The organism is Micromonospora sp. NPDC005237 (genome assembly GCF_040607775.1).
GTDB lineage: Bacteria > Actinomycetota > Actinomycetes > Mycobacteriales > Micromonosporaceae > Micromonospora.
In genome coordinates this window covers 1-57,671 of record NZ_JBEXHJ010000015.1, presented here as the reverse complement: position 1 = coordinate 57,671, position 57,671 = coordinate 1, and the positions used below count along the sequence as shown (strand labels likewise).

The following is a 57,671-nucleotide window of genomic DNA, read 5'->3' as shown; positions in this document are numbered from 1 at the left end:
GTCCCGCACGTAGCCGCCGTCGGCCTGGGCGACCAGCTTCAGGTCGGGGTACTCGGCGAACGCCCGCTTCAGGCCGTCGCCGCGCATCTTGCTGTAGTCGGACCCCGCGGGGCCGAACAGCGCCAGTACCCGGCCCTTGCCGTTCAGCTTGTCACCGATGTACTTGCCGGCGAGGTAACCCGACTGGTTCTCGTTGTGGTAACCCACCGTCGCGGCGGTCCGCAGCTGGTCGGCCGGGTAGAGCTCGATCGGCATGTTGTACTCGATCACCATCGTGCCCTGCTCGGCGGCCCGCTGGTAGACGCCCTGCATGGTGGCGAAGTTGGCCGAGGTGCAGATGAAGATGGCGTCGAACTTACGGGTGGCCCAGTTCTGCACGATGCCCACGTGCTGCTCGACCGACTTGTAGTTGGCGGTGGGCGCCGACCGCTCCCACTTCCACTTGACGCCGAACCGCTCCTCGTACTCGGCCATCTTGCGCCAGGCGGCGCCCTGGATCTCGTTGAAGTACTCGGACAGCACCGGGACCGTGTAGCCGATCTGGATCGTGCGACCGTTGACGATCTTCCGAACCGCGTCGTCGTACTTCTGGCTGATCGGGCTGCCCCCGTTGCCGCCTCCGCCGCCGCTCGGGCTGTTGTCGACCTCCTTGCTCGAGCACGCGGCGAGCAGGCTGCCGCCGACCGCGGCACCGCCGATCAGGCTGACACCTCTGAGGAAATTTCGACGCGACGGTAGGGACGGCAGGTTGTCGTTGCGGGCGTCACTCATTACAGGCCTCCGAGAAAGGTGGTGGGTTGGGGAAGCGACGTCAGGCGTCCGCGGCGACGACCGCCTGCCGGCGGGCGCGGGCCAGGGATCGCTCGTAGCCGAGGGTGCCGACCCGGTCGAGAGTCACGGCCAGCAACAGGATCGAACCGAGCACGATCTGCTGCCATTCGGCACTGACGCCGGCAATGTTGATCACGTTGTTGGCGACCGTGAGGACGAGCGCGCCGAGGACGGCACCACCCACCCGGCCACGTCCGCCGGACAGCGCGGCCCCGCCGATGACGGCCGCCGCGATGGCCTGGACCTCGTAGCCGAGGCCCATGTTGGGGGCGACGGTGGTGGTGCGCCCGGCCAGGAGCACACCGGCCAGCGCCGCGAGCACGCCGCTGATCACGTACGCGGTGACGCGTACGCGGTTGACGTTGATGCCCGACAACCGGGCCGCGTCGGCGTTGCTGCCGACCGCGTAGGCGTGCCGGCCGAACGAGGTACGCCGCATGACGAAGGCGACTACCGCGACCATCAGCAGCGACAGCATCAGGGGGACGGTGACGAAGCCCAGGTACCGTTCGCGCCCGGCGAGCGTGTAGTACACGTCCAGCATGTAGTCGGTGAACGGGAAGCCGCTGGTCCACAGGTACAGCAGGCCGCTGGCGATGCCCATGGTGGCCAGCGTGGCGACGAAGTCCGGCAGGCCGATCCGGGTGATGAGCACGCCGTTGAACAGCCCGAGGACCGCGCCGGCGGCGAGGGCCAGGATGAACGCTGCGATGAACGGCCGCCCGGTGTTGATCTGGTCGGCCATCACCCCGGCGGACAGGCCCAGCACCGCGCCGACCGAGAGGTCGATGCCACCGGTGATGAGCACGACGGTCATGCCGATCGCCAGGATCAGCACGTAGACCGACTGGTTGAACACGTTGGACCAGTTGTTGAACGTCAGGAACACCGGCTCGGTGAACGCCATGAAGACGCAGATGCCGAGCAGCAGGACGATGACACCGGTGCTCGGCTTCGCCAGTGCGGCGGAGGCGAGACGCCGGACCGACGGGATGGACCCGGATGTACTCATGGCAGGAGTCATCTCAATCGACGGAAGAGAGGGCGGAGGGACTCGGTGACCGGGTGCCGGCGATCCCGTCGTCGTCGCGCCGCTCCGGCGGGGTGGCGGCCGGCGACTTGAGCGTCAGCCAGCCGGCGGCGACGCGCTGGACGCCACGGTCGAACGCGATCGCGAGGATGATGCTGGCGCCGGTGACGATCGTGAACCACAGCGGGTCGACACCGAGCAGCTGCAGCCCGCGACTGAGCGTCGCCAGGAACAGCGCGCCGATGACGCCGCGCCAGACCGTGCCCCGGCCGCCGGCGAGGCTGATACCACCCAGGACGGCGGCGGCGATGGTCGTCAGCTCGTAGCCCGATCCGAGGCCGGCCTGCACGGAGTTCAGCCGGGACGCCTGGACCACGCCGGCCAGACCGGCGGCCGCGCCCGACAGCACGTACACCAGGAACCGCACCCGGTTGACCGACACACCGGCCAGCTGCGCGGCCCGTGGGCTCATGCCGGCCGCGTGGACCCCGCGGCCGAACGGCGTCTTGATGAGCATCCATTCGAAGGCGAGCACGATGACCGCGCAGATCACGACCGGGATCGGGATCCCGAGAACGCTTTCCCCGGCGATCGAGGAGAACGTCGAGGAGTTGGCTCCGGCCAGCGTCACCTTGGCGGTGAGGACCGCGAGCACGCCGAACTCGATGCTCATCATCGCCAGCGTGACGATGAAGGCGTTGACGCCGAGGCCGCTGATGATCAGGCCGTTGACGGCGCCGACGAAGGCGCCGAACAGGATGCCGATCGCCACGGCCAGCACGACGGGAACGCCGTGCAGGAGGCTGAAGTACGTGACGCCGCCGGACAGTCCCAGTGTGGCGCCGACCGACAGGTCGATCCCGCCGACGAGCAGCACATAGGTCATGCCGGCGGTGATGAGGACGACGAACACCGCCTCGACGAGGAGGTTGCGCAGGTTCTCCCCGGTCAGGAAGACGTCGGACTTCACCGAGAAGAAGGCCACCATGATGATGAATGCGAGCACCACTGCTGCGCCGTCGACGGCGAGCAGCCGGGCGACGCGCCGAGCCAGGTTCATGCGACACCGCCGCGCACTGCGAGAGCCATGATCTTCTCCGCTCTACCGTCATCCATCTCGGTGGTGCTGTCGCCGCCGCACTCCACCTCGCCGACGAGCCTGCCTTCGCGCATCACGGCGATCCGGTCGCTGACCCGAAGCAGCTCGGGCAACTCCGACGAGATGACGATGGCGGCGCCCCCGTTGTCGACGAAGTCGTGGATCAGCCGGTAGACCTCTGCTTTCGCCGCCACGTCGATGCCCTGCGTGGGCTCGTCGAAGATCAGCACGGACGGCTGGGTGAACAGGCAGCGGGCGACGATGACCTTCTGTTGGTTGCCGCCGCTGAGATTGCGGATCTTCTGGTGGACGCCCGGCGTACGCACGCCGAGGTCCTTGACGAAGCCGGTCGCGACGGCGTTCTCGCGACGGCGGTCGAGCACCACGCCGGCGCGCGCGACGCGCCGCAGATCGGCGATGGTGATGTTCTTCGAGATCGTGAAGTCGGGCAGGATCGCCGTCGTCTTGCGGTCCTCGGGTACGAGCGCGATGCCGAGGCGGTACGCCTGGCGCGGGTTACGGATCCGGGTCACCAGCCCGTTGACCGCGATCTCGCCGGAGTCGAGTCGGTCCGCGCCGAGGATGACCCGCGCCAGCTCGGTGCGGCCTGCCCCGGCGATACCGGCGATACCGAGTACCTCCCCACGCCGCAGCGTCAGGTCGATGTCGGTCAGTGGCAGCCGGGTGACTCCGGTCAGGCGGAGAACCTCGCTGCGGTCCCCCTGCCACCGGGTGTCCCTCGCGACGCTGCCGGTGGCCAGCGCGCCGACCGTCTCCGCTTTGTTGCCGACCATGAGTCGCACCAGCTCGTCGGGCGTCGCCGCGCTCACGTCGTCGACGGTCGCCACGTGGGTGCCATCGCGCAGCACCGTGATGGTGTCGGCCAGGCCGTAGAGCTCGTCGAGCCGGTGCGTCACCCACAGCACGGCGATGCCGCGGTCGCGCAGGGCACGCATGTGGCCGAACAGGCTCTCCCGCTCGTGGTCGGCGAGGCCCGAGGTGGGCTCGTCGAGGATGACCAGGCGCGAGTCGAAGGCAAGCGCCTTGAGGATCTCCACGACGTGCTGCTTGAGAGCTCCCAGCGAGGCGACCCGGCAGTCGAGGTCGTCCGGCGTCAGTCCGAACTCGACCGCCAGGTCGCGGACCTTGCCCAGCATCGCGCGCTCGTCGAGAAGGCGCAGGCCGAATCGGCGGCTGCGCAGCTCGCGGCCGAGGAAGATGTTCTCGAGCACCGTCAGGTCCGGGGCCAGCGACAGCTCCTGGTGGATCGTGGTGATCCCGAGTTGCTGGGCGTCGCGCGGCTTGCGCAGGGCCACCGGCGCACCGTCGAGGAGGATCTCGCCGGAGTCGGGCGTGGTGATGCCCGACAGCAACCTGATGAGTGTCGACTTGCCGGCGCCGTTCTCACCCAACAGTGCGTGGATTTCGCCGCGACGCAGCGTCACGCTGACCCCGGCGAGCGCCACGACCCCGGGATAACGTTTCACGGCGTCGCGCACCTGAACGAGGGCGCCGTCGCCGTCACTGGGTGACCGGCGAGGAGCCGTGGAACTGTCCGACATGACATTTCGCCTTTGCCGAAGGAATTGGGACGCGCCGAACTGCCGGCGCGCGCTCTGACCCCGGGATCGGACCGTGGTGACGGCCGGTCTCGTTGTCTCGCACGGGGTGTCGTGCCGCGAGACGTTAGACGTGTACGACTGTCGTGTCAATCACTTCAGGAATCGATTTCTCAGCCGCCTGAGCGACTCTGTCACCCGGGGGCAGGACCCGCACCGGGCTTCCTGACGGCGTCCGGCCAGACTGTCATATGGGACTCTGAGCTGGGGTTTCGCGCGAAGACATGGCGTTTCCGGGAGCCGGGACGAGACACGACACGCAACGGCGAAGAAGGTTCGGGGCTTGACAGCGACGCCGGCTTGGTAAACGTTATCTCCACTGATCTCCCCGGTCGGCAGCGCCGAGGCGTCCACCATCTCGCGCTCGGGTCTCGCCGGCCGCGTACCGCCACTTCACACAGCCCGCCGTCCGCGCACCGCCGGTGCCGGCAGGGCACGACGCCACGTCCACCGGAATGCCGAAGGAGCCCCGCTCATGACCGCCGTTCCCGCCCCGCCCACCGCCATCCCGCTGGAGGAGATCGAGCGCCGCATCGCCCGCGTGCGCCGGCGGGCGGCCGCCGAGGGGCTCGGCGCGGTCCTGTCCTATGGCGACTGCTGGCGGTCGGCCAACGTCCGTTACTTCACCGACTTCCGCCCCGTCGACGGGGTGCACGACATCGCCCTGGCGCTGCTCGTGCTGCCGCTCGACGGCGAGCCGGTGCTGCTCGTCGGGGACGGGACGCTGGACTACGCGCGTGAGATGTCGACGTTCCGGGTGGAGACCTTCGGGTCGCTCGAGCAGACCTTCACGGACCTGCTGGCGGCCCAGGGCGCCGGGCCGGTCGGCCTGGCCGGCCACGGCCTGATCCCGGCGCACCTGCACGAGCGCTGCGCGGCGGCGCTCGGCGGCGCGCCACTGGTACCCACCTCGGCGGTGGCCCTGGAGAAGGCGCGCAAGTCGGCGTGGGAGCTCGGCCAGCTCCGCGAGGCCGCCCGCATCACCGACCTCGCCATGGACGCCATCCGGACCGCACTCGAGAACAACGGCCCGATGTCCGAACGCGACATGGCGCGGGTGGCCGACATCGCGATGATCGAGGCCGGCGCCGACGGCCCCGCGTACCTGTCGATGGTGCAGTCGGGTCCGCGCGCCGCGTTCAGCCTGGCCCTGCCCACCAACCGCGTCGTGCGCCCCGGTGAGATGGTGATGACCGACATCGGCGCCCGGTACGGCAACTACGTGGCCGACGGCGGCCGTGGCTTCGCCTACGGGTCCGTGACCCGGCAGCAGCGCGACATCATCGACACCGCCGCCGACGCCGTCGAGGTGGGGCTGGAGACCGCCCGGGCCGGCATCACCGCCGACGAGCTCAACAAGGTCATGCAGGCCGTACTGGTCGAGCGCGGGTACGCCCCGTACTCCAGCGAGGCCATGGGCCGCGGCACTGGCCACGGCACGGGCATGGACCCGGAGGAGGAGCTGCCGTGGATCGGCCCGGGCAACGAGACCGTGCTCGAGGAGGACATGGTCTTCACGCTCAAGGCGACGATCAACGTTCCCGAGGTCGGCGGGCTGCGGACCGAGCGGATCGTGCGGGTCACCCAGGACGGCGTGGAACCGCTGGACAACTTCCCCATGCGCAACTTCTGGTGAGTTGACCGAGTCGCTAAGGGTGTCGAGAAAGGACTGTGATGACCGGGCTCCATCCGGATCGCCTGCTGCCGGCGGGCGAGGGTGCACGGGCGATCGCCCGCGAGCTGTACGAGGCGGTCCGCGCACTGCCCCTGTTCTGTCCGCACACGCACATCGACCCGTGGGTGCTGGCGGAGGACCGCCCCTTTCAGAACCCGTACCAGCTGTTCGTGGAGTCGGACCACTACGTTCAGCGAATCCTGATGTCGCAGGGGCTGTCCCCGGCGCAGCTCGGCCTGGCCGGGCCCGCCGGCGTCACGGCCGCCTCGCCGCGCGAGGCGTGGCGCGTCTTCGCCGTCAACTGGCACCTGTTCCGCGGTACGCCCACCCGGGTGTGGATCGAGCAGCAGTTGGTCGAGGTGTTCGGCCTGGACACTCCCCTCGGCCCGGACACCGCCGACCGGCTGTTTGATGATCTCAGCGCCCTGCTGGCCACGCCTGAGTTCCGGCCGCGGGCTCTGTTCCGCCGCTTCGGGGTGGAGTTCCTCGCCACCACCGACGCGCCGCACCAGCCGCTGACGGCCCACGAGAAGCTGCAGAACGGCGACTGGCACGGCCCGGTCGTGCCGACCTTCCGGCCGGACGCTGTGGTCGACCTGGAAAAGCCGGACTGGGTGCGGTCGGTGCAGCAGCTCGCCGAGGTCGCCGACACCGACACGTCGACCTTCGACGGCTACCTGGAGGCCCTGCGCATCCGGCGGCAGGACTTCATCCGTCTCGGGGCGACGGCGACCGACCACGGCCCGGTGCACCCGCACGCCGCCCGCGCCGCCGACCGCGTCGTGCGCGACCTGTACCGCCGACGTCTGCGGGGTCCGGTGAGCCAGGACGAGGCCGAGCTGTTCCGGTCGCACATGCTCATGGAGCTGGCTCGGATGAGTGTGGACGACGGCCTGGTGATGCAGCTGCATCCCGGGTCGACCCGCAACCACGACCGCGCCATGTTCCGCGACCACGGGCCGGACATCGGCGCCGACATCCCGCACCCGGTGAACTTCGTGCACGGCCTCGAGGAGCTGCTGAACGCCTACGGCAACGTCGCGAACTTCACCCTCGTGGTCTTCACCCTCGACGAGACCACGCTGGCTCGCGAGCTGGCGCCGATGGCGGCGCACTACCCGGCGCTGCGCATCGGCGCACCGTGGTGGTTCTTCGACAGCCCGGGCGGCATGCGCCGGCACCGCGATCTCGTCACCGAGACGGCCGGCTTCTACAACGGCGCCGGCTTCAACGACGACGCGCGCTGCTTCACCTCCATCCCGGCCCGCCACGACATGGCCCGGCGGATGGACTGCGGCTTCCTCGCTGAACTGGTGGCGCAGCACCGCCTCGATCTCGACGAGGCACACGAGATCGCCCGGCTCTGGACGCGTGACCAGGCGCGCGAGGTCTACCTCCCGGACCGGACGTGAACGCCGCACTGCCGCGGCTGTCCCGACGGACGCTGCCCGGCGTGACCACCGCGGCCCGCCCGGCGTACGACCCGGCCGGCCTGGCCACCGGAATCGTGCACCTCGGCATCGGGGCGTTCCACCGCGCGCACCAGGCCGCGATGACCGACGCCGCGACCGACGTCGCCGACGCCGGCTGGGGCATCGCCGGGGTGACCCAGCGCAGCACGGACGTCGTGGACCGGATGCGACCGCAGGACTGCCTGTTCACCGTGGTCACCCGGAACGGCGGCGAGCTGCTCGACGCGCGGGTCGTGGGATCCGTGACGTCGGTGCTGCACGCCGCGTCGCAGCCGGAGGCCCTGCTGGCCACCCTGTCGGCGCCGACCACACGCATCATCTCGGCCACCGTGACGGAGAAGGGGTACGCGGCGGCACTCTCGTCGCGGACGCTGATCACCGACTCACCGTTGGTGGCCCAGGACCTCACCGACCCGCGGCCGCACCGCAGCGTCGTCGGCCAACTGGTGGGCGGCTTCGCCCGGCGCGCCGACCGCGGCGACCCCGGGGTCACCGTGCTGTGCTGCGACAACGTACCGAGGGGCGGCGAGCTGCTGCACGACCTGTGCCTGCAGTTCCTCGAGCGCTGGAGCTCCCACCGCGCCGCCGAGGTCGCGTCGTGGGTGTCGCGGCACGTGCGGTTCCCGAACACGCTTGTCGACCGCATCGTGCCGGGTACGACGGAGGCCGACGCGCACGCCCTGACGCAGCGCCTCGGCTACCGCGACGACGCGCTGGTGACCGCGGAGAGGTACGGCCTGTGGGTGATCGAGGACGACTTCGCCGCCGGCCACCCGCAGTGGCCGGCTGACGAGGTGCGGCTGGTCAAGGACATCCAGCCGTGGAGCGACGTCAAGCTGCGGCTGCTCAACGGCGGCCACTCCCTGGTCAGCTACGTCGGGCTGCTCGACGGCCGGGAGACCGTCTCCGAGGTCATGCGCGTGGCCTGGATCCGCCAGCTGCTCGACGCCTGGCTCGACGAGGCGGGCCGGTCGCTGTGTGAGCTGCCGGAGGGGCTGGATATCGCCACGTACCGCGACGACGTCCTCAGCCGGTTCGCCAACGACGGCATCGCGTACCGGCTCGGCAAGGTGGCCGCCGACGGCTCCCTCAAGCTGCCGACCCGCGTCGGCTCCACCGCGAGCGATCTCGTGGCCGGCGGGGCCGACGCCCGTGTCTCGGCGCTCACGCTGGCGGCGTGGCTGCACTACGCCGAGCAGCCCGGCACGGTCCTCGACGACCCCAACGCGGCCCGCATCGACGAAGCGCTCGATGCGGGTCGCGAGCCACGGGCTCTCGTCGAGCGCGTGTACGGGTCGCAGGGCGTCGCTGCCCTGCCCGCCGTCCTGCAGGACGATTTCCTCGACGATGTCGCGACGGCGCTCGACACCCTCCGGTTGCGTGGCGTCTCGGCGGCGGCAGGGTTGCTGGCGTAGCCCGGGCCTACCGCAGCAGCGGTACGGACACCCTCAGCCGCTCGGCGACACCCGGCACGCGCTCGGCGACCCCACCTCCGGCCGGGCCGACTGGCAGCGGGCACTGGACATCCTCACGGCCCTCGACCACCCGGACGCCGCGGCCGTCCGCGCCAAACTCCAGCTCCCGTAATCGAACCGTCGACCAACAACCGCGCCCACCCGGTCGTACTTTGGGACGATCTGGAGTCGCGCCACCGTTCGTACGATGAAACCCATGCACCCTCGCCTGCACGCGGTGTTGGCCGAGCCGCGTGTCTCCCCCACCCCGACCCGGGTCTGGCGCGACTGGGCGTTGATCGCGGTCCTCGCTCCGGCGATCGTGGTGGAGGGAATCCTCCGGCCCGATCTGCCGTGGCGGGTGGGCTGCGTCGTCGTCACGCTCGCGCTGCTGCCCACGATCCTGTGGCGACGGACCAGGCCGCTGGCGATGGTGGTGATCGCGTTCGGCTGCACGACGGTCGCCCCGTACGTGCTGCCCGGTGATCCCTGCCAGCTGTTCACAGCGAGCTTCCTGGTCCTGCTGACCTACGCGCTGTTCTGCTGGGGCTCCGGCCGGGACGCCGTGCTCGGTTCGTTCTTCGTGGTGGCCAAGGTGATCGCCGCCGGCCTGGTCGGCTCGATCGACGGTGGCGAACTGGTCGCCGGTTTCGCGGTGATGTTCGCCGCCGCCACGCTGGGTGCCGCGATCCGCTTCCGCGCCGCCGCCCGACTGCGCGAGTTCGATCAGGTGAAGCTGTTGGAGCGGGAACGGCTCGCCCGGGACCTGCACGACACGGTGGCCCACCACGTGTCGGCGATGGCGATCCGCGCCCAGGCCGGCATCGCCGCGTCGGCGAGCCAGCCGGGTGCCGCAGTCGAGGCGCTGCACACCATCGAGGCCGAGGCGTCCCGGGCGCTTGCCGAGATGCGCGCCATGGTCCGTGTCCTGCGCCGCGACCAGCCCGCCGACCTGGGGCCCAATCCGCAGGTCGCCGACATCGAACGGCTCGCCGGCCAGTTCCGCAGCGGGCCGACCGTCGACGTGGATCTGCGCGGCGACCTCGGCGACCTGCCGCCCACTGTCGGCTCCGCGCTCTACCGGCTGGCCCAGGAGTCGGTCACCAACGCCCGTCGCCACGCGCGCCACGCCACCCGCATCGAGGTCAGCGTCGCGGCCGACGACACGTCAGTGCGGCTGCGGGTCAGCGACGACGGCGAGGCCGGTGCCGCCCGCCCGACCGGCTCGCCCGGTTTCGGCCTGGTGGGCATGATGGAGCGCGCCGACCTGCTCGGCGGCACCTGCGAGGCCGGCCCCAACCCCGACCGTGGGTGGACCGTCACGGCCGTGCTTCCGCGCGAGGGGGTCGGCGCGTGACGGTTCGCGTGCTGGTGGCGGACGACCAGGAGATCGTCCGCACCGGCCTCACCATCATCCTGAACACCCAGCCCGGCATCGAGGTCGTCGGTGGGGCCGGCGACGGCCGGCAGGCCGTCGAGCTCGCCCGTCGGCTCCGCCCCGACGTGTGTCTGTTCGACATCCGGATGCCGGGCATGGACGGCATCGAGGCGACCCGGGCGCTCGCCGGGCCGACGGTCCCGGAGCCGCTCGCGGTGGTCGTCATCACGACCTTCGACCTCGACGAGTACGTGTACGCGGCGCTGCGGGCCGGCGCCCGCGGCTTCCTGCTCAAGGAGGCCGGTCCCGACCTGCTCAGCCAGGCCGTGCACGCCGCCGCCAACGGGGATGCGCTGATCGCGCCGAGCGTCACCACGCGGCTGCTGAAGGCGTTCGCCGACGCGGATCCGGCCGCGCCGCGCCAGCAGCCCATCGAGGCGCTCACCGACCGGGAGGAACAGGTCCTGGTCGCCGTCGCGCGGGGACGCACCAACCAGGAGATCGCCGACGAGCTGTACATCACGTTGAGCACCGTCAAGTCGCACGTCACCAGCCTGATGACCAAGCTGGGTGTGCGTAACCGGGTCGAGGTGGCGATGTGGGCGTACGAGACCAACCGCACCCGGACATAGGTACGACGACCGCGTCCGACCATGGTCCAAACAGATCGCGGCCCATCTGCCGATGAGCGGGGGCGGGTGCGGCGTCCACCATCGACGGCATGACGATGCGCGAGTGGCGGCTACCGGTCGCGTTGATCCTGCTGGGCCTGATACCGATGCTCGCCGGCGCGGGGCGGCTCACCGAGCTGGGCAGCGGACCGGAGGTCACCCCGGCGAACGCGCGCTTCGTCGCCGATCCGCTGCCGGTGGTGCTGCACATCGTCGGCGCGGTGGTGTACACGATCCTCGGCGCGTTCCAGTTCGTACCCCGTCTGCGTCGGCACGGCTGGCACCGCCGGGCCGGCCGGATGCTCGTCCCCTGTGGGCTGACGGTCGCGTTCACCGGCCTGTGGATGGCCGTCGCGTACGATCTGCCGGCCCATGACAACGACGTGCTCGCCGGTATGCGGCTCATCTTCGGCTCGGCCATGGCCAGCTCGATCCTGGTCGGTCTCGCCGCCGTGCTCAGCCGGGACATCGCCCGGCACCGCAGGTGGATGGTGCGTGGCTACGCGATCGGCCTCGGTGCCGGCACCCAGGCGTTCACCCACGCGCCGTACCTGCTCGCGACCGGCGAACAGCCCGACGGGAACCTGCGGGCCGGCCTGGTGGTCGCCGGTTGGGTGATCAACCTTGCGGTGGCCGAGTGGTACCTGCGCCGTCCGGCCCGGGTCGTCACCGCGCCGGCCCTCAAGCTGAGCTGAGCCCGCGCGCGTCGGCCGTCGGTGTCCGGCTCAGGCCGCCCCGGATGTCCTCCTCGATCCGCTTCGCGGCGGCCAGCAGCGGCGGGAGCAGCTCTCGACGGATCATCTCGAAGGACCCCCGGCTGGCGTGCGCGGAGACGTTCACCGCGGCGATCACCGACCCGTTCTCGCCGTGGATCGGCGCGGCCACCGAACGCAGCCCCTCCTCCAACTCCTGGTCCACGATGGCGTACCCCTGGGCGGCGATCTTCGTCAGGACGGCGCGCAGCTTGACCGGGTCGGTGACGGTGCGCCGGGTCAGCGGCCGCAGCTGCGCGGCGGCGAGGTAGTCGTCCAGCCACTCGACCGGTTGCGCGGCGAGCAGCACCCGGCCCATCGAGGTGGCGTACGCGGGGAACCGGGTGCCGACGCTGATCCCCACCGTCATGATCCGCTTGGTGGGCACGCGGGCGACGTAGACCACCTCGTCGCCGTCGAGCACCGACACCGAGCAGGACTCACGCACCTGCGCGACCAGCGCCTCCATGTGCCGTTGCGCGACCTCGGGCAGGCTCAGGCTGGACAGGTACGCGTAGCCGAGTTCGAGGATCCGGGCCCGCAGCGAGAAGAGCCGGCCGTCGGTGTGCACGTAGCCCAGCTCGACCAGGGTGAGCAGGAACCGGCGTGCCGCGGCCCGGGTCAGTCCGGTCCGTCTGGCCACCTCGCTGAGCGTGAGCTGCGGATGTTCGCCGTCGAACGCCCGGATCACCGCGAGGCCGCGCTCCAGCGACTGAACGAACTCCGGCGACCTCGTCGCCTCCTCGCTCACGCTCACCCGGCCTCCTGCCGCAGGGTCTCCCGGGCCACCTTGAACGCCCGGTTCGCCGCCGGTACACCAGCGTAGACGCCGACCTGGAGCAGGACCTCCGCCACCTCCTCGGGGCTGAGCCCGTTGCGCAGCGCGGCCCGGACATGCATCGCCAGCTCCTCGTCGTGGTGCAGGGTGGCGAGCACGGCGAGGGTGACGCAGCTACGGGTCCGTCGGTCGAGGCCCGGCCGGCTCCACACCTCCCCCCAGGCGTAGCGGGTGATGAAGTCCTGGAAGTCGGCGGTGAACTCGTCAGTGCCGGCGATCGCCCGGTCCACGTGCGCGTCGCCCAGCACCTGTCGACGTACCGTCATGCCGGCCTCGTGCCGCTCGCGGTCGTTCATCCGTCACCACGTCCCTCGTGGAAGTGTTCCAACAGGAGTCGGCACACCTGCTCGGGTTGCTCGACGTTGGCCAGGTGCGCCGCCGGGTCGACCACCGCCAGCCGGGCCCGCGGAATGCGACCGACGATGTCGCGGGCGTGCTCCACCGGGGTGGCCGGGTCGTCCGCTCCGGCGATGACAAGCGTCGGCGCGGCGACCCGGCCGAGGTCGGGTCGGAGGTCCATCGCGGCTATCGCCTCGCAGCAGGCGGCGTATCCGGCCGGCGACGTCGCGGTCAGCATGGCGCGGTGGGTGGCGACCACCTCCGGCCGCGCCGCGGCGAAGGTCGGGGTGAACCAGCGGGCCACCACCGCGTCGGCGATCGCCGGCAGACCGCCGACCCGTACCGTCGCGGCCCGTTCCCGCCACTGCTCGGGTGGGCCGAGCGACGCCGACGTGCAGAGCAGCGCCAGCCGCCGCACCCGGTCGGGCGCGTACGTGGCGAGCCACATGCCCACCATGCCTCCGAGGGACAACCCCGCGTAGTGGACCCACGGCACGTCGAGCCCGTCCAGCGTCCGCAGCAACTCCCGGCCCAGCAGGTCCAGCGTGTACGGTCCGGGCGGCACCGCCGAGCGGCCGTGGCCCAGGTGGTCGTACCGGATGACCCGGAACCGTTGGGCGAGCGCCGGCACCTGCGGTTCCCACATGGCGGCGGCGGTGCCGAGGGAGCTGCCGAGCAGCAGCACCGGCGCGGCGGCCGGGCCGTCGACGGTGAGGTGCAACCGGGTGGTCATCCGCCCGCTCCCCGGACGGCGGCCAGGGCACGGTCGACGAACCGGCCGGCCGAGCCGAGCCAGCGGTACGGGTCGAGCGCCTCGGCCAGCTCCGTGTCGGACAGGTGGGCGCGGACCTCGGGGTCGGCGAGCAGCGCGGCGCGGAACGAGGGTTCGGCGGCGGCGCGGGTCACCAGGTCGTGTGCGACGCGGCGGCCGACGGCGGGCGCCAGGCGCGCGGCGACCGCCTCGGCGAGCAGGAGGCCGTCGGTCGCGTCGAGGTTCTCCCGCATCCGCTCCGGGCGGACCTGGAGCCCGGTCAGCATCCGGGCGCACCGGGCGGTGGCGCCACCGGTCACGTGGAGCAGATCGAGCAGCGGCTCCCACTCGGCGTGCCAGCCGCCCGCGGCCCGCTCGTGCTCCTGCACCGCCGTGGCGAACAGGGTGGCGACGAGACCCGGACCGCGTCGTGCCGCGGCGGTGACGAGGATCGAGTCCACCGGGTTGCGCTTGTGCGGCATGGCCGAGGAGCCACCTCGTCCGGTGCCGCCCTCGGCGACCTCACCCACCTCGTTCTGGGCGAGCAACCCGACGTCGAGCGCGATCTTGCCGGCGGCCACCAGGAGCCCACCGAGGGCGGCGGCCAGATCGAGCCAGGGTTGACGGCGGGTGTGCCAGGGCAGCGGGCTGGTCGGGAGGCCCAGGTGCGCCGCGAACCGCTCGGTGACCTCGGCACCGGCCGGGCCGAACGCGGCCAGGGTGCCGACCGCGCCGCCGAGTTGCGCGGGCTGCGCGGCGCGGGCCTGACGCAGTCGGTCCCGGGCCTGGACCAGACCGGTCAACCAGCCCGCGGCCTTGAGCCCGAAGGTGCTGGGTGCCGCCTGCTGCCCGAGTGTCCGGGCGACCATCACGGTGTCCCGGTTGGCGTCGGCCAGCCGGGCGGCGGCGTCCACGGCGACATCGAGCTGAGCCAGCAGCGGCCCGAGCGCCCGCACCGCCACCAGGACCAGCGCGGTGTCCAGCACATCCTGGCTGGTCGCTCCGGAATGCACCCAGGCCCGGGCGTGCTCCGGCACGGCCGCGGTCAGCTCGCCCACGAGCGGGACGACCGGGTTGCCGGTGGCGTCGGCGGCCCGGCCGAGCGCCGCCGGGTCGTACCGCTCGGCGCGGCACTGCTCGGCGATCGCCTCGGCCGCCGGTACGGGCACGATGCCGGCGTCCGCTGCGGCCCGGGCGAGCGCGGCCTCCACGTCGAGCATCGCCTGGAGCAGGGCCGGGTCGCTGAGTTCCGCGTCGACGTCCGGGGCGCCGGAGAGGCCGCCGAGCAGGCCGTCAGAGGGCGAAGAAGACGGTCTCACGGTCGCCCTGAAGGTGGATGTCGAACCGGAACCCGTCCGGGGCGGGACTGGCCAGCAGGGTGTCACGGCGGTCGGCGTCGACGCTGCGCAGCACGGGGTCGGCGGCGTTCGCCGTCGACTCGTCGGGGAAGTAGAGCCGGGTGACGAGGCGGTGCAGCAGCCCACGCCCGAAGACCGACAGGGTCAGGTGGGGGGCTTCGGTGCCGCCGTCCGGCTCGGGCAGCGCACCCGGCTTGACGGTCAGCAGCCGGTACCACCCCCGCCCGTCGGTCTCGCTCCGCCCGAATCCGCGAAAACCCGCGAGCGCGGACGGCCGGGCCCCCCGAGGGTCGTCCGGATGGTCGAACCGGCCCTCCGGGTCGGCCTGCCAGCTCTCCACCATCGCGTCGACCACAGGCGTCCCGGTGCCGTCGACGATCCGACCGCTGATCCAGAACGCGCCCGGCGTGCCCTCGGGTACGACGTACGGGCCGTCGGGCCAGTGCAGACCGATGTGCAGGTACGGCCCGACGGTCTGCGCGGGCATGACGCCCAACTGCTCACTCATCGTCGTCCTCGTCCTCGAAAGGAGTGCTCTCCCGGCCGCGCAGCACGATGTCGAATTCGTACGCCAGCGCCCACTCCGGTGCGGTGCTGGCGTGGTCGTACCGGGCGATCATCCGTTCCCGGGCCTTCGGGTCGCGGACCGAGTTGAAGATCGGGTCCTGGAAGAAGAGCGGGTCGCCCGGGAAGTACATCTGCGTCACCAGCCGCTGGGTGAACGCGCGACCGAAGAGGGAGAAGTGGATGTGCGCCGGCCGCCAGGCGTTGTCGTGGTTACGCCAGGGGTAGGCGCCGGGTTGCACGGTGATGAACCGGTAGCGCCCCTGGTCGTCGGTGAGCGCCCGGCCCACCCCCTCGAAGTGGGGGTCGAGCGGCGCCGGCCAGGTGTCCCGTGCGTCGCGGTACCGACCGGCGGCGTTGGCCTGCCAGATCTCGACAAGCGTGTGGGGTACCGGTCGGCCGTCACCGTCGCGGACCCGCCCGTGCACGATGATCCGCTGTCCCTGCGGCTCGCCGTCGTGCTGGCGGGTCAGGTCGTGGTCGAGCGCACCGAGCCGCCCCTCCCCCAGCAACGGCCCGGTGATCTCGGTCAGCCGCTGCGGCAGGTAGACCAGTGGGTGTCTCGGCGCCCGCGCCACTGTCGACTTGTAGCCGGGGCTGAGCAGGGGTGGGTGGGCGTCGACATCGTCGCGCCGGTACCGCGGTAGCACCAGACCACTGTCGGCCTGGGTGTCCTGAGTGGTCATTGTCGTCTCCCGTCGGACTTCGTCGCCTCCAGCGCCCGCAGTACCGCGAGTTCGCGTGCCGTCGGCGGCGCACCGGTGGCCAGTCCCTCGGCGACGGCGAGGTCCCAGCCGGTGGCCGCCCGCGCCTGCTCCCGGGTCACGCCGGGGTGCAGGTGGGTCAGTGTGAGTTCGCAGGTGACCGGGTCGGGTGCGAGGACGCCGAGGTCGGTGATCACCACTCGGGGGCCTCCACCCCGCAGACCGAGTCGCTCCCGGTCGCCCGGGCCCGTCCCGTACCCGACCGAGGTGACGAAGTCGACCCGCTCGGTGAACGTCCGGAGGTCCTGCCGGACGATCACCACGACCTCGCCGCAGGAGGCGGCGATCTCCGGGGCACCACCGGCGCCGGGCAGCCGGACCGTCGGGGCGTCGTAGTCGCCGCCGACGACAGTGGTGTTGATGTTGCCGTAGCGGTCGAGCTGCGCGGCGCCGAGGAAGCCCACGTCGATCCGGCCGGGTTGGAGCCAGTAGTTGAACACCTCGGGCACCGAGACGACCGCGTCAGCGGTGTCGGCGAGGATCCCGTCTCCGATGGAGAGCGGAAGCCGGTCCGGCTTCGCGCCGAGGCACCCGGATTCGTAGATGAGCACCAGGTTCGGGGCGTGGGTCGCCCGGGCGAGGTTCGCCGCGGTGCTGGGCAGCCCGATCCCGACGAAGCAGGCGGTGCCGTCGCGTAGTTGCCGTGCGGCGGCGACGGTCATCATCTCGTCCGCCGTCCAGTCCGCCATCGGGTTCCCTCGCTCGCCGGGCTGACTCATGCCGCCGCGCCGGCCCGGTGCACGTGCTCGTCCAGCCAGGCCCGGAAGGTGTCACGGTGCCGGCTGACGGCGTCCCAGTCCCGGTAGAAGTCGTTGTCCCGCACCGAGTAGCCGTGGGCGTAGGAGGGGTGCGCGCCGCCGGGCACCTCGGCCACCGCGGTGACCGCCCAGCCGGGCAGGACCACCTGCCCGGGTACGGGTTCCAACTCGTCCACGATCTCCTCGACGGTGACCAGTGACCGGTGGGCGGCGAGCACCGCCTCCTTCTGCACGCCGGTGATGCCCCACATCTGCACATTGCCGTTGCGGTCGGCGCGCTGGGCGTGCACCACAGTCACGTCCGGACGCAGGGCGGGGACGGCGGTCAGCGTCTCGCCGGTGAACGGGCAGGTGATGGGCCGGATGTTGGTGGTGTGCTGAGGCAGGTCGGTGCCGGTGTAGCCGCGCAGGACGGCGAACGGCAGCCCGGACGCCCCGGCGACGTAGCGGTTGGCCATGCCCGCGTGACTGTGCTCCTCCAGGTCGAGTGGGCGTGGCCAGGCGTGCTGCACGGCGTCCCGGAAGCGGTGCAGCGACCCGACGCCCGGGTTGCCACCCCAGGAGAAGACCAGGCGACGGGCGCAGCCCGCCCCGATGAGCTGGTCGTAGATGACGTCGGGGGTCATCCGCACGAGGGTCAGATCCTGCCGTCCCTGGCGGATGATCTCGTGGCCGGCGGCGAACGGAATGAGGTGCGTGAACCCTTCCAGGGCCACCACGTCGCCGTCGCGGACCAGGTGCGCCACGCCGTCGGTCAGCGAGACGAGCTTCGCCATGGGCCTCCCCGCCTCCTGCCCGAACCGTGCTGCCGTCAGCCGTTCGCTATGCGGACTGCCGTACTCATCTCGAACGTACGACGGGGAACGGCATCCGTCAACGACAGGGCAGCTCGCCGTCCACAGTGTTCGGCACTCACGTCGGGCGATGCGTTGACGCGAGCCGGACCACGTGCCAACGTTCATAAAGAGAACGGCCGTTCGGTAAGCGAACACCTCCGGGCCCTTCGTGAGCGGAAGTCCGCCCGGTCACCCCGGGCCGGCCCACCGGCCCCACGCTCCGAGGAGGACCGCCATGACACTGCTGGACGTCACGACCTGGCAGGGCACCCTGCACAGCGACGGCTGGGTGGAACCGGCCGGCGGCACGGCACCCGTGCGATCCCCCGCCACCGGCGAGGAGATCGGCCAGGTCGGCCTGGCGAACGCCGAGGACGTGACGCGCGCCTGCGCTCGCGCTGCCGCCGCCCAGCGCGCCTGGGCCGCCACCGGCTACGCCGAACGGGCCGCTGTGCTGCGCCGGGCCGGGCAGCTGTTCGAGCGGCACGCCGCCGAGATCGGCGACTGGATCGTGCGAGAGTCCGGGTCCATCCCACCCAAGGCCGGCGTCGAGACCGACACCGCGGCGCAGGAATGCTACGAGGCGGCGGCGCTGGCCTCGCACCCGCTCGGCGAGATCATCCCGAGCGCGCAACCGCGGCTCAGCCTGGCTCGCCGGTTGCCCGTCGGCGTCGTCGGGGTCATCGCCCCGTTCAACTTCCCGCTCATCCTGGCCACCCGTTCCGTCGCCCCGGCGCTGGCCCTGGGCAACGCCGTGGTGCTCAAGCCCGATCCGCGCACCGCGGTCTGCGGCGGTGTCTCGATCGCCCGGGTCTTCGAGGAGGCCGGCCTGCCCGACGGGCTGCTGCACGTCCTTCCCGGCGGGGTCGAGGTCGGGGAGGCGCTGGTGGCCGACCCGAACGTACGGGTGATCAGCTTCACCGGGTCGACCGCCGCCGGCCGCAAGGTCGGCGAGGCGGCGGCACGCCACCTCAAACGCGCACATCTCGAACTCGGCGGCAACTCGGCGCTGATCGTGCTCGACGACGCCGATCTGGACCTCGCGGTCTCCGCCGGCGCCTGGGGGTCGTTCCTGCACCAGGGCCAGATCTGCATGACCACCGGCCGGCACCTGGTGCACGAGAGTCTGTCCGAACGGTACGTCGAGCGGCTGGCCGAGAAGGCGAACCACCTGCCGGTCGGCGACCCGGCGAAGGAGCAGGTGGCGCTCGGGCCGATCATCGACGAGCGCCAGCGCGACAAGGTCCACGCGCTGGTCACGGCGAGCGTCGACGCGGGCGCCCGACTGGCGGCCGGGGGCACGTACGAGGGGCTGTTCTATCGGCCGACGGTGCTCACCGACGTCACCCCCGCGACCCCGGCGTACGCCCAGGAGGTCTTCGGCCCGGTCGCCCCGGTGATCACCTTCGCCGACCAGGACGAGGCCGTGCAGTTGGCCCGGCAGACCGAGTACGGCCTGTCGCTGGGGATCCTCAGCCGCGACGTGATGAGGGCGATGGCCCTCGCCGACCGGATCCCCAGCGGGATCGTGCACATCAACGATCAGACGGTGAGCGACGAGGCGGTGGCGCCGTTCGGTGGGGTGGGGGCGTCCGGCACCGGCTCCCGGTTCGGGGGGCCCGCGGCGAACGTCGACGCGTTCACCGAGACCCAGTGGCTCACCGTGCAGGGCGCCATCACGCGGTACCCGTTCTGACGTCGGGAGGACAGGAGCATGCCGGGAATGCGTACCCAGGTCGGCATCGTCGGCGCCGGGCCGGCGGGGCTCATGCTGTCGCACCTGCTGCACCTGCGCGGAATCGAGTCGGTGGTGCTGGAGAGCCGCAGCCGCGACCACGTCGAGCACCGACTCCGGGCCGGGGTCCTCGAACAGGGCTCGGTCGACCTGCTCTGCCGCAGCGGCGTCGGTGAACGGCTACGACGGGAGGGGCTGCGCCACGAGGGCATCGAGCTGCGCTTCGCCGGGGAGTCACACCGGGTGCCGATGGCGGATCTGACCGGGCGGGCGATCACCGTCTACGGGCAGCAGGAGGTGGTCAAGGACCTGATCGCCGCCCGACTCGCGGCCGGTGGCTCGATCCTCTTCGAGGCCGACGCGGTACGCCTGGACGGTCTCGACTCGGACTCGCCGGTCGTCCACTTTCGACGGGACGGGCGGGACGAGGAGCTGCACTGCGATTTCGTGGCCGGCTGCGACGGGTTCCACGGGGTGAGCCGCGGCGCGGTGCCCGAGGGGGTGCTGACAACCTACGACCGGACGTACCCCTTTGCCTGGTTGGGGGTCCTCGCCGCCGCACCGCCGGCGGTGGAGGAGCTCATCTACGCCAACCACGAACGCGGCTTCGCCCTCTACAGCATGCGCTCCCCCGAGATCTCTCGGCTGTATCTACAGGTCGCGCCGGACGAGGACATCGCAGCGTGGCCGGACGAGCGGATCTGGACGGAGCTGCGGGCCCGGTTGGAGACGGTGCCGGGATGGTCGCTCAACGAGGGACCGATCCTGGAGAAGTCCATCACCGGAATGCGCAGCTTCGTGGTCGAGCCGATGCGGTGGGAGCGGCTGTTCCTGGCCGGGGACGCCGTGCACATCGTCCCGCCCACCGGCGCGAAGGGCATGAACCTCGCCCTCGCCGACGTCGCGCTGCTCGGGGACGCGTTCGCCGCGTGGTACGGCGAGGGCCGCACCGATCTGCTGGACGCCTACTCGGCCACGGCGCTACGCCGGGTCTGGCGGGCCCAGCACTTCTCCTGGTGGATGACCTCGATGCTGCACCGGCTGGAGCGCGACGACCCGTACGAGACGAAGCTGCAGACCGCCACGTTGAGGTACGTCGCCACCTCCCGCGCCTACGCCACCAGCCTGGCCGAGAACTACGTGGGCCTGCCGGACGTCTGACCGCGTCGCCGAGCAATGTTTAACCTATTCATGACGGGCGTCAGAAATTATTGACTTTCAATGCCGGGGTGACTGACCATGGCCAACACAGCGGCGTGCGCCCCCACGCAGCGGTAGTTCACCTGCAGATCCGAGGCATCCGCCGACTTCCGACGCACCCACCACCCCCGCCCAGGAAGGGCCTCGTCAATGAAGAAGGTCATGGCTCTCGGGCTGATCGCCGCTACCGCGATCGCCCTCACCGGATGTACCGACTCCGACGCGTCCAACCCGTCCGACCAGACCTCGGGGGGCCTGCGCAAGGTCCGCGTCGCGGCGCTGCCCATCACCGAGACCGCCGCGCTCTGGGGCGGCGTCAAGGCGGGCATCTTCGCCGAACGCGGGCTCCAGGTCGAGGTGCTGCCCGCCCAGGGCGGCGCGCAGGCCATTCCGGCGCTCATGAACGGCGACATCGACTTCGCGATCGGCCAGCCCTTCGGCCCGTTCCGGGCCGACCTGCGGGACCTCGGCGTCGTCATCATCGGCAACTACGCCTCCTCGTACGCCGACGGCGACGACATCAACGCCGTGGTCGCCTCCGCGAAGTCCGGCATCAAGCGGCCGGCCGACCTCGCTGGCAAGCGGGTCTCGGTCAACAGCCTGGGCGCGGCCGGCGACGTGACGATCATGGCGGCGGTCGAAAAGGACGGCGGCGACCCGTCGAAGATCAAGTTCGTCGAGGTCGCCTTCCCGGACGCCCCGGCCCAACTCGAATCCGGCAACATCGACGCCGCCTGGGTGCCGGAGCCCTTCGTCACCCAACTGAAGGCCCGCGGCGACACCTTCGTCGTCGCGCCCTACCAGGCGGTGGTGCCCGGCCTGACCACGCTCACCACCATCACCACAAAGGAACGCACCGAGAAGGACGCCAAGCTGGTCGAGGACTTCACCGCGGCGATGAAGAAGACGCTGGAGTGGGCCAAGGACCCCGCCAACGAGGCGGCGCTGCGGCAGGCCATCAAGGACAACCTGCAGCTGCCCCCGCCGGTGGCCGAGTCGGTGCGGCTGCCGGCCTTCGGTTGGGAGGTCGACCGGTCGAGCCTGCAGACGCTCGCCGAACTCGCGCAGAAGTACAAGGTTCTCGACAAGCAACCCAACTTCGACCGTCTCATCCAGCAGCAGTAGCCGGCGCGATCCCGCCCTCCCCGCCCCCGGACCGGGGAGGGCCTCGCCGCCCGCCTGACGACGGGAGTGACATGCGCGTGTTCCCCACCCGACGCCTGCGCGCGTTACGCAAAGCGATGCTGGGCGTCGTCGGCCTGACCGGGTTCCTCGTCGTCTGGCAGCTGATCCCGACGCTGGGCCTGATCAACCCGCTGTACCTGCCGTACGTGACGGACGTGCTGGCGCGGCTGTTCGAGCAGGTCGTCGACCTCGCGTTCTGGCGGCGGCTGGGCAGCACCATGACGTCCTGGGCGATCGGCCTGACGGTGGCGACGGTCGCCGCCCTCGTCCTCGGCACGGTCGTCGGGTTGGTGCCGTTCCTGCGGCGCGCGACCCACACGGTTGTCGAATTCCTGCGACCGATCCCGTCGGTCGCCCTCATCCCGCTCGCCGTGCTGATGTTCGGCATCCAGCGGCAGGCCGCCCTCGTCATCATCATCTACGCGTCGTTCTGGCAGGTGTTCGTGCAGGTGATCTACGGCGTCGCCGACGTCGACGCGGTGGCTCGCGACACCGCCCGCAGTTTCGGTCTGACCCGGCGGGAGCAGTTGTCGCACCTCGTCCTGCCGACCACCCTGCCGTACCTCATGACGGGCCTGCGCCTCGCCGCCGCGGTGGCGCTCATCCTCGCCATCACCGCGGAGATGGTGATCGGTAACCCCGGCCTCGGGCGCATGATCGAGCTGTCCCGGTCCGCCGGAGACGCCCCCGGCCTGTACGCGCTGGTCGTGGTCACCGGCCTGCTCGGGCTCATGGTGAACATCGTCTTCCGGTTCATCGAGCGTCGGGTGCTGTCGTGGCACCAGTCGGTACGAGGAGAGGAGCCGTTGTGACCGCGTACACCGGGCGGATCGCCACCACGGCACGCAGCCGGACGGTCGGATCCCGGATCGCGACGAGCCTGCTCTACCCGCTGGGGCTGCCGACGCTGCTGCTGGTGCTCTGGGGTCTGGTGGCGACGAGGACGACGAGTCGGTTCTTCCCCGACCCGTTGACGATCGCCGAAGCCTTCCGGGAGACCTGGGTCGGCCCGGCGTTCGTCGAGGACGTACTGCCCAGCCTCGCCCGCCTCGGCCTCGGTGTCGTCGCGTCCATCGTGCTCGGCATCGCCGCCGGCACCGTCATCGGGCTGACCCGCTGGTTGCGCGAACTCCTCGAACCGCTGCTGGAGTTCCTCCGGGCCATCCCGCCACCGGTGCTGATCCCGGTGGTGATGCTCCTGCTCGGGATCACCGACACCATGAAGGTCGTCGTGATCGCCTCCGGCGCGGTCTGGCCGATCCTGCTGAACACGATCGAGGGTGTCCGGGGGACGGACAGCGTCATGACGGAGACCGCGGAATCGTTCCAGGTCACTTGGTGGGAGCGGCTCTGGTTCCTCGTTCTCCCGGCCGCCAGCCCACGGATCATGGCTGGGGTTCGGCAGGCCCTCTCGGTCGCGCTGATCCTGATGGTCATCTCCGAGATGTTCGCCTCCTCCTCCGGCCTCGGCTACCGGATCGCCTACTTCCAGCGCAACTACCTGATCGCCGAGATGTGGAGTGGCATCCTCCTCCTCGGTCTCGTCGGCGTCTTCCTCGCCGTAGCTTTCGGTCTCGTCGAACGGCGTGTTCTGCGCTGGTACCACGGAATCAGGGAGGTCAACCGTGCCTGATCGGCGCACCCTGCTGCGGGTGGAGCACCTGCGGAAGGTCTACGAGTCGGCGACGGACACCGTCGAGGCGATCGGGGACATCAGCTTCACGATGGACGCCGGTGAGCTCGTCTGCATCGTCGGGCCGTCCGGTTGTGGCAAGACCACCCTGCTGAAGTGCCTCGCCGGCCTGCTGCGGCCCACCAGCGGCGTGGTCGAGATGGACGGCTCGCCGGTGACCGGGCCCAGCCCGGCCATGGCCGTCGTCTTCCAGGAGTACGGTCGCAGCCTCTACCCCTGGCTGACGGTGCGCGGGAACGTCGAGCTGCCACTGCGGCACAAGAAGCTCACCCGGGCGGCCCGGAACAAGCTGGTCGTCGACGCTCTTGAGGCGGTGGGCCTCGCGCACGCCGCGCGGAGCCACCCGTGGCAGCTCTCCGGGGGGATGCAACAGCGGGTGGCGATCGCGCGGGCGATCGCCTACCAGCCCGATGTCCTGATCATGGACGAGCCGTTCGCCGCCGTGGACGCGCAGACCCGGGCCGACCTGGAGGACCTGGTCCGCGAGCTGCACGCCAGCCGCACCATCTCGGTTGTCTTCGTCACCCACGACATCGACGAGTCGGTGTATCTCGGTCAGCGGGTTCTAGTATTGTCCACGTCGCCGACCTGGGTCCAGGAGGATCTCGCGATCGACCTGCCGCCGGAGCGCGATCAGATCACGACCCGCGCTCTGCCCCGTTTCACGGAACTGCGGACGCACGTCTACGACCAGATCCAGCGGGCCAAGCGCGGGCAGGCTGTGGCCCCGCGACCCGCGCGGTGATCGGCGGCCAGGCCAACGAGTTCGCCGAGGGGAAACGCTGTGGGTAGTCGTCAGCCGAAGCAGTTGTTGCTCGCCTTCTTCGGCGAGCACGTCGTTGACGCCGCCACCGGACCCATCCGGGCGAGCGCCCTGATCACCGTGCTGGAAGGCGCGGACGTCGCCGCGCCGGCCACCCGCGCGACCCTCGACCGTCTCGTGCACAGCGGCATCCTCGCCCGCAGCCGGAGCGGCCGGGAGACGCTGTTCTCCCTCACCGAGCACGGGGCGGCGGTGTTGCGCGAGGCGACGGACCGCGTTCGCGGGCCGCGGCCGTTCGACCCACAGGGCAGCGGGTGGACCCTGGTCACCTTCTCGATCCCGGAGGGCCAGCGGATGCTGCGGCACCGGCTGCGTTCCACCCTCACCTGGGAGGGCTTCGCGCCGCTCCGGGACGGGCTCTGGCTCGCGCCCGGCGAGGTCGACCTCGCCGGGTCGTTGGAGCGGCTGCGGCAGGACCTCGCGCCCAACACAGTGGTCGCCTTCCACGCCCGTGAACTCGCCGGCTTCCCGATCGGCGAGAGCGTGCGCGCGGCCTGGGACATCGAGGCGATCCGACGTGCGCACCTCGCCTTCATCGAGGTGTGGGACGACCCGTCCGCGCTGGCGATGGCGCCGAGCGCCCTCACCGTACGAACCATGCTCGTGGCGGACTGGCTCGCGCTGCTGCGCGCCGACCCGAGGCTGCCGGCCGAGTTCATGGACGCGGAATGGCCCGCCGCGAGATCGGTGCGGACCTACCGCCGGGTGCACGACAAGCTGGCCGAGGCGTCCGCTGCGGAGTTCGCCGAGCTCGTCGCGACCCGGCCCGCAACTAGGCGCCGAATCGGGTCCGCAGATCGGCCTTCCGCACCTTCCCCGACGCCGTCCGCGGCAGCTCGTCCACGATGACGACGTTCTTCGGGAGCTTGTAGCGCGCGATCCTGCCGTCCAGGCGGGCCCGGACGGTGGCGGTGTCCACGGACACCCCGTCCCGGACGGTCACGATCGCCCACGGCACCTCCCCCCAACGCTCGTCCGGTACGCCGATGACCGCGGCCGAGGTCACCCCGTCGACCTCGGTGAGCAGCTGCTCGAGTTCGAGCGGGTAGATGTTCTCGCCCCCCGAAATGATCATGTCCTTGAGGCGGCCGGAGATGTAGAGGTAACCGTCGGCGTCCAGGTGGCCGAGGTCGCCGGAGCGGAACCACCCATCGGCCGTGAACGCCTCGGCGGTCGCCTCCGGCAGCCCGTGGTAGCCGGGGAAGACGTTGGGACCGGCCACCTGGATCTCACCGACAGCGCCGGCGGGCAGCACCGCACCGGCCGCATCGGTGATCCGCACGTCGGTGAAGAAGTGCGGCAGACCGACACTGCCCTGCTTGACGCGGGTCATCGTGGGCGGCAGCGCGGTGACGCCCGGCGCGGCCTCGGTCATTCCGTAACCCTGGGAGAACGACAGGCCCCGCGCCTCGTACGCGTTGAGGATGCGGGCCGGCACCGCCGAACCTCCGCAGGTGAGCTTCGTCAACGTCGACAGGTCGGTCGACGCCCAGGCGGGGTGGTCGGCCAGCAGCTGGTAGGTGGTCGGCACACCGCTGAGCATGGTGACCCCGTGCCGCTCGATCTGCGCGAGCGCGCGGCCCGGCTCGAAGCCCCTCTCGATGACCATCGTGGCGCCCTTGAGGATGACGGGCAGGGCGCCCATCCCGAGCGAGGCGACGTGGAACAGCGGCGAGATCATGAGGGCGACGTCGGCGGAGACGACGTCGTAGTCGACCACACAGTTGAGCGCCACCCAGGTGAGGTTGCCGTGGGTCAGCACCGCGCCCTTGGCCCGGCCGGTCGTGCCCGAGGTGTAGACGATCGCCGCCGGGTCCTCGTGGGCGGTGTCGGCGTGGTCGGTGAACGGGGTGACGGCGGCCCGGGCCAGGTGGGCCAGCCCGGGCCGGTCCGCGGTGCCCTCGCCGTTGACAATGACGTACGGGGCCCGGGCGGACCCCGCGGCGGAGGCCACCGGCACCGCGAAGTCCGGGTCGTGGATCAGCACCCGCGCGGCACAGTCGGCGAGGACGTAGCCGATCTCGGGTGCGGCGAGCCGGGTGTTGACCGGCACGAAGACCGCCCCGACCTGCGCCGCCCCGAACATCACCTGGAGGAGTTCGGGGCTGTTCTCACCCAGGTAGGCGACGGAGTCGCCGTTGCCGACGCCCCGCTCCCGCAGCACCGCGGAGATCCGGTCCGTGGCGTCGGCGAACTGGCGGTACGTCATGGGCGACCGGTCGCCGTGGATGATCGCGATCTGGTCCGGGGACTTGAGCCGGCGCTTGGCCAGCCAGGCGCCAATTCCGTGCTGGTGCATCATCATTCTCCTGGGGGTGGAGGTGGTGTGCTCGCCCGGCTCGACGGATGCCCCCGGGCTCAGGCGTAGAAGCGGTACAGCCCGCGCGCGACGACCGCCGGCTTGGTCCCGCCCTCGATCTCGATCGTCTGGTCGACGACGAGCTGGTAGCCGCCGCGGACCTCGACGACCTCGACGACTGTGGCCCGCATGCGCACCCGAGCCCCGACCACGACCGGCGCGGGGAAGCGCACCTTGTCGAGGCCGTAGTTCACCTTCGTGGTGACGCCCTTGACCTCGAGCAGCTCGGTCCAGAAGGGAACCGCCAGGGAGAGGGTGAGGAAGCCGTGCGCGATCGGCGCGCCGAACGGGCCGGTCTTCGCCCGCTCCGGGTCGACGTGGATCCACTGGTGGTCGTCCGTGGCGTCCGCGAACAGGTCCACCTGGTCCTGGGTGACAGTGCGGTACCCGGTGTGGCCGAGGTCGGTGCCGGCGAGGTCGCCGAGCCGCTCGTAGGTGATGGTCGTCGTCATGGCGTTTCCTCTCGTCGTCACCGGGCCAGGCCCAGCAGTCGGGCCGCGTTGTCCTTCAGGATGCCCGGGAGCACGTCCGGCTTGAGGTCGGTCGACTGCACGTCGCGAAGCCACCGGTCCGGGGTGAGCATCGGGTAGTCGGTGCCGAAGAGCACCCGGCGCTTCAGCAGCGAGTTCGCGTAGCGCACCAGCTCGGCCGGGAAGTACTTCGGGCTCCAGCCGGACAGGTCGATCCAGGTGTTGTGCTTGTGCGTGGCCACCGACAACGCCTCGTCCTGCCAGGGCACCGACGGGTGGGCCATGATGATCTGGAGGTCGGGGAAGTCGGCCGCGATCGGATCGAGCAGGATCGGGTTCGACCGGCCGAGGCGCAGACCGTAGCCGCCCGGCGTACCCGCGCCGATGCCAGTCTGCCCGGTGTGGAAGAGCGCCGGGACGCCGGCCCGCTCCAGCAGGCCCCACAGCGGCGCGTACTCGTCGTGGCTGGGGTCGAAGCCCTGCACTGTGGGGTGGAACTTGAAGCCGCGGACGCCCTCCTCCCGGATCAACCGGTCGGCGAGTTCGACTGCCGCTCCCCCGGTGCGCGGGTCGACCGACCCGAACGGGATGAGCACGTCGGCGTGCTCGGCCGCCGCGCGGGCGATCTCGACGCTGGACAGTGGCTGGTGCTTCAGTTGGGTACGCGCGTCCACGGTGAAGACGACGGCCGCCATGTGCCGCTCGCGGTAGTACCGCGCCACCGCGTCGACCGCGGGCCGTGGGCCGTCGGTCTTGAAGTACGCCGACGCCGCTGCCACGAGCGGTTCGGGCAGTGAGGTGTGACCGTGGTCGTCGACCTCGATGTGCACGTGCATGTCGATCGCCGTGACGTCGTCGAGGTCGATCGCGGGCTGGTACATGGGGCCAACCTTCGTCCGGCGGGTCGGTGCGGGCAGGTCTGCTCGGGCCGGGTCAGGACGGCGCGGGCTCGAACTCCTCAGGGAGTTTCGGGAAGCGTTCGCCGACACTCTGCGCGGCACCGGCGAACCTCGTCGGCCAGGCCTCCACCAGCGCGTCGTACGTCCAGCCGCCCTCGCGGTGCGCGGTCAGCGCCGCCTCCGGGTGGGTCCAGATCTGCAGGCGGTCCCCGCCGACACCGATCACCTGCCCGGTCACCGAGGCCGCCGCGTCGGAGCCGAGGAACGCGACCAGCCCGGCCACGTCCTCGGCCGTGCCGAATCCCAGCTCGTGTCGGAAGAACGCGGGCATCGGCTCGCCGTTCGCCTCGGCCCGCACCGCCGCGGCGAAGTAGGGAACGGTGGCGGTCATCGCGGTCGCGGCGACCGGGACGACGGTGTTGGCGGTGATGCCGGCCCGCTTCAGCTCCAGCGCCCAGGTCCGGACCATGCCGACGATGCCCGCCTTGGCGGCCGCGTAGTTGGTCTGGCCGAAGGTGCCCCGCTGCCCGGTGGGTGACCCGACGCAGATGATCCGCCCGCCCTCGCCGGCCTGCCGCATGTGCTGCACCGCCTCGCGTACGGTGGTGAACGTGCCGCGCAGGTGCACGTTGATGACGGTGTCGAAGTCGTCGTCGCTCATCTTCCACAGCACCGTGTCGCGCAGCACGCCGGCGTTGGTGACGAGGATGTCCAGCCGTCCGAAGTGCTCGACCGCCGTGCTGACGAGTTCCTTGGCGGTCTCGGTGGGGCCGACCGGTGCGACCACCGCGACGGCCCGACCGCCGGACGCCTCGATCGCCGCCACGACGTCGGCGGTGGCCTCGGCGTCGACGTCGTTGACCACGACCGCGGCGCCCCGCCGCGCCAACTCCTGCGCGTAGGCGAGGCCGAGACCCCGCCCGGACCCGGTGACGATGGCGACTTTGCCGTGCAGAGACATGAGTGCTCCCTCTCGTCGGTGCCGGACCTCCGGGTAACACGCGCACCGGCAACGTAATGCAGAATTTGACCGGGCGTCAACGATTTGCAGTCTGTCTACATCAGACGGCCGGACGGGTCGAGTTGCTCAGCGCCCGGGAGACCACCCGACCGGCGGCCTGCACCAGTGGCGCCAACGCCACCGGGTCCGCCCGGTCATGGGCGACCACCAGCGAGATCGCCGCCACCACACCCTCCGGTACGCGGATCGGCGCGGCCACCGAGAGGGCGTCCATCGTGACCTGACGGTCGCTGACCGCGTACCCGACCCGGCGCACCTCGGCGAGGCAGCGACGCAGCCGCTTCGGGTCGGTGATGGTCAGTTCGGTGTACCGCTCCAGCGGGGCGGCCAGCACCTGCTCCTGGACCTCGGCGGGCGCGTGGGCGAGCAGGACCAGCCCGACGCCTGTGGCGTGCAGCGCGAAGCGACCCCCCACCCGGGTGAGCACGGGCACCGCGTGTCGCCCGGCGATCCGTTCGATGAAGACCAGTTCGAGATCCTGCCGGACAGCGAGCTGGACGTTCTCGTGGGTCACCTCGTACAGGTCCTCCATCACCGGCAGAGCCAGCTCCCGCAGCCCCAGGCCCCTCGGGGCGAGCGAGCCCACCTCCCACAGCCGCAGACCGATCCGGTACCGCCCGTCGTCGCCGCGTTCCAGTGCCCCCCACGCGACCAGCTCCGCGGCCCGCCGGTACACGGTGGGCAGTGGCATCCCGGTGCGACGCGCCAACTCGCTCAGGGTCAACGCCGGGGTGGCCGGGCTGAACGCGTCGAGCAACGCCAGCACCTTGCTCGTCACCGACCGTCCCGGTTCTGCGCGCACCCCGTCATCATCCCCGCCCACGTCGGGCGCTCACAGCTCCAGCACGAGTCGGGGCGTACGGGCCCGGGAGACACAGATCATCATGGTGTCCCCGCCGGCCCGCTCCTCGGCGGTGAGCAGGCTGTCGCGATGCTCGGGCACACCGGCGAGCACCGGCGTCTCGCAGGTGCCGCAGGTGCCCTCCCGGCAGGACGAGAGGACCTGCACCCCGGCCTCCTCCACCGCCTGCAGGATCGGTGTGCCCGGCGGCACTGTCACCGTCCGCCCGGAGAGCGCGAGTTCGACCTCGATCGTCGTCTCCGGCGCGCTGGTGTCGCCCCGGGCGGTGAAACGCTCGACGTGCAGGCAGCCGGGTGGCCAGCCGCGGCAGTGCTCCTCGACCGCGGTGATCAGTGGTTCCGGGCCGCAGCAGTAGACGAGCCCGGTGCCGGGCCGGCCCAACAACCCGGCCAGGTCGAGCAGCCCGGTCTCGTCCTGCGGGTGCAGGCTCACCCGGTCGCCGTACCTCTCCCGCAGGGTGGTGGCGAAGGCCATGGTGGCCCGGCTGCGTCCGCCGTACACCAGCCGCCAGTCGGCGCCTGCGGCGTCGGCCGCGGCGACCATCGGTGCGATGGGGGTGATACCGATGCCGCCGGCAATGAAGAGGTAGCGCCGCGCCGCGACCAGCGGGAAGGTGTTGCGCGGTCCGCTCACCCGGACGGTCGCGCCGACGGTGAGCCGCTCGTGCGCCAGCCGGGAGCCGCCGCGCCCGTTCGGTTCGCGCTGCACCGCGATCCGCAGGACGGCCCGCTCCGCGGGGTCACCGCAGAGGGAGTACTGACGGGCCAGCCCGGCGCCCAACTCCAGGTCGATGTGCGCGCCCGGCGCCCACTCGGGCAGGTCACCGCCGTCGGCGCGACAGAGGCGGATCGCCACCACCTCGGCCGCCACCTGATCGCGGCCGACGACCACCAGCTCGACACCGGTCAGCACGTCCACCGTCACTCGCGCATCGCCAGCCGCCTCGGCGGTCCGGGCACCGGCTCAGCCACACTCTGGTGACCCTGCGGGTGGCCGAGCAGCCACTCCCACAACTCGACCGGCTCCTCGGTGCGGCGCTCGGCCCCGCAGTGGCAGATCCCGCGCAGGCTGTCGGTGCCCGGCACCCAGTGGATCCGGTAGACCCGGTCCCCGGTGAGGAAGCCTTCCCGGGATCTCACCGCGCCGCTCCCACCGTCCCCGACCCGACCATCCGCGCCAGCAGCCGCCGGGCGGCCAGGCCACCGGTGTCGATGTTGATGCTCAGCTCCTGGTACCTGTCCGGCTCGGTGGCGATCACCTGCTCCAGGATGTTGAGCGCGGTCACGTCCTGCATGACAACCGTGTGATTGCTGTGGTGGAGGTACTCGCTGACCGACTCGTCGTCGATCGCGAAGTCCCGCGCCACCGCCCAGAAGTCATAGGTGGTGTGCTCGGTCGACGGGGTGATGGCGTACACGATCTCGGCGTGGAACGCTTCGCGGTCCTCGCCCTCGGCGGGCGGGTAGACACCCTGCGGCGCGATCCGGCTGTGCAGCAGGTAGAGGCAGGGCGGGTGGTACTCGATGTCCTGCCACCGGGTGATCCGGCCCTGGATGCCTGTGGAGCGCGCGTAGAACGGCGGGCACTCGGCGTCGTCCATGTGCCGACTGACGTAGACGATCCCCCGGTCCTCGTCCACCTCGGTGGTGATCGGGGTGTTCGCCACCTCCGGCGTGCCGATGTAACCGCCGTGCAGATAGGTCTCGTGGGACAGGTCCAGGAGGTTGTCCACCAGCAGGCCGTACCGTGCGTTCAGCGGCGCCATGCCCCGCACCACCGCGTAGCGCGGGTCGGCCAGCCACGGTGCGCGGGGAATCGCAGCCGGGTCGGCCCGGTCCAGGTCGCCGATCCAGACCCAGATGAACGAGTCCTGTTCCACCACCGGGAACGAGACCACCCGCGCGGTGCGCGGGATGCGCTGTTGACCGGGTACGAAGACGCAGGCGCCGGTCGGATCGTAGGTGAAGCCGTGGTAGCCGCAGACGATCGTGTCGCCGTCGAGCCGGCTCTCGGAGAGCGGGAAGCGTCGGTGTACGCACCGGTCGGCGAGCGCCACCGCCTGCCCGGCACCGGTGCGGTACAGCACCAGCGGCTCACCGAGCACCGTTCGGGCGAGCAGGTTCCGCCCCACCTCGCTGCCGTAGGCGGCCACGTACCACTGGTTACGCGCGAATGCCATGCGACCGGACCTCCATGCCGACGGACGTCGATGGATCCGGATCGTCCCGTGCGGTGTCCCCGCTGGGGAACCGGAGCTTTCACTGAATGAAAGGCCGGGGCTTTCGCACCTGACGGGGTGGCTGCCGTGCCGACAGCACGGCAGCCACACCGGGGCGTCACCTGTTCTGCTTCTCCTGGTAGGGCACGCAGAAGCGAGCGTGCGGTAGAACCGCGAGCCGCTCGGCCGGAATGCGCTCGTGGCACTTCTGGCAGGCACCGTAGGTGCCGTCGCTGATCCGGCTCAGCCCACCGGTGATCTGCTCGATGTTCTGGCGGGTGGCCACCAGCAGCGCGTCCCGGGTGTGGGCGCGCGCACCGTGCGTCGGGTGGTGGCCGAGCCTTCCGACCAGCGCGGGGTGAGCAGCCGTTTCCAGGCGGGTGCCGAGGCGGTCCGCCATGGCTGGATCTGATCAGATCGGCTCTTTGTAGTTCTGCCGCATGGAGATGCTCACCTCAGCACAGACCGGGTGGCCCACCGGGCAGGTGGTGCTGGCGAGCGCTGTCTGCGTGATGGTCAGGCCGCCCCGGTCGTACATCCAGCACGCCACTCCCGAACTGTTCAGGCACGATTCCTTGGGCCTACGCCTCCACTGGGCAGCCGCGATCTGCTTGTCCAGTTCGCGAACCGCCGCGTCCGGACTGGTATTGACCTGGTAGTCACGGTCCCAGTGGAACTTGCCCCGCGATCTGTCTGCCGCCTTGCCGCCCCGGAGTTGCCAGCCTGCCGGAATGGCAATCTCGTCGAGACGGGCCTGCCCGATGGTGAGCAGCTCCTCGGTCGACCGCTTCTCAGGCGGCGGGCCGCCGCACGCTGACACGAGCGTGACGCCCCCCAGAGTCAGGGCCACCAGCAAACGGCCGCTGAACCGCATGGCATACCTCTCTCCGTTGTCGCACCCGGACCGGCCGCCGTAGCCGGCCGCTTTCTATCGCGCCCCCGCAGGGGCCTGCGCGACCAGGCACAGGCCCGCGCCGGTCAATCACTTGGAACAGAAGTTGATACTCCACCGTCACTTGGCTTCGGCGTTGGGCGTGGCGCGGGCATGCGGGCGGCCACCGCGTTGACCATCGATGGTTTGTGCGGACAACCGAAGATCGTGCGGTGGCCGCGGGCCACACCCTGGACCCCGCTGGTGGCGGGTCATCCTGGACGAGGCGGTGACTCGTGTCGCTGTCCGGTCACCGCTGACCCTGTCGCAGCAGGGCGGTGGAGCTGAGGGCAGCCGGATCCGGGGAGTGCCGGGGATGGAACAGGGGGCAGGCGTAAGTTACCGCCGCTCGGCTCCCTCGGTTGCTGGCGCGGCGGCATCGAGCCACGGCGGTGTGCCGCAGGTCGTACGGCCGACCGAGCGGAGTCAACCTGGCGAGGCGCCGGTGCGGGTCGATCGATCCGGCACGAGCCGCTGCTGGGCGTGCGGCGGTATTGCCAGCAGATTGGCCGAGTTCAGCGTGGGAGCTTCGCGCGTACCTGCTCGGCCTTCGGATGCCCGATGGCAACGAGAAGGGTGAGTGCGTCCTGCCACGCCGCTTGCGCAGCGCTCGCGTTCCCGGCGGCAGCCTCGCTGTCGCCGAGATGGTGCAGGGTCTCCGCCTCGTAGTACCGGTCACCAAGGGTCTTGTACACGGCGATGGCCTCCTGGTAGTGGTATGCCGCGTCGGCGTACCGCTTCAGGTGTTGGAGGCTGAACCCGATGCTGTCCAGCGTATGGGCCCGGTACGTGAGGTCGTCGACCTCGTCGAACAGAGCCAAGGCTTGTGAGCAGTGCGTGAGCGAGCTGTCGTAGTCGCCCTGCAGTGCTCGGTACCAACCCAACGCATTGAGCGCCTGCGCCTCGCCCGTGCGGTCGCCTATCTGCCGGTAGAGACCCAGGGCGGTGCTGGCGTGCTGCTCGGCTGCGGGGAAGTCGCGCAGCTGTTCACTGGCGTATCCCATGGCGCGTTCGGTCCGGGCAAGGCCTTGGATGTCACCGACTTTCCGGAAGCAGTCGACCGCTAGTCGATGGCGGGCCATGGCGTGGTCGTATTCGCCGAGCTGTGTCAGCGCGTTGGCGAGGTTGCGCAGTGCGACACCATGCGCACGCGGGTCGCCCATCGGCTCGGCGGCCTCGACAGCGAGGCGGTAGAGGTCGGCGTACTCGCGCCAGTATCCGCGGCGGTGGAGGAAGGTCGTCATGCTCCACGGTAGGAGGAACGCCGGTCGGTGCCGGCCGCGTGCGGCTGCGAGTCGAGCCGCCGCCGACAGGCTCTCGTGCTCCTGCTCGAACCACTCTGCCGCGCCCTCGGCCGACTCGAAACTGGGCGGCTGGATTCCATGTTCCGCAGAAGGCGTCGGGAAGGTCTCCCGAAGGGGATCCAGCAGCCGGTCACCATGTAGGGCGGCCTGTAGGTAGTAGTCGATTACTCGGGTGTGGGCGGCGGCTCGTCCGGAGCTGGTCTCGTGCTCCTCGCTCAGATCGTTCGCGTAGGCGCGCAGTAGATCGTGGAGCCGGTAACGACCCGGGCAGTACTCCTCGATCAGGTGTTGATCTGCCAGGTTCCTCATCAACCGGGCGGTGAGGCCAGCTTCGGCGCCGACCAGGCTGGCAGCGGCAGCGACGGTAAAGTCGGGGCCGGGTACCAGACCCAGGTACCGGAACAGCCGCGCGGCGTCCGGGTTGAGGGTTCGGTAGGACCAGGAGAAGACGGTGGGCAGGTCCGACTCCGAGTCGTCGACCTCGAAGTTCCGCAGTACGGGTTCGCCGCCCGTCGCCTCCGCGACGAGTCGGTCCAGTGGTTGGTCCGGCGCGAGCATGATCCTCGCCGCCGCGATGACGAGCGCCAGCGGCAATCCGCCGCACATGGTCAGCAGCGTGGCCGTCGCTTCTGGATACTCGTCCAGCCGCCCGCGGCCGATCCGATCATCGAGCAGTTCCCTGGCCTGCTTCCGGGAGAGGACGTCCAGCTTGAGCGGGACGGCCTTGTCGCGGGCGACGAGCCCGGTGAGCTGGCTTCGGCTGGTGACGATGGTGAAGCACGATGAGCTGCCCGGCAGCAGTGGACGGACCTGCTCGGCGGTTGCGGCGTTGTCCAGCACAAGCAGCAGGCGTCTGCCAGACAGCACACTGCGGTACAGGCTCAGTTGAGCATCGAACTTGGCCGGTATCCTCTCGGCCGGCACGCCGAGCCCGTCCAGCAGCTCACGGACGGCATGGGCAGGCGCGACCGGATGGTCGGCGCTGAAACCACGCAGGTTGACGTACAGGTGTCCGTCGGTGAACCGCCTTGCGTTCTTGTGCGCCCACCTCAGTGCGAGAGTGGTCTTACCGATGCCCGCAGTGCCGTGCACGGCGGATATGACAGCTACCCCGTTGCCCGCCCTCTTGTGCAGGGCGGTGAGCTGGTCGAGCTCGGCCTTTCGGCCCACGAAAGGGCTGGTGTCCATAGGTAGCTGCCTGGGTGGCACCGTGCCGTCCGGGTCAGGCGTCACCGTTCCCGCCGTGGCGTGCTGGTGTGCCGTCGTCCACGCGTTTTCCCAGGCGCGGTATCGACGCGTACCAGTGCCGACTCCGCAGAGATTGACGTACGCGCGGAGCCAGTCCAGGCGCGGCAGCTCACCTCCTTCAACCTTGCTGATCTTCGTACGGGTCAATCGCACATCGCTGAGGCGCGTCTTCGAGTCCATCTCCCGCGTCGTGAGGCCAGCCGTCTCCCTGAGCGACTGCAGCGCCGCGCCGAGCGCGGCCGGTGTCGACACGTCCGCCAGTTCCCGGTCCACTCCGTAAACCTCGCATCCGTCCCAGCGGTGTCTGCGGTTTCTCTGTGGCGTTCCGATGGCAGCCTGTCCTACCAGGCGATCCACCTCGATTATGTCCCGGCCTGTCCCGCAGAGCGCCACCACGCCGAGTGAGCGCGAAGGTGTGGTCAGAACCGGTGGAACTGCGACTGGGAAGCGGCGAGGTGGGACCAGTGGACCTTGAGCGACTTGTGACGTACAGCCCTTGGGTCGCGACCGCCGCTGTGGGTCTACCGGTGCTTGCCAAGACGGTGGTCGCACTGATCGTGACGAAAGGCGTCCCACCCCGCGAGAAGGCGGCGATCCTTCGTGCGGTGGGCGACATGTTCCGGCCATGGCGGCGGGGCGGCGATCCCGGATGAGTACGTTGGTGCCGCGGCTGTCGCACCCGGCCAGGGCAAATCACGGAACTGCAATAGCTCAGCGCAGGCTGATCGACTGATCATCGCGAAAGGCTTCCCACCTCAGCCACCGCGTACCGGAACCGTCTGACAGCCTGAACTCGGCGGGCGGCCGGAGCCTGGCGGTGCGCGGGGGCGGTGGCGGGATCACCGGCAGGTCATCAACGGGATTCTGTGGAAGCTGCGCACGGGTGCGCCGTGGCGTGACCTGCCGGAACGCTTCGGGCCGTGGAAGACCTGCCACGAACGGCTGCGGCGGTGGACCGCGGATGACACCTGGGATCGGATCCTCGCCGCAGCGCAGGTCCATGACGACGGCACACCGGTGCAGTGGACGATCAGCATCGACTCGTCGGTCGTGCGGGCGCACCAGCATTCCGCTGGTGCCCGCAAAAAGGGGGGCTCCCTATCAAGTCCGGCGACGCCTGGTGCGCAAGATGGCGAGGCTATCGGTCGATCCCGAGGCGGACTGAGTACGAAGATCCACCTCGCCGTCGACGGACGCGGCCGGCCGCTGTCGATCCTGCTCACCCCTGGCCAGGCCGGCGACAACCCGCAGTTGCTGGCGCTACTGGACGCGATCCGGGTCACGAACCTGGACCCGGACGGCCCCGTAAACGCCCCGACGTGTTGATCGCCGACAAAGCCGGGGATTCAGGGGTGCGCCCATCTCGACCTCAGCCTGGGGATCCGCCCGTCCCGATAGCGCCTCGACCAGACGCTGAAAGCGCCGTTGATCCTCGGTCCGGTACACGGCTGAAGCATGTCATGACCAGGACTGCCGATCCATGATCGGCAGGACACGCCCTAGCCGGTCAGTCGCCGTGGTGGCGGCCGGTGGGGCGGAGTGACCCGTGAGGGCTCTCCCGACCCGGCTCGCTGTCCACCACCGACCTGCCCAGCCGGCTCACCCAGTCGACGAACTCCGCGTCCTGCCTCGGCAGCGGCTCGCGGTCCGGCCGGGTGCCCGCGCCGTCCGCGTCGGCCCGGGATCTGTTGCGCCGGAACAGGCCCAGCCGGCCGCCAGCCCGCTCGCTGGTCCGTTCCGCCTTGACAACGGATGCCGGGGCGGCCGGCGCGGGGATTGCGGCGACCGGAACGGCCCCGACGGGGCCGGCCTGCGGGGCATCGGCCGTGGGCAGGATACCGGCGCGCCGGGCGTTCGCGAGGGCATCCCAGTTCGCGGCCTGGTCCAGGTTGGGCAGGGGCGGCCGGTGCCGAGGTGGGAGAGCCGGTTCGGCGCCCTCTTGCGTGCCGGCCGAGTGGGTTGCCTCGGCACCCGGACCGGGCTCGGTCGAGGACGGCACCCGCCGGGCCGGAACGACTGGCCGAACTGCCTGAACTCGAGTCCGGTCGATCTTCGGCGGCTGGTACATCCGGCCCGTCCCCGGGGCGGCGGTTGCCCCGTCGGGTTCGGTGTTGTCGGCCCCCGCCGTTCCAGAGCCGTCCCCGCCGGGTCCTGCGGGAAGGTGGGCCGCCGTCGCGGGCGCCGGTTGCGATGTCTCCGGCGTGGCGAGGTCGGCCGGTGCGGCGAAGTCGGCCTGTGTGGCGAGGTCGCCAGATGCGGCCGGTGCGGCGGTAACGGTCGGTGCGGCGGTCCGCGTCGCGGAGTCGGCCGACGCACCGTAGCCCAGCGGTTCGGTCGCGGTCGCGTGCGTCGCTGCCATCACGCCGACGAACCTCCCCGTGCCGGCCAGGTCGACGGGCTCCGGCTCGTCGGCCGCGCCCGTGCCTGGCGTCATGGCCCGCGGCACGGCGGGGTCGGACAACGGACGGAGGATGTCGGTCGGCTCGACGACCCGCTCTTCGGAGGTACGCGACAGGAACGGCCAGCGGAACAACGCGGCGGCGGCCGAACCGAGCACGCCGGCGGCGACGGCGAGCAGCGCGCCGTAGTACGGCGTGATCTGGTACCGGTCGACGGCGCCGCCGGGACCGGCGGTCAGGTAGGCGAACGCGATCAGCACCGCGCCGGTCGCGCCGGTCGCGCCGTTGACCAGAGGCGGATGCCTGCACCAACGGGCCAGCCCGCCGGTCGCCGCGCCGACGAGCAGGGCCACCGCTGGCAGAGTCAAGAGAGCCTGGCGGTGTGCCGCGTCGGCGTCGAGCCCGGCCTGCTCCAGCACGCCGATCCGTACGGCGGGCAACGGCCCGGCGGTTGCGAGCGCCGGGACGACCGAGATGAGCGCCAGCAGCCAGACCACGCCGCCCACCGCCGCCATGTTCCAGCCCAGCGGCGGCTTCAGCAGTACGGCGATCGCGGCACCCGCGCCGACCAGCGCGCCGACGATCGCGCAGATGCCGAGGGCCCAGATCGGGTCCACAGAGAAACGATCGGCGGCCTGGGCCGGCCGGACGCAGAGCGGCGCGATGACGGTGGCGCCCAGCGCGGCAGCGGCGGCGATGGCCACCAATCTGCCGGTGCTTTCCAGCACCCCGTATCGGCGGGCCAGTCGTGCGGTGACGACGGTGCCGGCTACTGCGGCGTGTGCCGCGAACCAGCCCACCCAGGCGAGCTGGGCGGGCCACTGGTTGACGGTGGCTCCGGTGGAGACGCCGGTGAGCTGGACGATGCCGAAGCTGAACGCGATGCCGAGCTGACCGGCACCGGCGAGCACGCCCATCCCGAGAGCTGCGACCAACAGGTTGCGCCAGGTGCGAGAGACCATGTCCGGCACCGTACGCACCTTTTAGGCCGATTGTAACCGAAATGCGATATTCCATGTCGGACGGCCGTGCCAGCGGTCATCCCAGTTCGACCAGGTGCGCGACCTACCTGGTGCGGCCCACATCGGTGCGCATGTGGACCGTGCCGGGGTCGCGGGTGGCCGGTCGGCTCGTCGGCGTCGATCACCGCCCCCGGCGTCCTCGCCGCGGTGACGGCGAGGTGAGGACGGCCACGGCCGACGCGGCCCGGCCTCAGAGCCGGGAGGTGAAGGTGGCCAGGAACCGGTGCGGGGTGACCGCGCCGGCGTTGTCGAAGCAGATCACGTCGACGTCGGCGTTGGTGGTGTACGTCCAGGGTTGGGTGAGGTGGTAGTAGTTGCTGCGGCCGCTCTGCGCCACCACCTGGGCGTGCGTCTCCTTGGGGCCGATCTGCGGGAAGGCCGCCAGGAAGCGGCCGGCGGGCGCCAACGGCGCCACCGTGTTCGCGCCGACGCCGGGCATCGAGTTGTCGTTGGTCGGCCCACCGACGGCGGTACCCAGGTAACCGAAGTGCGACAGCGGGCCGAGGGAGCCGATCACCGCCCGCCGACGGTGACTCACCTACGAGACCGAAACGCAAACGGTGCGCGCTGCAGTGGATCTCAGCGCGCACCGTGGGGTTATGGTTCGTGTCCGAGGGGCGACACGACACATTGCCCCACTGCCGATGACGCTCGGCGCAACGCTGAAGCTCGCGCAAGCCTAAACGACGTCTCGTAACTCCTCACTGCCCGATGCTCAGGGGCTCGTTGTGGAGGCTCGGTCGATATCGAGCAAGTCCTGGGTGTTATGTCGGCGATGGCCCTGGCGCAGGAGACGTGGTAGCTGTTGAGCGCCCCGTCTTTGAATGAGGTAGCCGTTCATTTGGGATCGGAGCTGACTGGCGTTGGTGTTGTCCGCCGAGCTGGGCCCGGGCGCGCGCCGAACGCCGGTCAGAGCAGTGTCAGCTCGAAGCACCCCCACCCGTCGCCGGCCTGCGCGACGAGCTTCCACGTTCCGGCGGTCGGCAACGGGATGCCGCTGGGGTACATCGCCTGCCCGGCGTCGTTGGTCGCCAGCGAGCCGGCACTGTAGGTCTCGGTGCGACCGCCGGAGGTCGCGGTCACGGTGAGCGCGGCGTTGAGCTGGGGGCGGGCCGGCAGCCAGAACAGCTTGCCCAGGTCGGGGCCGAGGTCAGGTTGCCATTGCCGGCGATACTCCACGAAGTCCCCGGCGATGAAGTCGCCCGAGCGCACCAGCATGGCGTCGCCGGGCACCGCGACGCACTCGCGCCGGGCGCTGCCGGGCAGGCTCTGCTGGAAGGCCGGCACCGGCGGCGACGCGGCCGGCGAGGCCGGGCCGGCGGCGGGCGGGACTGGTGCAGTACACCCGCAGAGCACCAGTGCCACGACGAACAGCGGGATTGCTCGCACAGCGTTGCCTCTCTCCTCAGGCGGCCGGGGTCCAGATCGAGACCCGGCCGCTCCAACAAGCCACGAGCGTCGCGGTCGTGATGCAATGTGAGCTTCAGGCAGGGCAGGGAGATCGCCACGTCGGAGCCTCATCTTCCACCGCCCGGCCTGCAACCAGGACCGAGGGCTGTAAAACCGAATACGCGGCTCGTGAGGATGCTTGTCAATCCCAAGGTCAATACGGCAAATGAGGCTGAATTTAGTCATGGCCTCACCTACCTCCTGTTGCCGGGTGCTGCGTTCCTTCCCATCTAGAGGATTGCCAACAAGATCAGCGATGCGGTCCGCGGCCGCCTCTGCGTAGGTGACAAGAAGGCTGCTGGTGGGATTTGAGTCTCAGCTCCCGGGATGCATACCGACAGAGCACGGACGGCCCAGGGCGGCACGTCGATGTGACCGACTCTCTTCGCCTCTGCGGTGAAACAGGACGCGCCGCGAGCGCCTTCATCGCGAAGATGCGCGACTGGGCGCCCTGCACACCGTGCGGGATCAGCTGGCCCGTGTCCGGCTTGTCGGCCTGCACGGTCACCGCGACGGGCTTGGCGTCCACGGGTCACACCCACAACCGGACAGGTAGCCCCAGTGGTCACGGACCGGGACGGCGGACCAGCAGCACCAAAGCCACCCCGACGAACCGGTCGGTGCCGGTGACGGCGAACTCGCGGCGGAGCAGCTCGGCCCGGGCGGGCGGGATGCCCTCGTACGGGTCGCCCGCCCCGCCGACGACCAGCCAGATCCGCCGGACGTCGCCCAGGCAGGGAGCGGGATCGACGCAGTCGATCGCCCAGAACCCGCCGGACCGGCCGGGCGGCACGGCGAGGAAAACGTCCCGCGGCGCCGTGCGCAACTGGTACGCCATCGGCAGTGGGGCGCTCCACCCGCGCCAACCGGAGTAGGCGATGCCGTCACCGGGCTCGTACCGCCGGTCGATCACGGCGGCGGCGGCGCGGTAGTCCGCCTCCCCCGGCACCGGGCTGCGTCGGGCCTCCACCTGCCCTGGCAGGCCCACCCCGGCGACGGCCAGCACGGCCGCGCCGAGCACCGCCGCAGGCCCGCCCGCCGGCAGCGCGCGCCGCAGCGCGGCGACCGGCACGGCGATCCCGACCGCCGCCAGCAGCGCCCAGGCGGGCAGCGTGAACAACACGAACCGGGCCAGGAAGAGGTGCACCAGCGGGTGGCTCAGGTAGCAGCACACCGGCGGCGCCACGGCCCAGACCAGCAGCGGAAGGAGCAGTGCGCGCCGCCGGCGCCAGAGCACGGCGACGCCGAGCAGGCCGGTCCCGGCGAACGTCACGGCGACCGGGAGGGAGCCGAACAGCTCCCGGGGGAAGCGGGCGAGCGCCGCCCGGTCGCGGATGATCCAGGAGACCTGGTCGGCCTGCCGGGACGCCGCGTACAGCAGGGGCGCCGCGGCCACGGCGACCACCAGCACGGTGAGCGCCCAGGCCCACCGGGCCCGCCGGGCACCGCCGGGGCGGACCGCCGAGCCGACCAGCAGCGCGTGGGCTGCCAGCACCGTCGCCGCGACGGCGTGCAGGCAGGTCAACGCCAGCAGGCAGCCGCCGTAGCGGACCCACCGCGGCCACGAGGGCCGGTCCAGCGCCCCGACCAGGGCGAGCGTAGCCAGCACGGTGAGGGCGACGACCCAGGCGTACGAGCGGGCCTCCTGCCCGTACCGGGACACCGACGGGATCGCGACGAAGAGCAGGCCGGCGGTGACCCCGACGGTGCCGTCGTACAGCTTCGCGCCGAGCAGGGTGAGCGCGCCGGCGGCCACCGCCGTGCCGACGATGGACGGGAACCGCAGGGCGAGGGTGGAGTCCCCGGCCAGCGCGGTCCACCCGCGCAGGGCCAGGTAGTAGAGGGCGTGGGTGAGGTCCATGTTGCCGAGCAGATGCCGCAGATCCGGCCACGCGAGGGTGGTGGTCAGCCAACTGACCGACTCGTCGAACCAGATCTCGCGGCCGCCGCTGCCGAGGGCCGCGACCGCGAACGCGACGAGACTGACGGGCAGGGCGACGCGGGTACGCGACACCGGCGCGCCCGCCCGGCGCGCCGACGCGGCCGGCGCCGCGCGGCCGGGCGCGGCGGGGTGCCGGTCCGACCTGACGGGCTGGGACACGCTCACGGCGGCGGACGGCCTATTCCTAGACCCGGGTACGCGGCACCATCGCCGGCGACCAGCCGACGTCGTACCGGGGGGCGGCGACGGCCCGGGCGAAGGCCTTGGCGACGGCGGGCGAGCTGACGATCCGCCAGTCGACCTCCTTGCGCGCCTCGAACCAGATCAGGCCGATGATGTCCCGGTGGCCGGACAGCAGCTCGAAGGCCTGCCGGATCCACTCGGCCTTGCGCCCCTTGCCGTCGGAGGCGCCGGTCTCGGTGACGACCAGCGGCTTGTGGGTGAAGCCGCGGATCTCCCGGATCGTCGGGCTGAAGATCGCGTCGAAGGACCGGTACGTCGAGAGCGCCCCGGTGCCGTAGTAGCCGGAGAGCCCGACCCAGTCGACGTAGTCGTCGCCCGGATAGAGCGTGGCGAGTTTCGGGGTGGAGTCGTCCCACCTGACGTTCGGGCTCCACGTCCAGATGACGTTCTGCACCCCGGCGGCCTCGAACACGGCGTGGACGTGCCGCCAGGCCTTGACGTAGTCACCCGGCCGGTTGCCGTTGGCCGTCTCGCACCACGGGTACCAGTCGCCGTTCATCTCGTGGGCGAACCGGATGGCCACCGGGTACCCGAGGGCCTTGATGCCCTGCGCCCACGACCGCAGGTACGGGTCGAAGCTCCCCCGCGTGATCTGGGCCAGCCGGTACCGGGGCTGGTCCGAGCGGATCCTGTCGATCTTGCGGGCGCTGAAGCCCTTCTTGCGGGAGGTCTCGTCCAGCCGGTAGTCCCACGGTTCCCACGCCAGCATCGGCAGCATGCCCCGGTCGCGGATCCGGTCGAAGAGCACCCGGTCGAAGGCCGCCGACGCCCATCCCGCGCCGAAGAGCATCGCCTGCGGCTGACGCTTCGCGGCGGCGGCGAACGCATTCACCGGCGTAAAGTCGTACGGACCCTCGTTCGTCATGACGCCGATGAACGTCTTCCCGGCCGGCGGAAAGAGCACCGGCTCCGGGCGCGGCGGCGGTGCGGGCGTCGCCGGGGCGCTCGGTGCGGCCGTCGCCGCGGCCTCCCCCCGGGCTCCCGACGCCGTGCGCGGCGCGATCACGAAGGCGTACGTGAGCAGCAGCGCGGTGATCAGCGCCAACATGCTCCGCGGCAGGGTCAGCCTCGCCATGGCACACTCCGTTCCGCCGGCACCCGCGTCCTCGGCGGGTGGCGGTCCTCGCTACGGGTACGCGCGGCGGCGCGGGCCGCGTCGTCGCGGTGTCGCCCACGGCGCGTCACACCGGAGACGATGGCGATCAGCGGCGGGCCCAGGCCGGTCAGGAGGGTCAGCACCGGCCAGACCCACAGCAGGGTCAGGCCGTGGTCCAGCAGGAAGCTCGCGCCGAGCACGGCGGCGGCGCAGGCCGCCCAGCCGAAGTGCAGCCGGAAGGTGCCGAGCGACTCGGTGGTGCGCAGCTTCCCCTTGGCCGTCACCACGAACGCGAGCTTGCGCCGCAGCAGCGCGCCGACCGCGGCGGCCACGTAGACGGGACCGGTGAAGAGGGCCAGCGCCATGCCGACCACACCGATCTCCTCCCGTTCGTGCGGGGCGATGTTGAAGCGGCGCAGCCAGAGCCAGAGCGCGAACCAGGTGCCGATGGTGCCGGCCCACAGCACCGACCACACGGTCACGTCGAGCTGGGCCGTGCCGACGCCGGTGAGCAGGTACAGGGCGGTGGCGAGGTTGCCCAGCAGGAGGCCGACGGCGACGCTCGGGTAGTAGAACTGGAGCAGCCGGTACTGCCAGCGGCGCCGCGTGCCCAGCTCGCGCGGTGCGCGCAGCTCGGGGCGGACCAGGATCTCGCAGATGCCGGCCGCCCACCGCTTTTGCTGGTTGAAGTAGTCGGCCCACGAGGTGGGGCCCTCCCCGATGGCCACCACGTCCGGGGTGTAGACGCCCTTCCACCGGTTGCCGGTGTGCGGATTGACGGCGGCGTGGACCCGGATGCTGGTGAGGTGGTCCTCGATGATGGAGTCCTGGTAGCCCCCGACGCTGCGCCAGGCCGCCGGTCGGTAGAGGTGGCCGGTGCCGGTGAGCAGTGGCGCGTCCAGCCCGTTGCCGCCGCGCGCGATGAGTCCGTTGTAGAGGTACTGCTGCACCGACGCGCCGTGCGCGACCCAGTTCTGGTGCATGTTGCCGTAGACCTGCGGGGTCACCACGAAGGCGACGTCCGGGTCGCGGAAGTAGCCGAGGGTCCGTTCCAGGAAGCCGGGCAACGGCACGTGGTCCGGGTCGACGTTGGCGACCACGTCGTAGCCGTGCTCGTGCTCGGCCCGCCAGGCGTTGTGGTTTCCCGACTTCGTCCTGGCCCGGAACTCGCCGCTCGGCTGGTTGTACTCGGGTCGGCCCTTGCGGCTGAAGTGCCGCACCCCGAGCCGCGCGGCCATCTCCTTCACCTCGGGGTCGTCCCCCTCGTCGAGGATCCAGACGTCGACCTGGCCGCAGTAGACAATCTGCCGCATCCGCCGCAGGGTCCGCTCGGCGACGTCGAGCGGCTCCTTGCTGGGCACGATGGTGGTGAGCAGCGCCACCCGCAGGCCGACGGGCGGATCGACGGGGACCGGATCCTTGGCGTGGAACGCGAAGACCCAGATCACGACGTTCTGCGCGAGGCGGATCAACTCCACGCCGACGACCACGCAGAAGCCGAGCCGGGCCGCCGTCGTCTGCCAGCTGCCGATCCCGGTCACGCCGGGCCCCGGCACGTGCGCCGGGAGCAGCAGCCACCCGACGAACAGCAGCCCGGCCGCACTGTTGACGAGAACCAGGAGCGTCAGGATCAGCCGGGACGCGGGCGACAGGGACGGCCGGAACTGGACCGGCGCCGCCACGTGCCCCGGCGCGATCAGCGGTCCGGCCGTCGTACCGCACGCCGCGTAGGCGCGGCGCGCCCGGACGTTGCGCTGCCGACGGTCGGGCGGCTCCGACGACCCTCCGATCGAGGTCAGGGCCGGAGCGACGGCGATGCCCTGCCCGGCGACGGGAGACCGCCGGCTATCGCTGGCGATGACCACATTGCCCCCATGGATTTCTGCCCGACTCGAACTCGACCGGAGCTGATGCTATTCGGACAATTTGCTTAAAGCGGGCTAGTTACGTAAATGACCATGAGCCGCGCTCTCCTCAGCCACCGGCGGGGTGCGCCTCGCGTGCCGTCGCACCGTCGGCGGGTCGCGTCCACAAGTGAACGACCCTCGTGAGATCGCCGGTCGCCCGCTCGCGCCCCCCGGGCGTGGACCGGGCCAGCTGCGCCGGGGCGCCGAGCACCGCGATCGCCACCAGGGCGACCGCGCACCACCGGGCGCGCACCCGCGCCAGCGCGACCGCGCCGAGGGTGGCCCACGCGGGCAGCGTGAAGAGCAGCACCTCCGGCACCCAGACCGGCGTCGCCTGCGCGACCAGCAGCAGACCCAGCGGCGGCACCACCGCCCAGGCGGTGTAGAGGGCGGCGGAGCGTCGCAGCGGCAGGCTGAACAGCGCCAACCCGGCCAGCACGACCCCCAGGGCGGTGACGCCGAAGAGGTTCCGGGGCGTCGCGGCCAGCACGTCCAGAGTGGGCTCCGACCCCCGCGCGATCCCGCCGCCGACCACGCCACTGGGAAGCCCCAGCGCGACAGCCGCGGGGAGCGCGCCGAGGATCGCGACCGCCGACCACCGGCCGACCACCCCGCGTCGGAAGACGAACATCGACCAGCCGTGCCCGGCGAGCAACAGCAGCGCGAGACCGTGCGAAAGGCCCAGCAGCAGCACCGCGGCGCCGTAGCCGGCGAAGCGTCCGACCGTCGGCCGGTCAACCGCCCGCACGAGCAGCAGCGTGGCGAGCACGGCGGCGAACACCGTCAGCGCGTACGGCTGGATCTCCTGCGCGTACCGGGTCGACGTCGGCAGCAGCGCGAAGATCACGCCGGCCAGCAGGCCCACCCGCGGCGTGAAGAGTCGGGCCGCCAGGAGCCCGACGAGGGCCGCGGCGGCGGTGACGGCCACCGTCGACACCACCCGTATCGCCGGGCCGGACGCGCCGAGCACCTCCGCCCACCAGCGCAGCAGCGGCGAACCGGCGAGGCCCGGGGTGCCGCCGCCCGGCGGAGTGGCCACGCCGGCCCGCAGGAGGCAGAGCGCGACCGTCAACAGTGCCGGCACCAGCCAGGCGGTGACCCGCCACCGGCCGGTGTCGGTCGTCGCCTGGGTGACGATCGCGTGGTCCTCACCCCAGGGGTCCTCGACGTCGACCTCCGTCGACGCCAGCCGGGGCAGGACTATTGTGTCCGCGTCCTTCATCGTGTCTCACGCATCTCTGTCGGATCCGGCGGTGCACACCGCGGCGGGGGCGCGCCCCACGGCGACGCGAGCCGGGCGTACGCGCGGCGTGGGCAGCACGCGGCGCAGGACCGGCCGGACTCCTGGATCGGGTACGGGTATCAACTGGAGCATAGGGAACAGAACCGGACAGATAACTCGGATGCGGCATAAGCCCCAAATTAGCGATCAGCCGGACGTTGAGGTCTACCTCAGCCAGCCCGGCCTCGGCGTCGTGCTCGGCGCCCGGGTGCTCGCCGAGTTCGGCGACGACAAGAACCGCTACGCCGACGCGAGAGCCCGCAAGAACTACGCCGGGACCAGCCCGATCACCCTCCATTCCGGCAAGAGGAAGGTCGTGCTGGCCCGATACATCCACAACGACAGGCTGGTCGATGCCCGCGGCCAGCAGGCATTCACCGCGCTGCGCACCTCACCAGGCGCCCGCGCCTACTACGACCAACTCCGGGCCAGAGGCGTCGGCCACCACGCCGCGCTCCGCCAGCTCGGCAACCGCCTCGTCGGCACCCTCCACGGATACCTCAAAACGGGCCAAATGTACAGCGAAGACATCGCGTGGCCGGCGCCGTTGCGTAATCGGATCGGCGGACGTGTTGAACCCGGGTCGGGTCCGCGGTCAGATCGCCTGGGCGAGTTCGGTGAACGCAGCGGCGACCCGCAGAGTGGGCGGGGCGTCGATGGCGGGGAGCCGCGTCACCGCCGGCGAGGATCCCGGCGATGATCACGGTGCCGGCGGAGAACGTCAACGGTGGTATTGCGATGCGGGCTACGAGCCGGTCCGCCGGGCGAGCGCCTGAACTCGGCGCAGGTCCGCTCGGCATCCGGCAAGGCCGAATTCGGCGATCGCTCGCTCAAGGTGCTCAGCCCGGTCGAGCCCGAGGGCTGACCGCTGTCCCGCGATGAGGTGACGGCCGAGTTCGTAATGGGCGCGTGCCAGCTCGTAGGGCATCTGACGTCGCTCGGCGTCGCGGGCTGCCCGGACCCACGCCCGCCGGGCGGGCTCGGCCCGGCCGCCCAGCCATCGGTACCAGCCCAGGCAGATGAGCGCCCTCGGACGGGCAATGGGAAACGTGCGGGCGTAGCGGCGTAACCGGCGCAGGGCGACTGCGGTGCTTTCGCGCAGCTCGGCCGGGTCAGGCTCGCGCGCTCCGCGCGCCGATCGTCGATGCGGATCCGCCAGCTCGAGCAGCGCCAGAGAGACCTCGGCAATGCCGGCGTGCGCCTCGATGGCGTACTGCTCGAACGACGGATGTGGGCCGATCAGGTGGTCGGCGGTGCGGATCGCCTGCCACGCGTCCAACGGCTGCCCGCTGGCAAGGTGTTGGCGAGCCACGGCGGCGTGGAGGCGGGCCGCGTCGATCCTGGCCGCTGCCGGCAAAAGCTGTGCGGCCTCTTCGGACCAGCCTGCCAGCGCCGGGTCGTCGGGGTTGGCGCGCAGGGCCGTCTCGATCAGGACGAGTAGACCCCAGAGGTGTACGACGGGATCGCGGCGTTCTCGGCCGGAGGCCATCGCCTCGGCGGCCGCTGCGGCCGCCTGCGCGTAGCGGGCGGTGAGGTACCGGCTGAATGCGCTGATCAGGAGCACCTCGTCGGCCCACCGGTGCATCGGTGTCCGGCGCCGGAGTTTCAGGACCCGGTCGGCGCCGAGGTCGACGGCGGCCCAGTCGCCGACCCCGGTCCAGTGCAGCCCGCCCACAATGCCGACCCAGCAGGCGGTGAGCGGATCGTTGGTGCGTTCGACGGCGCTGCTCGCGGCGCGAAGGTGGCGGCCCGCGAGCCGGTGCAACCCCACGGTGCCGATCATCATCCCGAGACCAGCCTGCGCCCGCACGATCAGATCGAGGTCCCCGGCGCGTTCGGCAGCGTTCAGCGACGAGATCGACGCGGCGAGGACCGGAAGGTGCTCATCGAGTACCCAGTAGACCTCGGCGATCGTGAAGCAGGCGGCAGCGCGTTCGCGGGCCGCCTCACGCCGGTCCGCACCCCGGGCCACGACACCACCCGGCCGCAGGCCGTGAAGCGTCCGGCGGATCACCTGTGACGCGAGCATCCCCAGTCGTCCCGACGTCGACGTCGGGACGCGGCCGACCAGGAGGTCCAGTGCCCGCTCCAGGTGGTACCGAGCGGCGTTCGCCTCCCCGATCTGCTGGTGCGTCTCGCCGAGCATGCGGTGCCAGCGGGCCCGATGCAGGGGCGCGACGTGACGTTCCAGGGCCGCGCGGAAGAAGGCCTGAGCCTCCCGGAACCAGCCCAGGCGCTGGTACACCGCCCACAGCCGGACCAGGTGAGCGTCGAGCGTGATCGGGTCGGCGCCGAGGATGAGCCATTCGGTGGCGGCCCGCAGGTTCTCCTGCTCCGTTTCCAGACTCGGCCCGCCCTCGGTGCGGGCCTCGCCCGGCGGGGGCAGCAGTGCGACGTGGTGCTCGGCGTGGCGCCACCGGGTCCGCGCCTCCTCCGCGGGGTCCGCGGCCAGGCTCTCGGCCGCGTACTGCCGGAGCAGCTCGTGCATCTCGTAGCGGCCGTCCTCGCCGACCGCGATCAGCGACTGGTCGACGAGGCTGGCCAGCATCGGCAGTCCGGCGCCCGCCACGGCGCCGGCGGCCGCGAGGTCGAAGCTACGGCGCAGCACCGACAACCGCCGTAGGGTCCGGCGTTCCTCGTCGGTCAGCAGCTGCCACGACCAGTCGATCACGGAGCGGAGGCTGCGGTGTCGCCGCTCCACGTCGGGTGCGGTGGTCTCGAGCAGTTCGAGCCCGCTGGCGAGCCGATCGGCGATGGCGGCCGGGGTGGCGGAGCGCACCCAGCGGGCGGCCAGCTCGATGGCCAGCGGCACCCCGGCGACCAGCCGGCACACGCGGCCGGCCCCCGCGGTGCCGTCGATGGCGGGGGAGTTGGGACGCAGCAGCCGGGCCCGCTCCTGGAAGAGCTGCACCGCCTCGTAGCCGGCGGCGTCCGCGTCGGCGCCCGGCGGTGGGTACGGCAGACCTGGCACCTCGACCAGCCACTCCACACCCAGCCCCAGCGGCCGCCGGGACGTCACCAACAGCTGCGCGCCGGGTGCTCGCCTCAGGAGTTCGGCGAGCACTCCCGCGCTGTCGCGGAGATGCTCCAGGTTGTCGAGCACGAGAAGCAGCTCGCGGCCGGCCAACTGCTCGGCGAGCAGGTCCAGCGGTTCGCGGGGCACAGCCAGGTCGATCTCGAGCGCGCGGGCGAGACCGGCGACGACCAGATCGGCGGCCTCGGCCGGCCGGGCCGGGCTGGTGCCAACGAACGACACGAACACCGTCCCGTCACGACGACGCCCCTGCCGATACGCGGCGACCTCTACCGCCAGCCGGGTCTTTCCGATCCCGCCGGGACCCACCAGGGTCACGAGCCGGCACGTGGGATCATCGAGAAGCTCATGCAGGCGCGTCAGCTCCCTTTCCCGACCGACCAGCGCGGTGAGCGGGCGAGGCAGATCGGTCGTCGGCGACCCGGCCGCCAGGGCCACGTCCTGCCGAGCGGCGGACGCGAGCGGGTCAACACCCAGCGCGGTGAACCCACGGGCGGCGGCGATCTCGTCACGGAGGGCAAGCGTGTCCGCCGCCGGCTCGATACCCAACTCCTCCCGAAGGAGATAGCGGCAGGTCTCGTACTGGGCAAGCGCGGCGCTACGCTGACCGCCCACGGCCAGGAACCACATCAACGCACGGTGCGCCTCCTCGTGCAGGCGCTCCAGCTGCAGCAGGCGGCGGGTCACCTCAATCCCGGCGGCAGCATCCCGCCGGTCTCTGGCCCGCTGCACGGCACGGTCCATGAGCGCGAGCATGTCCGCCCGAACAGCGGCGCGCCGCTCGGTCAGCCAATCATCGAAAAGCGGCGCTCCCGGGACGCCGAAACCCTCGAGGAAGTCGCCTCGGCAGAGCCGGACGGCCTCCAGCAGCTCGTCGTCGTCCTGGTGGGCGGCGGCCACCCGGCTCACCTCCGCGACGTCGACCCACACCTGCCGGCTGTCCGCCAGCGCTATGGTCTGCCTGCTCACTGCCACCTGCTCCGGGACGACCCGGCGCAGCTTGGTCAGCACCAGCCGCAGATTGGCCCGGGCCGTCGGCTCCGGAAGGTCGCTCCAGAGCAACCCGGCCAGCGCCGAGCGTGAGTGCGCGGTGCCGGTGACCGCCAGGTAGAACAGGAGCGCCGTCGCCTTGGCGGAGGCCAGCTCCACCAGGGGACGCCCATCCATCGTCAGCTCGGCCCCGCCGAGCACCCGGACACGCAACTGTTGGTTCCGCATAGCCACCACCGTCGTCGTCCGGAACGAACTCTATCGCTTTCCACGCTGCGAAAACGGTCGGGAAACGGTCTGCACACGGCAGCTCCCTACGGTCGGCTCATGAGTGTCGGAACCCGGGCCCACCAGCGGCAACCTGCCCAGGTTGGTGCCGGCGTCAACGGTGAAGGAGTAGCCATGGCCGTTGTTCATCCGTCCCGCAGCGATCTGCCGGACGTCCAGGTCGGCGGGACCACCGTGCCATCGCTGGTACTGCGGCATGCCGCCCGCCTCGGCGACAAGCCGGCCCTGATCGACGGCGCAACCGGCCGCACGATCAGCTACCGGCAACTCGCCACCGGTGTGGAGCGGGTCGCGGCCGGCCTGGTCGCCCGAGGCTTCGCCCCGGGTGACGTGCTGGCCCTCTACAGCCCCAATTCGCCGGAGTTCGCCCTGGCCGCCTACGGGACGATGGCAGCCGGCGGGATCATCACCGGGGCCAACCCGATGCTCGCCGTCGAGGAGCTGGCCGGTCAGCTCGCCGACGCCGGGGCGCGGATGCTGGTCACCGTGCCGCCGTTCCTGGACCGCGCGGTGGCCGCCGCCGAGCGGGCGGGCGTCGAGGAGGTGCTGGTCTTCGGGGACGCGGTCGGCGCAACGTCGTTCCGTGAACTGATCGCCCACCACCACCCGCCGGCGACGCTCGCGGACGACCCCGATCGCGGACTCGCCGCCCTGCCGTACTCCAGCGGCACCACCGGCCTGCCCAAGGGAGTGGAGCTGACCCACTCGAGCGTGGTGACGAACGTTCGCCAGAGCCAGGCGGTGATGGGTTTCCGCGAGGACGACGTGGTGCTCGCCGCGGCGCCGTTCTTCCACGTCATGGGGTTCAATGTCGTGCTGCCGTGCAGTCTGGCGGCCGGCGCGACCGTCGTCACCCTGGCGCGCTTCGACCTCGAAGCCTTCCTTCGGACGATGGAGGAGTACCGGGTGACGGTCAGTATCGTGTCGCCGCCGATGGCGACCGCGCTGGCCGATCATCCACTGGTGGACGACCACGACCTGTCCTCGTTGCGGAGTCTGGGCGTGGGTGCGGCTCCCCTCGGTGCCGATGTGGAGCAGCGATGCGCCGAGCGGCTCGGGTGTGTGGTCAGCCAGGGCCTCGGCATGACGGAAGCCACCGCCATGGTCGCCGTAGGGCCACTCGACCAGCCGCGGCGCGGGTCGGTCGGTCGACTGGTGCCGAACACCGAGGCGCGCGTCGTCGATCCGAACGGCGGTGCCTACCTTGGTGCCGGGCGCGCCGGCGAGCTATGGATCCGCGGCCCGCAGGTCATGCGGGGCTACCGCGACCGTCCGGAGGCCACGGCCGCCACCATCGACGCCGACGGCTGGCTGCGCACCGGGGACCTGTGCTACTTCGACGAGGACGGTTACCTGTACGTGGTCGACCGGTTGAAAGAATTGATCAAGTACGAGGGGTACCAGGTGGCGCCGGCCGAGTTGGAACACCTGCTGCTCACCCACCCGGCGGTCGCGGACGTGGCCGTGGTACCCCGGCCCGACCCGGACGCCGGCGAAGTGCCGGTCGCGTACGTGGTGCTGCGGGGACCGGCGACAGCTGCGGAACTGCTGGCCTACGTGGCCGAGCGGGTCGCTCCCTATAAGCGGCTCCGCGCCGTCCGGTTCACCTCGTCAGTGCCGAGGGCGCCGTCGGGCAAGCTTTCCCGCCGGGTGCTGGTCGAGGCCGAGCGCACCGGATCGGAACGGGCGCGGACAGTGCAAGACTCCCCGCCCGCAGTCCGCGCGGACGGCGGACAGCGATGAACATCCTGGTGGCCGGAGCCGTCGGCCGTGGCCCGACCGAGCTGGCCGCCTTCGACGCCGCGCTGGTGGCGGCCGGTGTCGCCGACCGGAACCTGATCTACCTCAGCTCGGTGTTGCCGCCCGCCAGCTCCGTCGAGCAGGTCGACCGGATCGGCCGTACACCGGGTAGCTGGGGCGACCGGCTGTACTGCGTGGTGGCACGGGCGCGGACGGCGGTGCCGGACGCACAGGCCTGGGCCGGTCTCGGCTGGGTGCAGGACGACTGCGGGCGCGGACTGCTGGTAGAACATGACGCCGACGACGAGGTGAGCCTGCGGGGGCTGGTGACCACGTCCCTGGACGCGCTGTGCCGCAACCGCGGCACGAGCTTCCCGTCGCGTGGCATCGCGGTCGCCGGCGCCCGCTGCACCGGGCGACCGGTCTGCGCCTTGGTGGTCGCGGTGTTCCAGTCGATGGCCTGGGAGCCGGGCCGACGACCGGCCAGAGCGGCGGCACCGGTATGAACGACATCGGTGCGGCTCCGGTGGGCCGGCCGGCGGACCGTGCCCCGACGACGCACCGCAAGCTCTGGAACTGGGTCTTCAGCCTCGTCGCCACCACGGCATCGGCCTACGCGCTGGAGGCGAGCGTGGTGGCGGCCGGCGCGTGCCTGGTCGCGTCCGGCCTGCTCAGCAGCCTCGACCACCGCGGGACGGTGGCGTTTCTGGTCGCCACCTACGCGGTCTGGGGGTTCGGCCTGCGGACCGGTGTGCGGGCGAACTGGACGCTCCTGGCGACGACGGGCACCAGCACCAACGTGTTGTCCAAGGCGTTGTACGACGTGCTCCGGCGCAGGGCGAGCGGTGTCCGCGCACCGCGCCTGGCGGCGGCCCTCGGGTACGCCGGTACCGAGGTCGCCAAGGAGGTGCCCTACTACGCGGGCGCCTTCGGGATCGCCGCCTTCAGCGACTCGATCACCTCGAACGAGGCACTCGTGTTCCTCGGCGGCGCCAACCTGGGCGCCGCCCTGTACGAGTACGGCCTCGCCCGCCTCACCCGAGCCTTCCTGACCCGGCGGCGCCGCCGGTACGCGTCATTCGACACGGACTGGATACCGGCGGAGTACCTCGCCGGCTACTACCGCACCGTCGAACCGGACGAGATCGCCACCATCGCGTTCCTCGTCGAGGCGATGCGACGCGCGGAACGTGGTCAGCCCGTGTTGTTCTTCGGGGTGGGGCCCACCCTGCATCACGTTTTCGCGGCCGCCGAGGTGGCCTCGGAGATCCACCTGGGCGACTACCTGCCGGCGAATCTCAACGAGATCCAGCGGTGGATCGACCGCGAACACGATGCTCACGACTGGCGCCCGTTCGTCCGCTACACCCTGCGGTGTGAGGGGGTCAGCTGCCCGACCGACGAGGACGTGGCGATCCGTGAGGATCTCGCCCGGGAGAAGATCACCGCGCTGATCCGGGTGGACGCCCGGCAGCCCCGCCCGATGGACCGCCGATACGCGACGGTGGTCAGCGCCTACTGCGCGGACTCCGCCACCGCCGACCGGGCGACCTGGCAGTTCTTCATGCGCCACATCACTGGCCTGGTCCGGCCCGGGGGTCTCTTCGTCACCGCGGCCCTGCGCCGCTGCCGCGGTTACACCGTCGGGGAGAAGACTTTTCCCAGTGCGGATGTCGACGAACACGACCTCCGGGCGGTGCTGCGACCCGAATTCGGGCCGCTGGACGGATCAATTGAGGTACGGCAGGTCGCCCGGGAGAGCTCACACGGCTATTCGGCAATCGTCCTGTGCTCTGCCCGCAAGCGTCCCCGGCCACCCCACTTCCGCCGAGAATGCGGCGAGGGCAGCACTCGCCGCATTCTACAATGCCCTCACTTACACGACGTCCTACTTCGGCTGGCCCACCGCAATCATTGATGAACTCACCGCGGAGATCGAGGAGTCCATGCCAACGTTCTTCGTGCTACAGGATTGAGGACGCTCGGTGTGGCGCGCTGTGCGCGGCTGCGCCGATGATGGCGACAGACGTCGCAGCGCCAGTTGCCGACATGGCAGCGGTCAGCGCCCGGAATTGTCACCGGAGGAGGTGTTGGATCTCCTCGGTGCTGGCGGTGGACCCGCGACGCAGCGCCACGTACGCCGGGTCGTGCTGGGCCATCTCGTCGTACACGGTCCGGAGATGGTCCAATGCTTCGATGGCGCCGCCGGGCGTACCGCTGCGCAGGATGGTCAGGTGCCGATGTTCGGCGTCCAGCAGTGCGGCGAACCGGTCATCGGCCACCCCGAGTCCTCCCGCAGCTGGCAACTCAGTCGGGCGACAACCCTCATCCAGCCCCACGGCGGCCAGATCACCGCCGAGTACTTCGACATCGGCCAGAGCCGTTCGCTGCCGTGGCAGCGCCGCCCGCACGCCAGCCGACTTCTCGCCGCGCTCCGCGACCCCAGGCGCGGATTCTCCGCCGTCGTCGTCGGAGAACCCCACCGCGCGTTCTACGGCAACCAGTTCGGTCTCACCGTGCCGCTGTTCGCTCACTACGGCGTCGAACTGTGGGTACCGGAGATCGGCGGCCCGATCAACCCCGAGAATGAGGCCCACGAACTGGTCATGTCCGTCTTCGGCGGCATGAGCAAAGGCGAACGCGACCGCATCAAGCTGCGCGTCCGTACCGCCATGGCCGCTCAGACCCTGCTCGAAGGCCGCTACCTCGGCGGGCGCCCCCCATACGGCTACACCCTGCAGGATCTCGGCCCCCACCCCAACCCGGCGAAGGCAGCCGACGGCAAACACCTACGCGGCCTCACCCCCGACCCGCGGGCCCGCCCCGATCGTCCGCCAGATCTTCCACGATTTCCTCACCGGCAGCGGCCTGTACGCCATCGCCGAAGCACTCACCAGCAACCACGTGCCCTGCCCCTCCGCACACGACCGGGCCCGTAACCCCCACCGCAGCGGCATCGCCTGGTCCAAGAGCGCCGTCCGCGTCATCCTCACCAATTCCCGCTACACGGGCCGGCAGGTCTGGAACAAACAGCGCACTGACGAGGTCCTCCTGGACGTCGATGACGTCGCGCTCGGTCACACCGGAGTGATGCGCTGGAACCCGCGGGACAAGTGGGTGGTCTCCAAAGAGATCACCCACCCACCGATCATCGATGAGGCCAGCTTCGAACAGGCGCAGACGCTGCTCGCACGACACCGGTTGGGTCTGGACCTCCCGCAACGGCAACGCCGCGCCCACAACCCGTACGTCTTCCGCGGCCTGATCTACTGCGCCGCCTGCAACCGGCGGATGCAGGGCCAGTACAACCACGGCGCCGCCTACTACCGCTGCCGCTTCCCCCAGGAATACGCCCTCGCCAACGACGTCTCCCATCCCCGCAACGTCTACCTCCGCGAGGAGACCCTCACCGATCCACTCGACACCTGGCTCGCTACCGCGTTCCACCCCGATCACATCGAGAAAACGATCACCGCGATGGCAGACGCCCAGCTGGGCGACCACCCATCCCCCGCCATCACACATACCACCCCGAAGCGCAAACGGTGCACGCTGAAACCGATCTCAGCGCGCACCGTGGGCCTATGGGTCGTGTCCGAGGGGGGATTCGAACTCTTGTACGCATCACATGTGCACCATTCTCGGGTGCGCATGCCCATAGGTTACGGTACGGCCAGGATTGGCTCAAGACTGACCGCCATAACCTTGCGTAAGTGTGCAGCCGGCAAGTAGGACCCAGTGCGCCACGGCCTGTCTGTTTGACATCGGCGGGCCACCACAAGAGCCGTTTTGCACGCTGGTGAACTTTCAGTCGACTGGCTTTGGCGGCAAGCCATATCGATGGCCTTCTTTCGCTGTTGAGGGCATGGGGCTCACTGCCTTCAGCCGGAACCTGCGCGGGGTTTATTGCATACGTCCCAGCTCATGATCGTGCCGTCGTCGTAGGCGATGATGAGGGCGTCTTGCCACGACATGCTGCGCACTACCCCGCGAGGTATGTCAAGTACGCCGAGAGGCCGTCCCTCTTGAGCGCGCCAGATGTAGAGCGAGCCCTTTTCATCCTGCGTAGCGGTTGGCTTCGACGCGGTGGAGAACGAGGATGGCCTGCACGATCGTGGTCGCTCGGCGTGGGCAGCAGCGCA

The 57,671-nt window shown here is 71.0% G+C and carries 50 protein-coding genes and 3 pseudogenes (1 of these 53 running past the window's edge); 21 read left to right on the top strand and 32 right to left on the bottom strand.

The genetic code is table 11. The features are described 5' to 3' along the window. The 4 genes in view from ABZT87_RS29870 to ABZT87_RS29855 are tightly spaced (at most 40 nt apart) and all read right to left on the bottom strand, a layout consistent with a single transcriptional unit that may run on beyond the window. Positions 1-771, bottom strand: the 5' portion of a protein-coding gene (locus tag ABZT87_RS29870; protein WP_355139710.1) for a sugar ABC transporter substrate-binding protein. 390 nt of this gene lie to the left of the window's left edge; 771 of the gene's 1,161 nt are visible here — the first part of the coding sequence; the start codon lies at positions 769-771; its stop codon lies beyond the left edge, outside the window. 40 nt (positions 772-811) lie between these two features. Then, positions 812-1,843: an ABC transporter permease gene (locus ABZT87_RS29865; RefSeq protein WP_354857498.1), complete on the bottom strand. Its 1,032-nt coding sequence runs from the start codon at positions 1,841-1,843 to the stop codon at positions 812-814. Positions 1,844-1,856: 13 nt separating this feature from the next. Continuing rightward, complete coding sequence (locus tag ABZT87_RS29860; protein ID WP_355139708.1) at positions 1,857-2,921, bottom strand: ABC transporter permease; 1,065 nt, start codon at positions 2,919-2,921, stop codon at positions 1,857-1,859. Then, positions 2,918-4,447 carry a sugar ABC transporter ATP-binding protein gene (locus tag ABZT87_RS29855; RefSeq protein WP_355139706.1) on the bottom strand — a complete coding sequence of 510 codons (1,530 nt, stop codon included), beginning with the start codon at positions 4,445-4,447 and terminating at the stop codon, positions 2,918-2,920. The genes ABZT87_RS29860 and ABZT87_RS29855 overlap by 4 nt, the downstream gene beginning before the upstream one ends. Positions 4,448-5,054: 607 nt before the next feature. On the opposite strand from ABZT87_RS29855, the gene ABZT87_RS29850 reads away from it, so the two are divergent. From ABZT87_RS29850 to ABZT87_RS29820, 7 genes are all read left to right on the top strand, one after another. After that, the gene (locus ABZT87_RS29850) at positions 5,055-6,215 is read left to right on the top strand and encodes a Xaa-Pro peptidase family protein (protein WP_355139704.1); all 1,161 of its coding nucleotides are present in this window, start codon (positions 5,055-5,057) and stop codon (positions 6,213-6,215) included. Positions 6,216-6,253: 38 nt separating this feature from the next. Next, a complete protein-coding gene (gene uxaC / locus ABZT87_RS29845) occupies positions 6,254-7,666 on the top strand; it encodes a glucuronate isomerase (RefSeq protein WP_355139702.1) in 1,413 nt (470 codons plus the stop codon). Continuing rightward, complete coding sequence (locus tag ABZT87_RS29840) at positions 7,663-9,141, top strand: mannitol dehydrogenase family protein (RefSeq protein WP_355139700.1); 1,479 nt, start codon at positions 7,663-7,665, stop codon at positions 9,139-9,141. The genes uxaC and ABZT87_RS29840 overlap by 4 nt, the downstream gene beginning before the upstream one ends. Further along, positions 9,107-9,313, top strand: a complete 207-nt coding sequence (locus tag ABZT87_RS29835; protein ID WP_355139698.1) for a hypothetical protein — start codon at positions 9,107-9,109, stop codon at positions 9,311-9,313. Before ABZT87_RS29840 ends, ABZT87_RS29835 begins: the two co-directional genes overlap by 35 nt. A gap of 84 nt (positions 9,314-9,397) precedes the next feature. Beyond that, positions 9,398-10,537: a sensor histidine kinase gene (locus ABZT87_RS29830; RefSeq protein WP_355139696.1), complete on the top strand. Its 1,140-nt coding sequence runs from the start codon at positions 9,398-9,400 to the stop codon at positions 10,535-10,537. Further along, positions 10,534-11,190 (top strand): response regulator transcription factor, encoded by a 657-nt coding sequence (locus ABZT87_RS29825; protein WP_355139694.1) that lies wholly within the window; start codon positions 10,534-10,536, stop codon positions 11,188-11,190. The genes ABZT87_RS29830 and ABZT87_RS29825 overlap by 4 nt, the downstream gene beginning before the upstream one ends. Before the next feature lie 89 nt (positions 11,191-11,279). Then, a complete protein-coding gene (locus ABZT87_RS29820) occupies positions 11,280-11,924 on the top strand; it encodes a DUF2306 domain-containing protein (RefSeq protein WP_355139692.1) in 645 nt (214 codons plus the stop codon). Here ABZT87_RS29820 and ABZT87_RS29815 read toward each other — a convergent pair. The 8 genes from ABZT87_RS29815 to ABZT87_RS29780 are packed head-to-tail and all read right to left on the bottom strand — an operon-like array spanning position 11,911 to position 18,129. Beyond that, positions 11,911-12,738, bottom strand: a complete 828-nt coding sequence (locus tag ABZT87_RS29815) for an IclR family transcriptional regulator (RefSeq protein WP_355066766.1) — start codon at positions 12,736-12,738, stop codon at positions 11,911-11,913. The genes ABZT87_RS29820 and ABZT87_RS29815 overlap by 14 nt on opposite strands. Further along, entirely contained in the window at positions 12,735-13,115 is a 381-nt protein-coding gene (gene pcaC, locus ABZT87_RS29810) for a 4-carboxymuconolactone decarboxylase (protein ID WP_355139690.1), read from the bottom strand. Before pcaC ends, ABZT87_RS29815 begins: the two co-directional genes overlap by 4 nt. Then, a complete protein-coding gene (pcaD, locus tag ABZT87_RS29805) occupies positions 13,112-13,891 on the bottom strand; it encodes a 3-oxoadipate enol-lactonase (protein ID WP_355139688.1) in 780 nt (259 codons plus the stop codon). Before pcaD ends, pcaC begins: the two co-directional genes overlap by 4 nt. Further along, on the bottom strand, positions 13,888-15,228 hold the full coding sequence (gene pcaB, locus ABZT87_RS29800) for a 3-carboxy-cis,cis-muconate cycloisomerase (RefSeq protein WP_355139686.1): 1,341 nt from the start codon (positions 15,226-15,228) through the stop codon (positions 13,888-13,890). Before pcaB ends, pcaD begins: the two co-directional genes overlap by 4 nt. Continuing rightward, on the bottom strand, positions 15,203-15,775 hold the full coding sequence (pcaG, locus tag ABZT87_RS29795; RefSeq protein ID WP_355139684.1) for a protocatechuate 3,4-dioxygenase subunit alpha: 573 nt from the start codon (positions 15,773-15,775) through the stop codon (positions 15,203-15,205). Before pcaG ends, pcaB begins: the two co-directional genes overlap by 26 nt. Further along, a complete protein-coding gene (pcaH, locus tag ABZT87_RS29790) occupies positions 15,768-16,517 on the bottom strand; it encodes a protocatechuate 3,4-dioxygenase subunit beta (protein ID WP_355139682.1) in 750 nt (249 codons plus the stop codon). The genes pcaG and pcaH overlap by 8 nt, the downstream gene beginning before the upstream one ends. Then, positions 16,514-17,284, bottom strand: a complete 771-nt coding sequence (locus tag ABZT87_RS29785; protein WP_355139680.1) for a CoA-transferase — start codon at positions 17,282-17,284, stop codon at positions 16,514-16,516. The genes pcaH and ABZT87_RS29785 overlap by 4 nt, the downstream gene beginning before the upstream one ends. 26 nt (positions 17,285-17,310) lie before the next feature. Then, positions 17,311-18,129 (bottom strand): CoA transferase subunit A, encoded by an 819-nt coding sequence (locus ABZT87_RS29780; RefSeq protein ID WP_355139678.1) that lies wholly within the window; start codon positions 18,127-18,129, stop codon positions 17,311-17,313. 295 nt (positions 18,130-18,424) lie between these two features. Here ABZT87_RS29780 and ABZT87_RS29775 point away from each other — a divergent pair, with 295 nt between their 5' ends. The 7 genes from ABZT87_RS29775 to ABZT87_RS29745 all read left to right on the top strand — a co-directional run bounded on the left by ABZT87_RS29775 (position 18,425) and on the right by ABZT87_RS29745 (position 25,674). Further along, on the top strand, positions 18,425-19,885 hold the full coding sequence (locus ABZT87_RS29775; protein ID WP_355139676.1) for a benzaldehyde dehydrogenase: 1,461 nt from the start codon (positions 18,425-18,427) through the stop codon (positions 19,883-19,885). An 18-nt stretch (positions 19,886-19,903) separates the two neighbouring features. After that, entirely contained in the window at positions 19,904-21,085 is a 1,182-nt protein-coding gene (locus ABZT87_RS29770; protein WP_355139674.1) for a 4-hydroxybenzoate 3-monooxygenase, read from the top strand. A gap of 201 nt (positions 21,086-21,286) precedes the next feature. Then, on the top strand, positions 21,287-22,249 hold the full coding sequence (locus ABZT87_RS29765) for an ABC transporter substrate-binding protein (protein ID WP_354857534.1): 963 nt from the start codon (positions 21,287-21,289) through the stop codon (positions 22,247-22,249). A gap of 71 nt (positions 22,250-22,320) precedes the next feature. Then, a complete protein-coding gene (locus ABZT87_RS29760) occupies positions 22,321-23,121 on the top strand; it encodes an ABC transporter permease (RefSeq protein WP_355139672.1) in 801 nt (266 codons plus the stop codon). Further along, the gene (locus ABZT87_RS29755; protein WP_355139670.1) at positions 23,118-23,942 is read left to right on the top strand and encodes an ABC transporter permease; all 825 of its coding nucleotides are present in this window, start codon (positions 23,118-23,120) and stop codon (positions 23,940-23,942) included. The genes ABZT87_RS29760 and ABZT87_RS29755 overlap by 4 nt, the downstream gene beginning before the upstream one ends. Beyond that, positions 23,935-24,747, top strand: a complete 813-nt coding sequence (locus ABZT87_RS29750; RefSeq protein WP_355139668.1) for an ABC transporter ATP-binding protein — start codon at positions 23,935-23,937, stop codon at positions 24,745-24,747. The genes ABZT87_RS29755 and ABZT87_RS29750 overlap by 8 nt, the downstream gene beginning before the upstream one ends. Positions 24,748-24,786: 39 nt before the next feature. Next, entirely contained in the window at positions 24,787-25,674 is an 888-nt protein-coding gene (locus tag ABZT87_RS29745) for a PaaX family transcriptional regulator C-terminal domain-containing protein (RefSeq protein ID WP_355139666.1), read from the top strand. Here ABZT87_RS29745 and ABZT87_RS29740 read toward each other — a convergent pair. From ABZT87_RS29740 to ABZT87_RS29690, 11 genes are all read right to left on the bottom strand, one after another. Continuing rightward, a complete protein-coding gene (locus ABZT87_RS29740) occupies positions 25,598-27,124 on the bottom strand; it encodes a long-chain fatty acid--CoA ligase (protein ID WP_355139664.1) in 1,527 nt (508 codons plus the stop codon). The two genes, ABZT87_RS29745 and ABZT87_RS29740, sit on opposite strands and share 77 nt — an antisense overlap. A gap of 59 nt (positions 27,125-27,183) precedes the next feature. After that, a complete protein-coding gene (locus tag ABZT87_RS29735) occupies positions 27,184-27,636 on the bottom strand; it encodes a MaoC family dehydratase (RefSeq protein WP_355139662.1) in 453 nt (150 codons plus the stop codon). 17 nt (positions 27,637-27,653) lie between these two features. Beyond that, positions 27,654-28,535, bottom strand: coding sequence for an amidohydrolase family protein (locus ABZT87_RS29730; protein ID WP_355066779.1), 882 nt, complete (start codon positions 28,533-28,535; stop codon positions 27,654-27,656). A gap of 52 nt (positions 28,536-28,587) precedes the next feature. Then, positions 28,588-29,514: an SDR family NAD(P)-dependent oxidoreductase gene (locus tag ABZT87_RS29725; RefSeq protein WP_355139660.1), complete on the bottom strand. Its 927-nt coding sequence runs from the start codon at positions 29,512-29,514 to the stop codon at positions 28,588-28,590. Positions 29,515-29,614: 100 nt separating this feature from the next. Next, the gene (locus ABZT87_RS29720) at positions 29,615-30,376 is read right to left on the bottom strand and encodes an IclR family transcriptional regulator (RefSeq protein ID WP_355139658.1); all 762 of its coding nucleotides are present in this window, start codon (positions 30,374-30,376) and stop codon (positions 29,615-29,617) included. Between the two features lie 30 nt (positions 30,377-30,406). Then, positions 30,407-31,360 carry a PDR/VanB family oxidoreductase gene (locus ABZT87_RS29715; protein WP_355139656.1) on the bottom strand — a complete coding sequence of 318 codons (954 nt, stop codon included), beginning with the start codon at positions 31,358-31,360 and terminating at the stop codon, positions 30,407-30,409. Next, positions 31,357-31,575, bottom strand: coding sequence for a hypothetical protein (locus ABZT87_RS29710; protein WP_355139654.1), 219 nt, complete (start codon positions 31,573-31,575; stop codon positions 31,357-31,359). The genes ABZT87_RS29715 and ABZT87_RS29710 overlap by 4 nt, the downstream gene beginning before the upstream one ends. After that, the gene (locus ABZT87_RS29705; RefSeq protein ID WP_355139652.1) at positions 31,572-32,615 is read right to left on the bottom strand and encodes an aromatic ring-hydroxylating dioxygenase subunit alpha; all 1,044 of its coding nucleotides are present in this window, start codon (positions 32,613-32,615) and stop codon (positions 31,572-31,574) included. The genes ABZT87_RS29710 and ABZT87_RS29705 overlap by 4 nt, the downstream gene beginning before the upstream one ends. 157 nt (positions 32,616-32,772) lie before the next feature. Beyond that, entirely contained in the window at positions 32,773-33,054 is a 282-nt protein-coding gene (locus tag ABZT87_RS29700; protein ID WP_355139650.1) for a TraR/DksA C4-type zinc finger protein, read from the bottom strand. A gap of 12 nt (positions 33,055-33,066) precedes the next feature. Further along, entirely contained in the window at positions 33,067-33,528 is a 462-nt protein-coding gene (locus ABZT87_RS29695; protein WP_355139648.1) for a hypothetical protein, read from the bottom strand. A gap of 572 nt (positions 33,529-34,100) precedes the next feature. Next, positions 34,101-36,410: a tetratricopeptide repeat protein gene (locus tag ABZT87_RS29690; protein WP_355139646.1), complete on the bottom strand. Its 2,310-nt coding sequence runs from the start codon at positions 36,408-36,410 to the stop codon at positions 34,101-34,103. A gap of 531 nt (positions 36,411-36,941) precedes the next feature. On the opposite strand from ABZT87_RS29690, the pseudogene ABZT87_RS29685 reads away from it, so the two are divergent. After that, a pseudogene (locus ABZT87_RS29685) lies at positions 36,942-37,486 on the top strand (IS5 family transposase); the annotation flags it as partial. A 158-nt stretch (positions 37,487-37,644) separates the two neighbouring features. On the opposite strand, the gene ABZT87_RS29680 reads toward ABZT87_RS29685, so the two are convergent. The 7 genes from ABZT87_RS29680 to ABZT87_RS29650 form a co-directional block, all read right to left on the bottom strand. Beyond that, positions 37,645-39,498, bottom strand: coding sequence for a hypothetical protein (locus ABZT87_RS29680; protein WP_355139644.1), 1,854 nt, complete (start codon positions 39,496-39,498; stop codon positions 37,645-37,647). A gap of 250 nt (positions 39,499-39,748) precedes the next feature. Further along, on the bottom strand, positions 39,749-40,096 hold the full coding sequence (locus ABZT87_RS29675; RefSeq protein WP_355139642.1) for a hypothetical protein: 348 nt from the start codon (positions 40,094-40,096) through the stop codon (positions 39,749-39,751). Positions 40,097-40,467: 371 nt separating this feature from the next. Further along, positions 40,468-40,947, bottom strand: coding sequence for a hypothetical protein (locus ABZT87_RS29670; RefSeq protein ID WP_355139640.1), 480 nt, complete (start codon positions 40,945-40,947; stop codon positions 40,468-40,470). Between the two features lie 625 nt (positions 40,948-41,572). Further along, positions 41,573-43,114 carry a glycosyltransferase family 39 protein gene (locus ABZT87_RS29665; RefSeq protein WP_355139638.1) on the bottom strand — a complete coding sequence of 514 codons (1,542 nt, stop codon included), beginning with the start codon at positions 43,112-43,114 and terminating at the stop codon, positions 41,573-41,575. A gap of 19 nt (positions 43,115-43,133) precedes the next feature. Then, complete coding sequence (locus tag ABZT87_RS29660) at positions 43,134-44,267, bottom strand: glycosyl hydrolase (protein WP_355139636.1); 1,134 nt, start codon at positions 44,265-44,267, stop codon at positions 43,134-43,136. After that, positions 44,255-46,153, bottom strand: a complete 1,899-nt coding sequence (locus ABZT87_RS29655) for a glycosyltransferase family 2 protein (protein ID WP_355139634.1) — start codon at positions 46,151-46,153, stop codon at positions 44,255-44,257. The genes ABZT87_RS29660 and ABZT87_RS29655 overlap by 13 nt, the downstream gene beginning before the upstream one ends. Positions 46,154-46,262: 109 nt before the next feature. After that, positions 46,263-47,417, bottom strand: coding sequence for a glycosyltransferase family 39 protein (locus ABZT87_RS29650; protein ID WP_355139632.1), 1,155 nt, complete (start codon positions 47,415-47,417; stop codon positions 46,263-46,265). 211 nt (positions 47,418-47,628) lie between these two features. On the opposite strand from ABZT87_RS29650, the pseudogene ABZT87_RS29645 reads away from it, so the two are divergent. Next, positions 47,629-47,982: pseudogene (locus tag ABZT87_RS29645) on the top strand (transposase); the annotation flags it as partial. 240 nt (positions 47,983-48,222) lie between these two features. Here ABZT87_RS29645 and ABZT87_RS29640 read toward each other — a convergent pair. Continuing rightward, positions 48,223-51,729 (bottom strand): BTAD domain-containing putative transcriptional regulator, encoded by a 3,507-nt coding sequence (locus ABZT87_RS29640; RefSeq protein ID WP_355139630.1) that lies wholly within the window; start codon positions 51,727-51,729, stop codon positions 48,223-48,225. 174 nt (positions 51,730-51,903) lie between these two features. On the opposite strand from ABZT87_RS29640, the gene ABZT87_RS29635 reads away from it, so the two are divergent. The 5 genes from ABZT87_RS29635 (at position 51,904) to ABZT87_RS29615 (ending at position 57,261) form a co-directional block, all read left to right on the top strand. Next, complete coding sequence (locus ABZT87_RS29635) at positions 51,904-53,532, top strand: AMP-binding protein (RefSeq protein WP_355139628.1); 1,629 nt, start codon at positions 51,904-51,906, stop codon at positions 53,530-53,532. Further along, positions 53,529-54,035, top strand: a complete 507-nt coding sequence (locus ABZT87_RS29630) for a pyruvoyl-dependent arginine decarboxylase (protein ID WP_354858590.1) — start codon at positions 53,529-53,531, stop codon at positions 54,033-54,035. Before ABZT87_RS29635 ends, ABZT87_RS29630 begins: the two co-directional genes overlap by 4 nt. Then, entirely contained in the window at positions 54,032-55,447 is a 1,416-nt protein-coding gene (gntF, locus tag ABZT87_RS29625) for a guanitoxin biosynthesis pre-guanitoxin forming N-methyltransferase GntF (protein WP_355139626.1), read from the top strand. The genes ABZT87_RS29630 and gntF overlap by 4 nt, the downstream gene beginning before the upstream one ends. Before the next feature lie 262 nt (positions 55,448-55,709). Beyond that, positions 55,710-56,468, top strand: coding sequence for a recombinase family protein (locus ABZT87_RS29620; RefSeq protein WP_355139624.1), 759 nt, complete (start codon positions 55,710-55,712; stop codon positions 56,466-56,468). Continuing rightward, a complete protein-coding gene (locus tag ABZT87_RS29615; protein ID WP_355139722.1) occupies positions 56,356-57,261 on the top strand; it encodes a recombinase family protein in 906 nt (301 codons plus the stop codon). The genes ABZT87_RS29620 and ABZT87_RS29615 overlap by 113 nt, the downstream gene beginning before the upstream one ends. Before the next feature lie 324 nt (positions 57,262-57,585). Here the strand turns inward: ABZT87_RS29615 and ABZT87_RS29610 are convergent. After that, positions 57,586-57,671, bottom strand: a pseudogene (locus tag ABZT87_RS29610) (IS5/IS1182 family transposase); the annotation flags it as partial.

Bases quoted from the DNA above. Each gene is read 5' to 3' on its own strand.
- ABZT87_RS29820 (WP_355139692.1), top strand. From the start codon at position 11,280: ATGACGATGCGCGAGTGGCGGCTACCGGTCGCGTTGATCCTGCTGGGC.
- ABZT87_RS29765 (WP_354857534.1), top strand. From the start codon at position 21,287: ATGGCTCTCGGGCTGATCGCCGCTACCGCGATCGCCCTCACCGGATGT.
- ABZT87_RS29735 (WP_355139662.1), bottom strand. From the start codon at position 27,636: ATGACGACGACCATCACCTACGAGCGGCTCGGCGACCTCGCCGGCACC.
- ABZT87_RS29775 (WP_355139676.1), top strand. From the start codon at position 18,425: ATGACACTGCTGGACGTCACGACCTGGCAGGGCACCCTGCACAGCGAC.
- ABZT87_RS29850 (WP_355139704.1), top strand. From the start codon at position 5,055: ATGACCGCCGTTCCCGCCCCGCCCACCGCCATCCCGCTGGAGGAGATC.
- ABZT87_RS29770 (WP_355139674.1), top strand. From the start codon at position 19,904: ATGCCGGGAATGCGTACCCAGGTCGGCATCGTCGGCGCCGGGCCGGCG.
- ABZT87_RS29635 (WP_355139628.1), top strand. From the start codon at position 51,904: ATGGCCGTTGTTCATCCGTCCCGCAGCGATCTGCCGGACGTCCAGGTC.
- ABZT87_RS29680 (WP_355139644.1), bottom strand. From the start codon at position 39,498: ATGGTCTCTCGCACCTGGCGCAACCTGTTGGTCGCAGCTCTCGGGATG.
- ABZT87_RS29620 (WP_355139624.1), top strand. From the start codon at position 55,710: ATGGTCCAATGCTTCGATGGCGCCGCCGGGCGTACCGCTGCGCAGGAT.
- ABZT87_RS29860 (WP_355139708.1), bottom strand. From the start codon at position 2,921: ATGAACCTGGCTCGGCGCGTCGCCCGGCTGCTCGCCGTCGACGGCGCA.
- ABZT87_RS29760 (WP_355139672.1), top strand. From the start codon at position 22,321: ATGCGCGTGTTCCCCACCCGACGCCTGCGCGCGTTACGCAAAGCGATG.
- ABZT87_RS29830 (WP_355139696.1), top strand. From the start codon at position 9,398: ATGCACCCTCGCCTGCACGCGGTGTTGGCCGAGCCGCGTGTCTCCCCC.
- ABZT87_RS29660 (WP_355139636.1), bottom strand. From the start codon at position 44,267: ATGGCGAGGCTGACCCTGCCGCGGAGCATGTTGGCGCTGATCACCGCG.
- pcaG (WP_355139684.1), bottom strand. From the start codon at position 15,775: ATGAGTGAGCAGTTGGGCGTCATGCCCGCGCAGACCGTCGGGCCGTAC.
- ABZT87_RS29640 (WP_355139630.1), bottom strand. From the start codon at position 51,729: ATGCGGAACCAACAGTTGCGTGTCCGGGTGCTCGGCGGGGCCGAGCTG.
- ABZT87_RS29695 (WP_355139648.1), bottom strand. From the start codon at position 33,528: ATGCGGTTCAGCGGCCGTTTGCTGGTGGCCCTGACTCTGGGGGGCGTC.
- ABZT87_RS29700 (WP_355139650.1), bottom strand. From the start codon at position 33,054: ATGGCGGACCGCCTCGGCACCCGCCTGGAAACGGCTGCTCACCCCGCG.
- ABZT87_RS29785 (WP_355139680.1), bottom strand. From the start codon at position 17,284: ATGGCGGACTGGACGGCGGACGAGATGATGACCGTCGCCGCCGCACGG.
- pcaD (WP_355139688.1), bottom strand. From the start codon at position 13,891: ATGACCACCCGGTTGCACCTCACCGTCGACGGCCCGGCCGCCGCGCCG.
- pcaC (WP_355139690.1), bottom strand. From the start codon at position 13,115: ATGAACGACCGCGAGCGGCACGAGGCCGGCATGACGGTACGTCGACAG.
- gntF (WP_355139626.1), top strand. From the start codon at position 54,032: ATGAACGACATCGGTGCGGCTCCGGTGGGCCGGCCGGCGGACCGTGCC.
- pcaH (WP_355139682.1), bottom strand. From the start codon at position 16,517: ATGACCACTCAGGACACCCAGGCCGACAGTGGTCTGGTGCTACCGCGG.
- ABZT87_RS29780 (WP_355139678.1), bottom strand. From the start codon at position 18,129: ATGGCGAAGCTCGTCTCGCTGACCGACGGCGTGGCGCACCTGGTCCGC.
- uxaC (WP_355139702.1), top strand. From the start codon at position 6,254: ATGACCGGGCTCCATCCGGATCGCCTGCTGCCGGCGGGCGAGGGTGCA.
- ABZT87_RS29865 (WP_354857498.1), bottom strand. From the start codon at position 1,843: ATGAGTACATCCGGGTCCATCCCGTCGGTCCGGCGTCTCGCCTCCGCC.
- ABZT87_RS29705 (WP_355139652.1), bottom strand. From the start codon at position 32,615: ATGGCATTCGCGCGTAACCAGTGGTACGTGGCCGCCTACGGCAGCGAG.
- ABZT87_RS29630 (WP_354858590.1), top strand. From the start codon at position 53,529: ATGAACATCCTGGTGGCCGGAGCCGTCGGCCGTGGCCCGACCGAGCTG.
- ABZT87_RS29740 (WP_355139664.1), bottom strand. From the start codon at position 27,124: ATGCACCAGCACGGAATTGGCGCCTGGCTGGCCAAGCGCCGGCTCAAG.
- ABZT87_RS29730 (WP_355066779.1), bottom strand. From the start codon at position 28,535: ATGTACCAGCCCGCGATCGACCTCGACGACGTCACGGCGATCGACATG.
- ABZT87_RS29725 (WP_355139660.1), bottom strand. From the start codon at position 29,514: ATGTCTCTGCACGGCAAAGTCGCCATCGTCACCGGGTCCGGGCGGGGT.
- ABZT87_RS29650 (WP_355139632.1), bottom strand. From the start codon at position 47,417: ATGAAGGACGCGGACACAATAGTCCTGCCCCGGCTGGCGTCGACGGAG.